This window comes from Salinivibrio sharmensis, from assembly GCF_001995985.1.
In the GTDB taxonomy this organism is placed as follows: Bacteria; Pseudomonadota; Gammaproteobacteria; order Enterobacterales; family Vibrionaceae; genus Salinivibrio; species Salinivibrio sharmensis.
Genome location: NZ_MUFC01000002.1, coordinates 173015 through 230685, shown reverse-complemented (window position 1 = coordinate 230685; position 57671 = coordinate 173015). Strand labels below are relative to the sequence as shown.

General features: G+C 51.1%; 51 protein-coding genes and 6 tRNA genes (2 of these 57 running past the window's edge). 6 read left to right on the top strand and 51 right to left on the bottom strand.

Annotated features, from left to right (window positions below; translation table 11 throughout):
- On the bottom strand, window positions 1–787 hold the 5' portion of the coding sequence (locus BZG74_RS03135) for a 3-deoxy-7-phosphoheptulonate synthase (RefSeq protein ID WP_077771293.1). Its footprint begins 290 nt before the window's first position; only the first 787 of its 1077 coding nucleotides appear in the window; its start codon is at window positions 785–787; the stop codon falls past the left edge of the window.
- 180 nt (window positions 788–967) lie between these two features.
- Between BZG74_RS03135 and BZG74_RS03130 the strand changes: the two genes are divergently transcribed.
- Together BZG74_RS03130 and btsR are read left to right on the top strand one after the other, a co-directional pair.
- Window positions 968–2665, top strand: coding sequence for a sensor histidine kinase (locus tag BZG74_RS03130; protein ID WP_077771375.1), 1698 nt, complete (start codon window positions 968–970; stop codon window positions 2663–2665).
- Window positions 2662–3378 (top strand): two-component system response regulator BtsR, encoded by a 717-nt coding sequence (btsR, locus tag BZG74_RS03125; protein ID WP_077771292.1) that lies wholly within the window; start codon window positions 2662–2664, stop codon window positions 3376–3378. Before BZG74_RS03130 ends, btsR begins: the two co-directional genes overlap by 4 nt.
- Window positions 3379–3397: 19 nt before the next feature.
- Here the strand turns inward: btsR and BZG74_RS03120 are convergent, their stop codons facing one another.
- From BZG74_RS03120 to ffh, 7 genes are all read right to left on the bottom strand, one after another.
- The gene (locus tag BZG74_RS03120; RefSeq protein WP_077771291.1) at window positions 3398–3787 is read right to left on the bottom strand and encodes a DUF2799 domain-containing protein; all 390 of its coding nucleotides are present in this window, start codon (window positions 3785–3787) and stop codon (window positions 3398–3400) included.
- Between the two features lie 147 nt (window positions 3788–3934).
- A complete protein-coding gene (locus BZG74_RS03115; protein ID WP_046074126.1) occupies window positions 3935–5359 on the bottom strand; it encodes a carbon starvation CstA family protein in 1425 nt (474 codons plus the stop codon).
- 218 nt (window positions 5360–5577) lie between these two features.
- The gene (gene rplS, locus BZG74_RS03110) at window positions 5578–5931 is read right to left on the bottom strand and encodes a 50S ribosomal protein L19 (RefSeq protein WP_046074125.1); all 354 of its coding nucleotides are present in this window, start codon (window positions 5929–5931) and stop codon (window positions 5578–5580) included.
- Between the two features lie 28 nt (window positions 5932–5959).
- Window positions 5960–6715, bottom strand: coding sequence for a tRNA (guanosine(37)-N1)-methyltransferase TrmD (gene trmD / locus BZG74_RS03105; protein ID WP_077458978.1), 756 nt, complete (start codon window positions 6713–6715; stop codon window positions 5960–5962).
- Window positions 6716–6740: 25 nt separating this feature from the next.
- The gene (rimM, locus tag BZG74_RS03100; protein ID WP_077666533.1) at window positions 6741–7268 is read right to left on the bottom strand and encodes a ribosome maturation factor RimM; all 528 of its coding nucleotides are present in this window, start codon (window positions 7266–7268) and stop codon (window positions 6741–6743) included.
- Window positions 7269–7296: 28 nt separating this feature from the next.
- Window positions 7297–7545, bottom strand: coding sequence for a 30S ribosomal protein S16 (gene rpsP, locus BZG74_RS03095; RefSeq protein WP_069363486.1), 249 nt, complete (start codon window positions 7543–7545; stop codon window positions 7297–7299).
- A 205-nt stretch (window positions 7546–7750) separates the two neighbouring features.
- Entirely contained in the window at window positions 7751–9133 is a 1383-nt protein-coding gene (gene ffh / locus BZG74_RS03090; RefSeq protein ID WP_077771290.1) for a signal recognition particle protein, read from the bottom strand.
- Window positions 9134–9314: 181 nt separating this feature from the next.
- On the opposite strand from ffh, the gene BZG74_RS03085 reads away from it, so the two are divergent.
- Window positions 9315–10112: a cytochrome C assembly family protein gene (locus BZG74_RS03085; protein WP_077771289.1), complete on the top strand. Its 798-nt coding sequence runs from the start codon at window positions 9315–9317 to the stop codon at window positions 10110–10112.
- Between the two features lie 106 nt (window positions 10113–10218).
- Window positions 10219–11505, top strand: a complete 1287-nt coding sequence (locus tag BZG74_RS03080; protein ID WP_077771288.1) for an HlyC/CorC family transporter — start codon at window positions 10219–10221, stop codon at window positions 11503–11505.
- Window positions 11506–11657: 152 nt separating this feature from the next.
- Here the strand turns inward: BZG74_RS03080 and BZG74_RS03075 are convergent, their stop codons facing one another.
- The 23 genes from BZG74_RS03075 to BZG74_RS02965 form a co-directional block, all read right to left on the bottom strand.
- A complete protein-coding gene (locus BZG74_RS03075) occupies window positions 11658–12020 on the bottom strand; it encodes a response regulator (RefSeq protein WP_077771287.1) in 363 nt (120 codons plus the stop codon).
- Between the two features lie 61 nt (window positions 12021–12081).
- Window positions 12082–14214 carry a LuxQ periplasmic sensor domain-containing protein gene (locus BZG74_RS03070; RefSeq protein ID WP_077771286.1) on the bottom strand — a complete coding sequence of 711 codons (2133 nt, stop codon included), beginning with the start codon at window positions 14212–14214 and terminating at the stop codon, window positions 12082–12084.
- 3 nt (window positions 14215–14217) lie between these two features.
- A complete protein-coding gene (locus BZG74_RS03065; protein ID WP_077771374.1) occupies window positions 14218–15264 on the bottom strand; it encodes a substrate-binding domain-containing protein in 1047 nt (348 codons plus the stop codon).
- 303 nt (window positions 15265–15567) lie between these two features.
- Window positions 15568–16086: an S-ribosylhomocysteine lyase gene (gene luxS, locus BZG74_RS03060; RefSeq protein ID WP_077771285.1), complete on the bottom strand. Its 519-nt coding sequence runs from the start codon at window positions 16084–16086 to the stop codon at window positions 15568–15570.
- Window positions 16087–16114: 28 nt separating this feature from the next.
- Window positions 16115–16732 (bottom strand): transglycosylase SLT domain-containing protein, encoded by a 618-nt coding sequence (locus BZG74_RS03055; protein WP_077771284.1) that lies wholly within the window; start codon window positions 16730–16732, stop codon window positions 16115–16117.
- 13 nt (window positions 16733–16745) lie between these two features.
- Window positions 16746–18323: a glutamate--cysteine ligase gene (gene gshA, locus BZG74_RS03050; protein ID WP_077771283.1), complete on the bottom strand. Its 1578-nt coding sequence runs from the start codon at window positions 18321–18323 to the stop codon at window positions 16746–16748.
- Window positions 18324–18420: 97 nt separating this feature from the next.
- Window positions 18421–21264: a M16 family metallopeptidase gene (locus tag BZG74_RS03045; RefSeq protein ID WP_077771282.1), complete on the bottom strand. Its 2844-nt coding sequence runs from the start codon at window positions 21262–21264 to the stop codon at window positions 18421–18423.
- A gap of 10 nt (window positions 21265–21274) precedes the next feature.
- Window positions 21275–21697 carry a YqaA family protein gene (locus BZG74_RS03040; RefSeq protein ID WP_077771281.1) on the bottom strand — a complete coding sequence of 141 codons (423 nt, stop codon included), beginning with the start codon at window positions 21695–21697 and terminating at the stop codon, window positions 21275–21277.
- Between the two features lie 73 nt (window positions 21698–21770).
- Window positions 21771–22727 (bottom strand): NADP-dependent oxidoreductase, encoded by a 957-nt coding sequence (locus tag BZG74_RS03035; protein WP_077771280.1) that lies wholly within the window; start codon window positions 22725–22727, stop codon window positions 21771–21773.
- Between the two features lie 184 nt (window positions 22728–22911).
- Window positions 22912–24042 carry a sodium ion-translocating decarboxylase subunit beta gene (locus tag BZG74_RS03030; protein WP_077771279.1) on the bottom strand — a complete coding sequence of 377 codons (1131 nt, stop codon included), beginning with the start codon at window positions 24040–24042 and terminating at the stop codon, window positions 22912–22914.
- Between the two features lie 9 nt (window positions 24043–24051).
- Complete coding sequence (gene oadA, locus BZG74_RS03025; RefSeq protein ID WP_077771278.1) at window positions 24052–25842, bottom strand: sodium-extruding oxaloacetate decarboxylase subunit alpha; 1791 nt, start codon at window positions 25840–25842, stop codon at window positions 24052–24054.
- Between the two features lie 32 nt (window positions 25843–25874).
- On the bottom strand, window positions 25875–26129 hold the full coding sequence (locus BZG74_RS03020) for an OadG family transporter subunit (protein WP_077771277.1): 255 nt from the start codon (window positions 26127–26129) through the stop codon (window positions 25875–25877).
- Window positions 26130–26640: 511 nt separating this feature from the next.
- Window positions 26641–26717, bottom strand: a tRNA-Arg gene (locus BZG74_RS03015).
- 27 nt (window positions 26718–26744) lie between these two features.
- Window positions 26745–26821, bottom strand: a tRNA-Arg gene (locus BZG74_RS03010).
- Between the two features lie 55 nt (window positions 26822–26876).
- A tRNA-Arg gene (locus BZG74_RS03005) sits at window positions 26877–26953 on the bottom strand.
- A 31-nt stretch (window positions 26954–26984) separates the two neighbouring features.
- Window positions 26985–27077 (bottom strand) — tRNA-Ser (locus BZG74_RS03000).
- An 8-nt stretch (window positions 27078–27085) separates the two neighbouring features.
- Window positions 27086–27162, bottom strand: a tRNA-Arg gene (locus tag BZG74_RS02995).
- Between the two features lie 24 nt (window positions 27163–27186).
- Window positions 27187–27279, bottom strand: a tRNA-Ser gene (locus BZG74_RS02990).
- 198 nt (window positions 27280–27477) lie between these two features.
- Window positions 27478–27675: a carbon storage regulator CsrA gene (gene csrA / locus BZG74_RS02985; RefSeq protein ID WP_077771276.1), complete on the bottom strand. Its 198-nt coding sequence runs from the start codon at window positions 27673–27675 to the stop codon at window positions 27478–27480.
- Window positions 27676–28113: 438 nt separating this feature from the next.
- On the bottom strand, window positions 28114–30696 hold the full coding sequence (gene alaS / locus BZG74_RS02980) for an alanine--tRNA ligase (RefSeq protein ID WP_077771275.1): 2583 nt from the start codon (window positions 30694–30696) through the stop codon (window positions 28114–28116).
- Between the two features lie 128 nt (window positions 30697–30824).
- Complete coding sequence (locus tag BZG74_RS02975) at window positions 30825–31289, bottom strand: regulatory protein RecX (protein WP_235605699.1); 465 nt, start codon at window positions 31287–31289, stop codon at window positions 30825–30827.
- Window positions 31289–32338: a recombinase RecA gene (gene recA, locus BZG74_RS02970; protein ID WP_077771274.1), complete on the bottom strand. Its 1050-nt coding sequence runs from the start codon at window positions 32336–32338 to the stop codon at window positions 31289–31291. Before recA ends, BZG74_RS02975 begins: the two co-directional genes overlap by 1 nt.
- A gap of 132 nt (window positions 32339–32470) precedes the next feature.
- Window positions 32471–32956 (bottom strand): CinA family protein, encoded by a 486-nt coding sequence (locus BZG74_RS02965; protein ID WP_077771372.1) that lies wholly within the window; start codon window positions 32954–32956, stop codon window positions 32471–32473.
- A gap of 144 nt (window positions 32957–33100) precedes the next feature.
- On the opposite strand from BZG74_RS02965, the gene mutS reads away from it, so the two are divergent.
- Window positions 33101–35647 carry a DNA mismatch repair protein MutS gene (gene mutS / locus BZG74_RS02960; protein WP_201247347.1) on the top strand — a complete coding sequence of 849 codons (2547 nt, stop codon included), beginning with the start codon at window positions 33101–33103 and terminating at the stop codon, window positions 35645–35647.
- A 126-nt stretch (window positions 35648–35773) separates the two neighbouring features.
- Here mutS and rpoS read toward each other — a convergent pair whose 3' ends face one another.
- The 13 genes from rpoS to rlmD all read right to left on the bottom strand — a co-directional run bounded on the left by rpoS (window position 35774) and on the right by rlmD (window position 49549).
- Window positions 35774–36748, bottom strand: coding sequence for an RNA polymerase sigma factor RpoS (gene rpoS, locus BZG74_RS02955; protein ID WP_077771272.1), 975 nt, complete (start codon window positions 36746–36748; stop codon window positions 35774–35776).
- Window positions 36749–36849: 101 nt separating this feature from the next.
- Window positions 36850–37752: a peptidoglycan DD-metalloendopeptidase family protein gene (locus BZG74_RS02950; protein ID WP_077771271.1), complete on the bottom strand. Its 903-nt coding sequence runs from the start codon at window positions 37750–37752 to the stop codon at window positions 36850–36852.
- Window positions 37753–37786: 34 nt separating this feature from the next.
- A complete protein-coding gene (locus BZG74_RS02945; protein ID WP_077771270.1) occupies window positions 37787–38407 on the bottom strand; it encodes a protein-L-isoaspartate(D-aspartate) O-methyltransferase in 621 nt (206 codons plus the stop codon).
- Between the two features lie 85 nt (window positions 38408–38492).
- A complete protein-coding gene (gene surE / locus BZG74_RS02940) occupies window positions 38493–39230 on the bottom strand; it encodes a 5'/3'-nucleotidase SurE (protein WP_077771269.1) in 738 nt (245 codons plus the stop codon).
- Window positions 39214–40248: a tRNA pseudouridine(13) synthase TruD gene (truD, locus tag BZG74_RS02935; RefSeq protein ID WP_077771268.1), complete on the bottom strand. Its 1035-nt coding sequence runs from the start codon at window positions 40246–40248 to the stop codon at window positions 39214–39216. Before truD ends, surE begins: the two co-directional genes overlap by 17 nt.
- On the bottom strand, window positions 40245–40727 hold the full coding sequence (gene ispF / locus BZG74_RS02930) for a 2-C-methyl-D-erythritol 2,4-cyclodiphosphate synthase (protein WP_077771267.1): 483 nt from the start codon (window positions 40725–40727) through the stop codon (window positions 40245–40247). Before ispF ends, truD begins: the two co-directional genes overlap by 4 nt.
- A complete protein-coding gene (gene ispD, locus BZG74_RS02925) occupies window positions 40724–41440 on the bottom strand; it encodes a 2-C-methyl-D-erythritol 4-phosphate cytidylyltransferase (protein WP_268794288.1) in 717 nt (238 codons plus the stop codon). Before ispD ends, ispF begins: the two co-directional genes overlap by 4 nt.
- Window positions 41441–41482: 42 nt before the next feature.
- Window positions 41483–41761 carry a cell division protein FtsB gene (ftsB, locus tag BZG74_RS02920; protein WP_077771266.1) on the bottom strand — a complete coding sequence of 93 codons (279 nt, stop codon included), beginning with the start codon at window positions 41759–41761 and terminating at the stop codon, window positions 41483–41485.
- 158 nt (window positions 41762–41919) lie between these two features.
- On the bottom strand, window positions 41920–43218 hold the full coding sequence (gene eno / locus BZG74_RS02915; protein WP_077771265.1) for a phosphopyruvate hydratase: 1299 nt from the start codon (window positions 43216–43218) through the stop codon (window positions 41920–41922).
- Between the two features lie 76 nt (window positions 43219–43294).
- Window positions 43295–44929 (bottom strand): CTP synthase, encoded by a 1635-nt coding sequence (locus tag BZG74_RS02910; RefSeq protein WP_077771264.1) that lies wholly within the window; start codon window positions 44927–44929, stop codon window positions 43295–43297.
- A gap of 151 nt (window positions 44930–45080) precedes the next feature.
- Window positions 45081–45878 carry a nucleoside triphosphate pyrophosphohydrolase gene (gene mazG, locus BZG74_RS02905; protein WP_077771263.1) on the bottom strand — a complete coding sequence of 266 codons (798 nt, stop codon included), beginning with the start codon at window positions 45876–45878 and terminating at the stop codon, window positions 45081–45083.
- Window positions 45879–45924: 46 nt separating this feature from the next.
- Complete coding sequence (relA, locus tag BZG74_RS02900; RefSeq protein ID WP_077771262.1) at window positions 45925–48141, bottom strand: GTP diphosphokinase; 2217 nt, start codon at window positions 48139–48141, stop codon at window positions 45925–45927.
- Between the two features lie 82 nt (window positions 48142–48223).
- Window positions 48224–49549 (bottom strand): 23S rRNA (uracil(1939)-C(5))-methyltransferase RlmD, encoded by a 1326-nt coding sequence (rlmD, locus tag BZG74_RS02895; protein ID WP_077771261.1) that lies wholly within the window; start codon window positions 49547–49549, stop codon window positions 48224–48226.
- A 147-nt stretch (window positions 49550–49696) separates the two neighbouring features.
- On the opposite strand from rlmD, the gene barA reads away from it, so the two are divergent.
- Window positions 49697–52465: a two-component sensor histidine kinase BarA gene (gene barA / locus BZG74_RS02890; RefSeq protein ID WP_077771260.1), complete on the top strand. Its 2769-nt coding sequence runs from the start codon at window positions 49697–49699 to the stop codon at window positions 52463–52465.
- A 73-nt stretch (window positions 52466–52538) separates the two neighbouring features.
- On the opposite strand, the gene acpS is transcribed toward barA, so the two are convergent.
- The 7 genes in view from acpS to lepA are tightly spaced (at most 43 nt apart) and all read right to left on the bottom strand, a layout consistent with a single transcriptional unit that may run on beyond the window.
- On the bottom strand, window positions 52539–52919 hold the full coding sequence (gene acpS, locus BZG74_RS02885) for a holo-ACP synthase (RefSeq protein ID WP_077771259.1): 381 nt from the start codon (window positions 52917–52919) through the stop codon (window positions 52539–52541).
- Window positions 52920–53651: a pyridoxine 5'-phosphate synthase gene (gene pdxJ / locus BZG74_RS02880; RefSeq protein WP_077771258.1), complete on the bottom strand. Its 732-nt coding sequence runs from the start codon at window positions 53649–53651 to the stop codon at window positions 52920–52922. It abuts the gene before it with no gap.
- Window positions 53652–53653: 2 nt separating this feature from the next.
- Window positions 53654–54349 (bottom strand): DNA repair protein RecO, encoded by a 696-nt coding sequence (gene recO, locus BZG74_RS02875; protein ID WP_077771257.1) that lies wholly within the window; start codon window positions 54347–54349, stop codon window positions 53654–53656.
- 43 nt (window positions 54350–54392) lie between these two features.
- The gene (gene era / locus BZG74_RS02870; protein ID WP_077771256.1) at window positions 54393–55298 is read right to left on the bottom strand and encodes a GTPase Era; all 906 of its coding nucleotides are present in this window, start codon (window positions 55296–55298) and stop codon (window positions 54393–54395) included.
- The gene (gene rnc / locus BZG74_RS02865; RefSeq protein ID WP_077771370.1) at window positions 55298–55969 is read right to left on the bottom strand and encodes a ribonuclease III; all 672 of its coding nucleotides are present in this window, start codon (window positions 55967–55969) and stop codon (window positions 55298–55300) included. Before rnc ends, era begins: the two co-directional genes overlap by 1 nt.
- A gap of 12 nt (window positions 55970–55981) precedes the next feature.
- Window positions 55982–56878 carry a signal peptidase I gene (gene lepB / locus BZG74_RS02860; protein ID WP_077771255.1) on the bottom strand — a complete coding sequence of 299 codons (897 nt, stop codon included), beginning with the start codon at window positions 56876–56878 and terminating at the stop codon, window positions 55982–55984.
- A gap of 14 nt (window positions 56879–56892) precedes the next feature.
- Window positions 56893–57671, bottom strand: partial view of a translation elongation factor 4 gene (lepA, locus tag BZG74_RS02855; RefSeq protein WP_077771254.1) — the 3' end only. The gene runs 1018 nt beyond the window's last position; only the last 779 of its 1797 coding nucleotides appear in the window; its start codon lies off the right edge, out of view; it ends in the stop codon at window positions 56893–56895.

Sequence of the window (57671 nt, the reverse complement as noted above, 5' to 3'; positions counted from 1 at the left end):
GGGACGGGTTCAGTCCCGCGGCCTCCATTTGCTGCTCACATTCGGCGACGGAGACTGAGTCGTAGTTAGTTTGCTTACCGCCGCGCAGGATCACATGGCCGTTCGGGTTACCTTGGGTATTCAATAACGCCACTTGTCCGGCTTGGTTGATCCCCATAAACCGGTGCCCAGACGCAGCGGCTTTCATCGCATTGGTGGCGGTGGCCAGATTGCCATCCGTGCCATTTTTAAAGCCAATCGGCATCGATAGGCCACTGGCCATTTCACGATGGGTTTGCGACTCGGTGGTACGCGCACCAATCGCCGCCCAGCTAAACAGATCGCCAATGTATTGTGGGCTGATAGGATCCAGCGCCTCAGTGGCCAGCGGGATCCCCATTTGCGCTAAATCTGTAAGCAGGCCACGCGCTTGTTTTAAGCCTGACTCCACATCAAAGCTGCCATCCAGATGAGGATCGTTGATCAAGCCTTTCCAGCCTGTGGTGGTGCGGGGTTTTTCAAAGTACACCCGCATTACGATAAACAAATGATCGCTCAGCTCATCCGACAAGGCTTTCAGACGACGCGCGTAATCTTTTGCTGCTTCCACATCATGAATCGAGCAAGGGCCACACACCACGAGTAAACGATGATCGCGTTTGTGAATAATATCCGCCACGGTTTGGCGTGCTTGGCTGATCGCCGCACGGGTGCTTTTTTCAATCGGAAATTGCGCGCGAAGTGCTTCTGGCGTGAGCAGAACTTGCTCATCGCGGATATGGACATTGGTCACCGAATCTTGCTGCATAGCCTTGCCTTAATTTGTTCATTAGGTTTTACACAGACAATACCAGGCTCTATTTTAAAAGCAACAAGGAGTGTATTATTTAATTTACTATGTAAACTAAAATTTACAAACAAGATTATCATAGAGTCTTAAACGGCCAACCGTTACTATAACCTATCCGTGATTTTTGTGTGGTTGGTTATGGCCCTGGTTCTTTCCCTCTTGCAGCAAATGAGCGTTTATCTGGTGATCGCCTATTTGCTGAGTAAAACGCCGGCGTTTATGCCGCTGCTGAGCATCTCTGGGCGACTGTCGCATAAGGTCGTTTGTTACTTCCTCTTCTCTGGGTTTTGTATTCTCGGCACCTACTTTGGTTTAAGCATCCAAGACGCGATTGCCAACACCCGTGCTATCGGCGCAGTTATGGGCGGCTTACTGGGCGGCCCGGTCGTGGGTTTTTTGGTTGGGTTAACCGGTGGCTTGCATCGATATAGCTTAGGCGGTTTTACCGATCTCGCTTGCGCCATTTCTACCACGGCCGAAGGCTTGATTGGTGGCTTAATGCACCGCTACTTAGTGTCCCGCAACCAAACCAGCCGTTTGTTTTCTCCTACCGTGGTGTTGGGGGTGACCTTTGTCGCCGAGCTGGTGCAAATGGCCATCATTCTCGCAGTGGCAGAGCCCTTTAGCCGTGCATACGAGTTGGTCAGTGCGATTGCGGCGCCCATGGTGATCGCTAACTCAATCGGCGCCGCGATGTTTATGAGCATTATTGTCGACCGAAAAACCCTGTTCGAGCGCTATTCAGCGGCGTTTTCCAGTAAGGCGCTAAAAATTGCTGAACGTTCGGTCGGTATTTTAAGTAGTGGCTTTAATCAGCAAAGCAGTGAACAAGTCGCCGCCATTATTCAGCAAGAGACCGGTGTCGGGGCCGTCGCAATTACCGATCGAGAAAAGATCCTCGCCTTTACTGGTATTGGCGATGATCACCACCTGCCAGGTACACCTATTGCCTCAGATTACACCCGTCGGGCGATTGCCGATGATCAATTAATTTATATTGATGGTGCCGACACGCCCTACTGCTGTTCATTGTCGCCTTATTGTAAGCTCGGCTCCGTCTTGGTGATCCCGCTACGCGGGGGCGATGGTTACGTGCTGGGCACGGTGAAACTCTATGAGCCGAAACGTAAGCTCTTCTCAGCAATCAATGTCACCATGGGTGAGGGGATCGCACGATTGCTCTCCAACCAGATTTTGACGGGCCGTTATCAGCGTCAACAAAGCTTGCTCACCCAAGCTGAGTTAAACTTATTACGCGCCCAAGTGAATCCACACTTTTTGTTCAATGCTTTAAACACCATTAGTGCAGTGGTCAAACGTGAGCCGGAACGTGCTCGTCAGTTAATCCAGCACTTATCCACCTTCTTTCGCAGTAACCTCAAGCAAAATCGCGAGACGGTATCGCTTGAGCAAGAGTTGAATCATCTTGACGCGTATTTAGAACTCGAACATGCCCGCTTTGCCGATCGTATGAGTGTAGAGAAGCAGATTGATCCGGCTATCTTGCACGCGGTGATCCCAAGTTTTACCTTACAACCTTTGGTTGAGAACGCGGTGAAACATGGGATCAGCCAATTGATGGCAGACGGTAAAATTGTGATCCGTGGCTGGCAAGAAGGCGAATGCCTGTATTTACAAGTGGAAGACAATGCTGGGCTTTATCAACCAGCGGCACAGCACTCAGGGCTCGGGATGCGGATCGTCGATAAACGCGTACGCGGTCTGTTTGGTGGCCAATATGCGCTAAAAATGACCTGTCAGCCCGATGTGTGGACGCGGGCAACCGTTACCCTCCCCTTAACTTATCAAACGCCCAACAAGGAGAGACAGGCATGATAAAGGCACTGATTGTTGATGATGAGCTACACGCTCGAGAAGCCTTGGAAGATGAGCTACTCGCGCTTGGCGGCGTTGAGGTGGTTGGACAGTGCAACAATGCTATCGACGCACTAAAAACCATCAACCAAAGCCGCCCCGATGTGGTGTTTTTAGATATTCAGATGCCACGCGTGACCGGATTAGAACTTCTCGCGATGCTCGACCCCGACACCATGCCTAAAGTGGTCTTTGTCACCGCTTATGATGAATACGCGGTGCAAGCGTTCGAGGAGAATGCGTTCGACTATTTGCTCAAACCCGTTGAGACTGAGAGGTTGAAAAAATCACTGGAAAAGCTCACACGCGAGCTGAGCCAGAAACACGACTACCAAGCGATCACGCCCACGTTGGATTTACTCCCTTGCGCCGGACATAACCGGATTACTCTGATCCCGCACCAGGAGGTGGAGGTGGCGCGTACTGCCTTAAGTGGCGTCGCACTGCTCACCGTAAAAGGCGAGTCTACCACGCACCTATCACTCAAGGTTTTGGAAGACAAAACACCACTGATACGCTGCCATCGGCAATACTTGGTACACCCTGCTGCTATCCGCGAAATCCAGCTGCTCGACAATGGCCTTGCCGAAGTGATCACTCAATCTGCGTATGTGGTGCCTGTCAGCCGCCGTTATCTCAAATCATTAAAAGATAAGCTCGGGCTATGCCAGTAACCCCCGCGCTTACCGTGCGCTAGTAAAAAAGCCCATTGGCTTGGTTTTGAAAGTCGTTATAGCCGCGCTGCCATTCCATTCTAAAGCGCTGAGAGCCAGGACGACTTTCACACACACCCATATAGGGGTTGCCATCCAACCCTAATTGGTAAGCATGGGTAGGATCGCAGTAGGCATCTATACCCTGAATATAGCCTTGTTCATAATCGAGATAATTGGCGTTCATGCGCTCACCGGCTTGACTGGCGAGAGTCTGCAAATCTTTCAGTGAGCGCTGAGGCAGCCCCCGCTGTCCATCTTGCTCGCCAAGTCCATACCAGTTCTGCTCATCGACCAAGCCTTGGGTGGTCGACGCGGCGCATCCGACCAACAATGCGACAACCCATAATGAAAAAAATGTTTTTATCATGCTTACCCCTCACCCTACGTAAAAAAGCCCCAGCAAAAGCTGAGGCTTAGATCTTAGCGTATTTGCGCAGATATTGCCGTAAGACCAATCATTTAGATAACAATCAATCGACGCTAACCAAGGCGGCAGGCCCTGATGGCGTGGCAATCACTTCTCATCCGCGATCAGTTGTGGGTTGGGTTTATACCCCACAAAGAAAGCAATCGTGGCAGCAATTGTTGCCCCCACACCGATGATGGTGGCGATATTCATCGGCAGGCTAAACCCGATTTCAGCATTGGCCAAGTACGTAACGGTCACGGCAGTCATAAACATTGCCGGAATGGTGCATACCCAGTGCAACTTATCGCGTTTAATCAGATAAGCTGCCGCGGCCCATAGCATGATCATCGCGGTAGTTTGGTTGGCCCAGCCGAAGTAACGCCAAATCACGCCAAACTCCGCTTTGGTGATCAAAAAACCGACCACAAACATGGGGATCGCAATCATCAGGCGCTTCACCATCGGTTTTTGCTGAATTTTCAGAAAATCGGCGATAATCAGACGCGCAGAGCGGAAGGCGGTATCACCCGAGGTAATCGGCAGCACAATCACGCCCAAGACCGCCATAATGCCTCCGACTGTGCCCAGGAGCGAGGTGGAAACCTCATGCACCACCGCGGCGGGGCCACCGTTGGCGAGCGTTTGATTAAGCGCCTCACTGGATTCATAGAAGCTCAAACCTAGGCTACACCAGATAAGCGCAATCACACCTTCACCAATCATCGCGCCATAGAAGATAAAGCGCCCTGACTTTTCATTTTGCATGCAGCGCGCCATCAATGGCGACTGGGTGGCATGGAAGCCGGATACTGCTCCACAAGCGATAGTAATAAACAGCAATGGCCACAGTGGTAGATCGGTTGGGTGGAAGTTAGTCGCAAAGTCTAACCCTTGGCTGTAGAAGCTGTGATCGCTCACGGCCAAGCCGATAATCAAGCCCACCGACATAAAGACAAGCAAGGCACCAAACACGGGATAAAAACGGCCGATAATTTTATCAATGGGTACCACTGTCGCCAGCACATAATAGGCAAAGATAATACCGACCCACATCGCCACGCTCATCTCTGACAAGCTACCCAACAACTTGGCGGGACCGAGCACAAATACCACGCCGACCAACATCAACAGCAACACCGCAAAGAAGTTCATAAAATGTTTAGCGAAGTTGCCCAGATGCTCTCCGACCACAGAAGGCACAGACGCCCCATTTGCGCGGACACTCAACATGCCCGAGAAGTAGTCATGCACAGCTCCCGCAAAAATGCAGCCAAACACAATCCATAACATGGCGACAGGGCCGTACAAAGCACCAAGAATCGGGCCAAAGATCGGGCCTAATCCAGCAATGTTTAAAAGCTGAATCAGGTAAACTTTTTTGTCCGACAGCGGCACATAATCCACGCCGTCGTTCATGCTCATGGCCGGTGTCGCTTTTTGCGGCTTAGGCCCAAAAATTTTGGTAATAAAGGTGCCGTAAGTGAAGTAGCCCACAATCAAGGTCACCACGCATAATAAAAACCAGGACATAGCTGTTCTCCGTGTCGTTAGCAGCTAAGCTGCCAATCTTTTAGTAGGGTACAGATGCCATTTTGCCTACATAGCCGCCACATTCATCAGCTTTGTCGGTGAGTGGTCGCATGGGCGAGTAAACGGTTGTAAGCGCGGTTGAGCGGTTGAGCGGTTGAGGACATTAAAAAAGCCCGTCCAAGTGGACGGGCTTTTTGAGCAATAAACGCCGAGGGCGATTACTTCTTGTTAAGACGCTCTTTGATTCGAGCTGACTTACCAGAACGCTCACGCAGGTAGTACAGTTTGGCACGACGTACTGCACCGCGACGTTTAACAGTAATGCTGTCGATAACTGGCGAATGGATTTGGAAAGTACGCTCTACACCTTCACCGCTTGATACTTTACGTACGGTGAATGCAGTGTGTAGACCACGGTTGCGCTTAGCGATAACCACACCTTCATATGGCTGCAGACGCTCACGGTTACCTTCTTTTACTTTAAGCTGTACCAGGACAGTGTCACCTGCTTGAAACTCAGGCAGGTCTTTTTTCATTTGCTCTTCTTCGAGCTGCTTGATGATGTTACTCATTGTTTATAACCCTAGAATAAACTGAAACTCAATTTGATTCGGCACTTGCACGGTGTTCTTTGATGAACTCGGCAAGTAGTGATTCCTGTTCGTCAGTCAGAGCTAGGTTTTCCAGGAGCTCTGGTCGTCGTAACCAAGTGCGACCTAGCGATTGCTTTAATCGCCAGCGACGAATGTCCTTGTGATTGCCGGATTTTAGCACCTCTGGTACCCCCAACCCGTCTAACACTTCTGGACGTGTGTAGTGTGGACAGTCTAACAACCCGTTGGCAAAGGAGTCTTCCTCTGCCGACGCCATGTCGCCGAGTACACCCGGTACAAACCGAGCAACCGCGTCCACCAGCGTCATTGCGGGCAGCTCGCCCCCACTGAGCACAAAATCTCCCACTGACCATTCTTCGTCTACATGGGTTTGTATAATGCGCTCATCTACCCCTTCATACCGGCCGCAAATCAAAATAAGTTTGTCATTGCTCGCCAGTGATTCAACCCCCGCTTGGTCGAGCTTGCGCCCTTGCGGAGAGAGGTAAACCACTTTCGCTTTATCGCCTGCGGCGTGTTTGGCAGCGTGAATAGCATCGCGCAACGGCTCAACCATCATCAACATGCCGGGGCCACCGCCGTAAGGTCGGTCATCAACCGTACGGTGTTTGTCTTGAGTGAAATCACGCGGATTCCACGTTTCGACGTTTAACAGCCCTTTTTTTACCGCTTGGCCCGTGACTCCAAAATCAGTGACCGCTCGGAACATTTCAGGAAACAGGCTAATAATGCCAACCCACATATTTCCGCTCGCTTACTGTTGGAGTTTAAAAACCAGGATCCCAGTCAACTTCGATCCGTTGAGCAGTGCGATCAATTGACTTGATAACCTGCTCTTCAAGGAACGGAATTAAGCGTTCCTTTTTGCCAAAAGCATCTTTGAGGTTGGCTTTGACGACAAGTACGTCGTTAGAGCCGGTTTCGAGCATGTCAGTCACCGTACCGAGGTGATAGCCTTTTGCATTCACCACGTCCATGCCAAACAGCTCTCGCCAATAAAACTCTTCATCTGACAAAGCAGGCAGCGACTCAGTCCCTACTGCAATCTCAGCATTGGTCAGCATCTGCGCGTCTTCGCGCTGATCCAGCCCTTTGAGCTTGGCAACATACCCCTTGTTGTGGCGTTTCCAGTCTTCTAACTCGAAACGTTGCCACTGCCCGCGCACCTGGATAAACCAAGGAGAGTAGGCAAAAATGCTCTCAGCTTCTTCAGTGTAAGAAAAAATCTTGAGCCAGCCACGAATACCGTATGACGCGCCTAGCTTGCCAACCACGATAGTATCTTGCTCACTCATTTCTTCTTTTAACCCTGACACTGGAGACTTACGCTGCTTTTGCTGCGTCTTTGACTAGCTTAGCAACACGGTCAGAAACCGTTGCGCCTTCGCCAACCCAGTGGTTCACACGATCCAGGTCAAGGCGTAGCTTCTCTTCCTGGCCTTGGGCTACAGGGTTAAAGAAACCGATTTTCTCGATGAAGCGACCGTCGCGCGCCTGGCGGCTGTCAGCTACAACGATTTGATAAAATGGGCGTTTTTTCGCGCCATGACGTGCCAAACGAATGGTTACCATATCGTCCTCATTTGCATTACTTAATAAAATTGGCCCCGTTTCGCGTCAGCAATGCGGGGCCTCGTGCCAAAATAAAGCTCGGGAATTTTACTCTTTATTGCTGTGAATGCAACTGGTTTAGTCAAATTTCCACCAGCTATCCCAAGCCTCACAGCGAGTTGGTATGCCTGCCAGCACTGGGCTGGCAGGTAAATACGCGTCTTGATTAACCCATGAATCCGCCAGGACCACCTGGACCGCCACCCGGCGGCATCATGCCTTTCATTTGGCGCATCATGTTGCGCATGCCGCCTTTTTGCATTTTCTTCATCATTTTTTGCATTTGGGTAAACTGCTTAAGAAGACGGTTCACGTCCTGCACTTGGGTGCCTGAGCCTGCGGCAATCCGCTTCTTACGCGACCCTTTGATGATTTCGGGGCGCTGGCGCTCACGCGGGGTCATGGAGTTGATGATCGCTTCCATCTGCAAGAACATTTTGTCATCAACGTTATCTTTCACGTTATCGGGCACATTCGACATCCCAGGCAGCTTATCCATCATGCCCATCATGCCGCCCATGCTCTTCATTTGTTCAAGCTGGTCGCGAAAATCTGCCAAGTCGAAGCCTTTTTTCTGCTTAAACTTCTTGGCCATCTTCTCGGCTTTGTCTTTATCGACATTGCGCTCAAGATCTTCAATAAGCGACAGGACATCGCCCATCCCCAAGATACGGGATGCCACCCGGTCAGGATGGAAAGGCTCCAGGGCGTCGGTTTTTTCACCCACACCCAAAAATTTGATTGGCTTACCGGTAATATGGCGCACCGACAGCGCCGCACCGCCACGGGCATCACCATCGACTTTGGTCAACACGACACCGGTCAGTGCTAAAGCGTCGTTAAACGCTTTGGCTGTGTTCGCGGCGTCTTGACCTGTCATGGCATCAACCACAAACAAGGTCTCTACTGGGTTGACCGCACTATGAACGTCTTTGATCTCGTCCATCATGGCGTCATCAACGTGCAAGCGACCGGCGGTATCGACAATCACCACGTCGTAAAACTTCAGCTTACCGTGATCAACCGCCGCTTTGGCGATATCAACGGGGTTTTGATCAGCGCTCGATGGGAAGAAATCTACCCCGACTTCACCCGCCAAGGTTTCCAGCTGTTTAATCGCCGCCGGGCGATACACGTCCGCAGACACCACCAAGACTTTCTTTTTTTCCTGCTCGGTAAGCATCTTACCCAGCTTGCCCACACTGGTGGTTTTACCCGCCCCTTGCAAGCCTGCCATCAAAATCACTGCTGGCGGCTGGGCCGCAAGATCCAATTTTTCATTGGCATCGCCCATCACCGCTTCTAACTCGGCTTGGACAATTTTGATAAATTCCTGCCCAGGCGTCAGGCTTTTAGACACTTCAATGCCAACGGCACGCTCTTTGACGCGTTTGACAAAATCACGAACCACAGGGAGCGCGACATCGGCTTCCAGCAGCGCCATACGCACTTCGCGTAAGGTCTCTTTGATATTGTCTTCCGTTAACCGACCGCGGCCGCTCACATTTTTGAGCGTCCGGGATAAACGTTCTGATAAGTTTTCAAACATGCGTTACTCGCCCACTCGTCCTATTGGCCCATGATTTTTCATCTGGGTGCAATCGCTGTCGCGAAATTACTGAGATTATACCGCAATCCCCCCATCGCTTGCATGTATCGATAGCGACGAAGATTGAGGCAAGGTATACTCACACCTTCATTCTTATTGATTAACTGACTGATCGGTGACGATGGAAATTCTGACAGCCTTATTGGCATCAATGCTTTATCTGGCCGCCATTTTGCAGATCATCCCCGGCTTGTCCAGCAACAATCAAATTAGTGCGAAGCCGGTCTTTTTCACCGCCTTGGCTGCGCTGGCGCTGCATGCCTACCTGTTAAAAGACCTGATTTTATCAGGTACGGGGCAGAACCTTAGCATGCTCAACGTCGCCTCCTTGGTGAGTTTTATCATTGCGATGATGACTACCGGACTAATTTTTCGGTTGCGGCTGTGGTTCTTGCTACCGGTGGTTTATGCCTTCGCAGGGCTAAACCTTGCGAGTGCGACACTGCTTCCTGGCGCCTTCATTACCCATCTCGAATCGCATCCAGAGGTGCTGTTGCACATTTCCCTGGCGCTATTCGCTTATTCAACCTTAATGATCGCCACCCTGTATGCACTTCAACTGGCATGGTTAGACTATCAGCTCAAACACAAAAAACGTCAGGTCATTAATCACAATGTCCCTCCTTTAATGATGGTGGAGCGGCAGCTTTTCAACATCATTTTGGTGGGTCAGGTGTTATTAACCTTCACTTTAATGACTGGATTTATCTTTGTCGATGATATGTTCGCGCAAGGGAAAGCGCACAAAGCCTTCCTTTCTATGGCCGCTTGGGTCGTGTATGGCGTTCTCCTTTGGGGACATTATCAATCAGGCTGGCGTGGACGTCGGGTGGTCTGGTTTAGTATTGTGGGCGCCTTTCTACTCACTTTAGCCTATTTTGGCAGCCGTTTTGTCCGTGAGATCCTGATCGCGGGGTAAGACAGTGCGCGCATATGGCAAAGGGCAAACGGCCCCATAGGCGCGTGGCAGTAGTGTACACTCGAGCATAGGCTCTGATCTTCAAACAAACGTAAGGAACAGTTCGTTGGACGACATATCGACGGGAATTTTAATTTCCCTTTTGGTATTGCTTATCGTCATTTCCGGTTATTTTTCCGGGTCTGAGACAGGCATGATGGCCCTTAACCGCTACCGGTTACGCCACCTTTCTAAATCAGGCCATAGCGGCGCTAAGCGGGTCGAAAAACTGCTCACTCGGCCAGACCGGCTGATCGGGCTTATCCTGATTGGTAATAACCTGGTCAATATTCTTGCCTCGTCGATCGCGACCGTTTTAGGCTTGCGCCTGTACGGTGATGCCGGTATCGCGATCGCCACCGGCGCACTGACCATGGTGATTTTGGTCTTCGCTGAAGTGACCCCTAAAACCCTCGCCGCCCTCTACCCTGAGCGTGTTTCCTTTCTCAGCAGTTTTGTACTGACCATTCTGATGAAAGTTTTCTATCCATTGGTCAGCTTGGTGAACTTTATTACCAATGGTTTTTTACGGATACTGGGCTTAGGTGCCAAAACCGACGGTAAAGATAGCTTAAGCACTGAAGAGCTTCGCACGATTGTAAATGAAGCGGGTAGCCTTATCCCCCGTCGTCACCAGCATATGCTGCTATCGATTCTTGAGCTAGAAGAAGTGACCGTGGATGACATCATGGTACCCCGTAATGAAATCACGGGGATCAATATCAATGATGACTGGAAGTCAATCATGCGCCAATTCACGCATGCTCCACATGGCCGTATGGTGCTCTATCGTGACACCATCGACGAAGTGGTTGGCATGCTGCGTGTGCGCAAAGCCTACCGCTTAATGGTAGAGAAAAACGAATTTAACAAAGAAACGCTCCTTCGCGCTGCCGACGAAGTGTACTTTATACCGGAAGGCACGCCTTTGAACGTGCAAATGCTGAAATTCCAACGCAACAAACAACGCATTGGTTTGGTCGTCGACGAGTACGGCGACATGATAGGCTTGGTGACTTTGGAAGATATTCTCGAAGAGATCGTGGGTGAATTTACGACGTCATTGTCACCGAGTTTGGCAGAAGAAATTACGCCATTGACCGACGGTGGCTATCTGATTGAGGGTAGCGCCAATATTCGCGACTTGAATAAGAGCCTTAATTGGGCCCTACCGACCGATGGCCCGCGTACCCTCAATGGCCTCATCCTCGAACACTTGGAAGATATCCCTAACAACCGCTTAAGTGTAGAGATTGATGGCCACCACATTGAAATTGTCGATGTCGCAGACAATATGATTAAGCAAGTTAAGGTATTACCGGCTAAGCAACCACAAGCCAGTTTAGACAGTTAATTTGACACCTTCCATCAGCCATATCACAACAAGCACGCTAAACAAGCCATAACAACCGTGAGATGAACGCGTAAAAAAGGTGGGGCATTCCCCACCTTTTTGTGCTTACCCTTTTTAGGTCACTATCTGATCGTCCGTTACCACTAACATCATCAAGCGCTGTTTTCCGTACAGGTGTAATGCCGTAATGCTTCAATAAAGCTGGCTTCTTTGATCGGCTTCACAATCACATAGTCGGCACCGGCTTGATAAAAGGCCTCATGCACATGACCGTACGCATCGGCCGTGCACGCATAAATGGGGACATCGAGCCCCAAGGTTTTACGAATCGCTCTTGTCGCATCAATGCCGCCAAGCTTAGGCATATGATTATCCATTAATACCAGATCATAATCCGCCTGTTGGAGACGCTCGAGGGCCTGCTCCCCATCTTCCGCCCAATCAACATCAATCTGGTATTTTTTGCAAAACGCTTGAGCCACCATGGCATTGATTTTGTTGTCCTCAACCAGCAACAGCCGCTCTATGCCCAAAGACGCTGGGTCAAAGGGGTCGGCCTCTACGGTTTGTGTCGGTTTAGCGTGTGTCAGTCAGAGCCACAGGCACAGTGACCATAAAGCGGCTACCTCTATCCGGCTCACTGGTCACATCAATCTCTCCCCCGAGTAAGTCGAGTAAGCTTTTCACGATAGATAACCCCAAACCACTGCCTCCGTATGTACGCGTGACGCTGGAGTCTGCTTGTACAAAGGGGTCAAACAAGGATGATAGCGCTTGTTGGTTCATCCCCACCCCCGTGTCAGTAACCTCTATATGTAAGCGTGTTTGCTCATCCGACTCGACTAATTTGATGTTCATCCCCACCTTGCCAACATGGGTGAACTTCACTGCATTGCTCATCAAGTTGAAGAGGATCTGAGTCAGACGTGATTGATCAGAGCACACCATGGTGTCATCCGCGACGGGCGCATCGATCGTCAATGCAATCTGTTTGCTCTCACAAATCGGGGTATAGATATTCTCAACCGTGCGAATCATATCGTGTAGATAAAAATCGCCGTGCTCGATGGTCATCTTGCCTTGTTCAATTTTGGRAAGATCCAGCACATCATTCAGCACAGTGAGTAAGTGCTCACCACTTTGATAAAGGCTACCTAGAAGCTCTTTTTGCTCTTTTTCTTTGGCTTTATCACTCAATATTTGGGTAATGCCTAGAATACCATTGAGCGGCGTGCGAATTTCATGACTCATCTTAGCCAAGAACTCAGACTTGGCGCGGGCAGAGGCTTCTGCCGCTTCTTTAGCGCGTTGGCTTTGTTGCTCCGCTTCAATCAACGACGTGATTTCTTGTCCCTGCCCAATCACCGCTTTCACTTGGTTGTCGACCATTAACGGCGCCAGATTCCAACGATAAACTCGACGATCAATCTCTATATTGACCCCTTTTAAAATCGTCCCGTTTAATGCGCGCTGTAGGTGAGGGGTAATCGCATACATAAATTGGTCGTAGAGCCAACTGGACGCATGGATTTGCTCGTCATAGTTAAGCTTTAGTTTGGCCGCGGGGTTAATACGCGTAATATCAAAGTGGGTATCCCAAACGATGATGGGCGACAAGGCATAGTCAAACAGGTCTTGTAGGGAGCGCTCTTTTTCATACAAGGCATCAAACGTGGACTCTAGGGTCTTCCCGATATGGTTAAACTCTTCAATATCCGAGCCTGCAAAAGGCAAAGTGCGCTGTCGCGAGCGCGCGCCTTGGGTATAACGCATCAATTTTTCCAGTGAATCCGCGATGCGTGTTTGCACAAATCGGTTCACCCAGATTGCCGCCACAATAATCACCATCGTGGTCAGCAGCAGATTAATCCCCATTTGCCGTTGCAGTGCCACCACATTGTCATTTTGCTGTGCTGACAACAGAGCAATTTTTGAGGGCTCACCGGCGATGCGTAACTTGGCTTGACTCACCAAATAGTGGCGAAATGCCTGACTCTCTCCTGGCGAGGGAAGCGTAAGATCGCGACCAATATCATCGTTGCCGCTCAGCGTCGAGGCGAGAGTGACACTATCTGCAGACAACCACACCGCTTGCGTACCGCTGGCACGCTGCAAACTTTTGACAAACGAGAAGTTGCCATTAAGCATCACCACCACATATAAGTAGCCACCCAACTTGCCGCTAGACTGAAACACGATTGGCGTTCGCCGCATTAACAGATAGCTCTGCTCCACCTCAGTGGTGATAGTGGTTAACGTCCACCGATTAATTCCCCTTAACTGGAGGCGTAGCTGCTCTAGTTGCTCACGATCAATGCCATGAAAAAGACTGCTACCGTCATGCCACAGCACGCGGTCGTCTTTGGCAATAAAGCGAAAATCAGGGGTATTGGCTACGTCTTGTTGCTCTTGTTCGATAAAGTAGTCATCCAACGCCGCGCTGTTCTCATTCGCCACCATTGACTGCAGTGTCGCACTCGCAGCATTGGTATTTTGGTGGATTTGCAGCGATGTGAGACGACTATCAAACACATTTTGCAACAGACGAGACGTCTGCGTCAGGGTACGGGTGATTTCTTGATTAATCCCCGCCAAAGTAAGTTGATAACTTTGTATATATACCCCGGCCGTCACAAAGAGGAAAAAGACCACGATCAAACGGGTCAGTAATTGAGACAGTGACAGTTTCGGTGAACCAGAAATGGCCATTATTTAATCCGAATATCTAAATGCTTTATTCTTAAGCGCCTCTATCCGCTTGGGATCGTCATAGCGCGTGATCACTTCAAACCGCCCAGAATAGACCACGGGCACAGGTTGATGCTCAATATCACGTTTGATCGCCTCGGCCATGGCAATCCCTGTATCATCATTCATTCTCATCACAGTCACATCGAGTTGACCAGCGGCAATCGCGTCAAGTTCTGCTGAGCCACCTCCCCAGCCATTAAGTCCAACCGTGTCACGGCCTAGCTCATCGAGGGCCTGAATAGCGCCAAACGCGACGTCGGTTGCACACGCATAAATAAAGTCGAGCTTTGGGTTATTGTTTAACATCGCTTTGGCTGCCTGATAACCTGACTCTCGGTCACCCTTGGTGTAATAGGCAGACAGCAAGTTGCTATCAGCGTGCGAGCTCATGGCCTCAATAAAAGTATCTCCCCGTGCATCACTGACATAACCTTGCGAAAAGTAAAGCACCGAATAATTCACGCCTTCAGGATATCGCTCTTGGTAATAGGTTGCCAATGCACGGCTACCACGTTGGTGATCGAACCCCACATATAAAAATGGCTGATTATCTTGCCACGCTTTTACGGGCGTGGTGATATTTTGCAAAATAAGCTTGGTTTTTTTCTGTGATAACACATGGTTAATAAACTTACGATGGCGCACACTGTTCAAAGTAAAAATGAGGTAATCGGCCCCATCACGTAGCGCCGCATACAACGAGGCGCTTTGTTCACGAATATCGGTATTGGGGCGCGTCGTGACTTGTTGAAGCTGATAAGGGATATTGAGTGCATTCAGCCGCCGCTCGAAGGCACGTACGTTACGCTGCCAGTAGTCGGATATTTGCTCGCCCGGCACCACCACAGCGATTTTTATTGGTTCCATGGCACCGAAAAAAGGCACGGGCTCTGCTTGTACCAGAGCGTCCAATTTGGTGGTTAAGCTTTTTTGCTCAGGGTGCAGCGCAAGGTACTCATCGTAAGACCAAAAGCCATTGAGTGATCCGTGGGCACTAGACATCACCATCAGCAAGGTGAGCCCAGTCAACCAACGGAAAAAACGGATCGCGTCATTTAGATGTCTGGTGCGTAAACTCACTTTTATCCCACAACCTTTTTGTTTCCAAGTCAGTGTCAGCTTAGCGAAACCCGTGCACGGGCGCAGCGAGAAAAGCGAGAAGCGTGCTTGATGAGGCAAAAAAGATGCAACAAAGCCTACACTTCCCAGGCATTTATCTAGCAATCAAGACAAAAAAGGGCGAAAGCCATAAATACCAAGAAAAACGGCAGCCCAATATGGACTGCCGTTAACGTTCAAGGCTGAGGCGCGCTAGTCAACGCGCAACGTTTGTAGCATGGACTCAGGTAAGGAAAGATCATCGTTTTTATTCACGGTCACCCCTGCATCGATGATGGCACGAGCGATATCTTTCGCCTCGCTGAGTGAGTGCATCTCATACGTCCCGCATTGATACTCGTTGAGCTCAGGGATCTTGTCTTGCGACGGCACAACCAGCACATCTTCCATCGCCAGTTCCCATGCTTTCGCCACCTCAGGCTCTTGGGGCTCCCCAATCAGGCTCATGTAGAAGCCAGTACGACACCCCATAGGAGAGATATCAATGATCTCAACCTTATCGCTGTTGAGATGTTTACGCATAAAGCCGGCAAACAGGTGCTCGAGCGTGTGGATCCCTTTTTCCGTCAAGTGCTCTTCGTTAGGGCGACAAAAACGAAGGTCAAAAACGGTAATCGTATCACCGCTGGGCGTTTGCATCGTTTTAGCAACGCGCACAGCCGGCGCATGCATGCGAGTATGATCAACCGTAAAGCTATCTAATAGTGGCATCTTACCTCCTTTATCCCTCGCGGTGACCTTAGAATGGCCACCAGCTCAGATTATCCTCGAGTCGTTGTCGGCAACCTTTTAATTGCCAACCGTAGTCCTTTGCTTGTTGTTCGACTTTACGCGCCACGCGTTTTAACCCGGGTTTCCCCTCAAACGAGCCGCGCTGAAATCCGCCTCTACCTTCATGGTAAGCTAAATACTGGCGATACACATCCCATTTAGATACCCCGAGTTGGCGGTAGGTTGCATCGGTATACCAACCAATAAACTGTAAGGCATCGGCAAAGTCAGTGCGAGACCCACCATTGTCCGTGGCTTTTTGGTAATCAGACCAAGCCGGGTCTTGCGCTTGTGCATACCCATACGCACTGCTCACTCGCCCCCACGGTAAGATACCCAACACATAATCGCGAGGTGGCAAGGCATCATGAACGAATGCGCTTTCTTGTTTAACAAATGCCATCGCTACTTGAATCGGCGTCCCCCAATCCTCTTCCATTTCGACCGCTGCTTCAAACCAGTCGGGGTGCTGGTCGAAAATGTCACAAAGATTGTTAGGGTTGTCCGGCGGCGGTGTGGCACATCCGGATACGCCCACAACAATAAAGATGGCAGCTAAACGACTGATCACGCCCGCTCTGCTCATAGTGACCGCCTAGTTACCAGCTTTCGGCCATCGGCACATCTTTAAAGTAAGCATTCAAAAAGGCTTCAAAGCTTTGTGTATCACTCTCTTCTACCGCTTTTTGACGCGCGACGCTCTCTTTCGCTTCTTGTAAGAAGCCTGCATCACTGTGGATCTTGTAAGGCACATCCGCTAGCGCCGCTTTATGGTCACGCGCAAGACCAAGTCCCAACCCGCCAATACCTCCTTTCGCTATCACATCCGCAAGCACCCGACCAGATAAGGTAAGCTCTGGGTTATCAAAGCAGGCGATCATCTTGTCACATACGGTCTCATAGCGATGGTCGTCGACCGCGCGATCCATGACTTTCGCCAACTGCTTAAGCTCACCCATTACTTGTACCCCCCACTCTGCTTGCGTCAGGGTCTCGCCCTCACATCCTGTGGTCAGGGTTAAGCCTGGTTTGCGGCCTTCGAGTACAATTTTGTTCCAATTGTCACGCCAGCAATTGAGCTCAGGGTCGGTCATCGGCTCAGAAGGCGATAGCGCACACCAGGAGACAAAGAGATCAAGGAAATGAATCTGATCCTCTTCAATCCCCACCGGGCTGTATGGGTTGACGTCCAAAGAGCGCACCTCAATGTACTCGACACCGCCTCGCTCAAGCGCTTCGGTCGGCTTTTCACCGCTTTCAGCATTCCGTTTGGGGCGTATAGGCGCATAGAGCTCATTTTCAATTTGTAGCACATTGGTGTTGAGCTGACGATACGTCTCGCCATCTCGAATACCTAACTTGGCAAACGCCTGTGAGGGAGTACGAATCGCGCTTCTTAATCCTTCAAGGTATTGCTCTAGGGTGTTAAAACCAATTTTAAGATCCGCTTGCGCATTATTGGTATACCCTAAATCACTCAAGCGCAGCGACGTTGCATAAGGTAAGTAACATGTACCTGACGGCATATGTTCAAAGGGCAACTGGCTTTGCGCATGCTTGATAAACGAGCCACATAAAGCAGGTGACGCCCCAAATAGATAAGGGATCATCCAACCATGGCGGTAATAATTGCGAATAAGATCAAAGTAACCTTGGGTGACTGACGCTTGGCTTACCGTGTCTGAGTGGTACAAATGCTGCCAAAATGTCTCAGGCAAAGAGATGTTAAAATGCACCCCTGAGATCACTTGCATCACACTGCCATAGCGATGCTTGAGCCCTTGGCGATACAAGGTCTTCATCCGTCCAATATTTGAGCTGCCGTATTGCGCTAAGGTGATATCGTCTTCCGATGCCACCACGCATGGCATTGACATGGGCCACAATTGTTCGTCGCCCATTTGCTGATAGGTAAAGCGATGGATGTCCTGTAACTCGTCCAGCATCCCTTTCACCGAGGTGTTAACAGGCGTAATAAACTCCAACAGTGATTCAGCAAAATCCGTCGTGATCCAACGGTGTGTCAGCGCCGATCCAAGCGTCTCTGGATGCGCCGTCTGCGCTAAATGCCCCGCTGGCGTAATGCGTAATGCCTCGCGCTCCAATCCGCGGCCAATCCCCTTTAAGGCATCTGGGTTTTGCGCTAAACGCGCTAACCGTTGGGTAAAGTCAGTCAAAATGTATCTCTTATTTTTTTATGCTGCGTGGCGGTCAATATAAACAAGCTATTACTCAAAAGCCATCACGCAGCGGAGTAAGTTTATCCAAATAGGCTTATCGGTAATCAAGTGCTAACGTGCGCACTGGCAAGCCAAGTTGACGTAAGCTATCGCCAAGGCGAGAGGCATCCCCGACCACAATGATTTGATAGTCGTTAGGATCAAACCAACGTGCCGCTTGGGCATTCAGCTGTTGCAATGTGATTGATTGCAATAACGCTTTTTGTGCCTCACGGTAGTTATCGTCTAATTCAAAGGCCTCAATATGCGCGATCAAGCCTGCTTTTTCCCATGGCGTTTCATAGCTCAGCGCATCACGCTGCCCACTCGATTGACGCAGATAGGCCAATTCTTGTACCGAAAAGCCATTTTCTTGTGCATGCGCCATCTCTTGCCATAGCGCTTTAATCGCATCGTGTGTCGCATCAGCGCGCACATCGGTACTGACTTCTATGGTGCCTGTCTGCCGGCCGCCATAAACACCACTGTGCGCGCCATAGGTATAGCCTTTATCTTGACGCAAGCTTTGATTCAGGCGCGCATTAAAATTGCCCCCAAAATTAAAGTTGGCCAAGCGGGTTTTAAACATCGGGCCGGTGGCATCGTATGGCATACCATGGCGCACCATACGAATACTGGTTTGTGGGGCTTGCGGTTTATCTACCAGCCAAATTTGTGCCTGGTCGTAGTCTTTCGGGACAGCACGCGCCACCTGAGCCGTAGGCTGCGTTTGCGCTTGCCACGGTGTGATCCGGTTGGCGAGATTGATCGCATGTTCACGAGAAAGGTCGCCCACCACAATCAGTTGGCTGCCTCGCAATATGTAGTGCTGGCGATAGAAGTGTTTAACATCATCAAGTGTCATCGCTGCAATATCTTCCGCGACACCGCCCTCTGGCGCACGGAAGGTGGCATCTTGATATAACAGCTGGTTGGTCGCTTGGCTGGCTAACCAACCTGCATCATCGGCGCGAGATGCCAGACTCTCTAACAACTGGGCTTTAACACGATCAAAATCTTCTTCTGCAAACGTCGGTGCACGCAAGGTTTTGTTTACCAGTTTAAGGGTCTCCCCCAGGTGCTTTTTCAGTGACGTTACTGTGATTTGTGTGTGGTAACTGTCCGCGTTGATATTGACTTGACTGCCCAGCTTGTCTAGGGCTCGAGTGAGCTCAGCGGCTGACATACCTGCCGCGCCCTCGGTCACCATAGTTGCCGTTAAGTGAGCGATGCCTCGCTGATCGTTAGGCTCCATCAAGGTGCCGGCAGGTAAACGAAGCTGCAAGGTGACCGTGGGTGTCTCGCGACTCACTGTGCCTGCCAGATGGATCCCATTGTCCAAGTCGGCCCGATAAATGCGAGGCACATTGACCGTAACACTCCCACTCGGCGCCGGGAGCTGGGTGCGATCAAAAGTGTCTGGGGTATCGCGTCGTGCTAACGTGTCGTGCGGGTTTTGCGTCTGTCCATATTCTGGACGTTGATAGATAAAATTCGCGGGCGCAGCGACCAAATCCGTCCGTCCAATAGGGACCACACTGGTGTTTACTGCAGGCTGATCTTTTACCCACTGCCGATAGCTTTCCATCACCTTGTCAGGGGTCACGGCATTAAGGCGTGCAAGGCGCTGGTTCATACGGTTTGCATCACCGTAGAGCGTATAGTCATTTGCCAGCTGTGATACCTTGCCGTCGACACTTTGCAGCGCAAAGATATTATCGGCTTCCACCATAGATTGGATTTGGTTGATATCCTCGTCACTCACCCCTTTTACCTCAAACTGCGTCAGAGTTTGGGCTAACAAGGTACGGATTTCAGCCAGTGATTGGCCTTGCCGACCGACACCGTAGATCTCAAACGTACAGGCCAATTCACCACACTGGTGCGATGCGCCTGCACTTAACAGCTGCCCCGTTTGTACCAGGGATTGATAAAGCACACTGTCACGCCCTTGCCCCAATACATTGGCCAGTACCCCCAGGCGCGTCGTGGTATCCGTCTCAGGCACACTGGTAGGAAAGGTCATCACCAAAACCGGTTGCGAGACCTTGTCTTCCAATGTCACAAAGCGAGAGCCATCTAGCGTGACCGGTTGCGGTTTCGCCTCTGGTATTGATGGGCCTTGAGGTATATCACCAAAGTATTTTTTCACCCAAGCAAGGGTTTGCTGAATATCGATGTCGCCACCAATAGTAAGGGTGGCGTTGTTAGGGCCATACCAGCGCAGGAAGAATTGCTTGAGATCGCCAACATCAACACGGTTAAGATCCTCAACATAACCAATCACCGGCCATGAGTAAGGGTGGCCCTCAGGGTAGAGTGCTTGATTAATGGTCTCGTTAACGCGGCCATACGGGACATTATCGATCCGAAATGCCCGTTCGTTTTTCACCGTGTCACGCTGCACTTCAAATTTGCGCTGAGAGACCGCATCGAGCAAAAAGCCCATGCGATCAGATTCAAGCCAAAGAACTCGCTCAAGCTCATTGGCCGTTACGGTCTGGTAATACTGGGTGGTATCACGATTGGTCGAGCCATTATTATAGCCCCCCACCTCTTTAATACGTTTTCCGTGATCGTCTACGTGCTCAGAGCCTTCAAACATCATATGTTCAAAAAAATGCGCAAAGCCTGATTTTCCCGGCTCTTCTCGGGCAGAGCCCACATGGTAACGCACATCAACATTGACAAGAGGGTCAGAGTGATCCTCATGTAACAATACCGTCAGTCCATTATCTAATTTAAATTGCTGATACGGGACTTGTGCACTCCCTGGAGGAGGCGCGACGGTTTTAATCCAAGTGACGCCATCAGGTGTTTGGGTTGAGGCTGAGCCAGTCAGCTGGCATCCAGACAACACAGATAGCAAGAAAAACGTGGCAAGCAATAAACGTGGCATATGATAGTTCCTAACCTGCTACCCAACGGACTGACATCACAATCACCAGGTAGCGCGATGCTTTTGCAACAAAGATAATCAGCCAGCACCAAGATTGCCGAAGGCGGAGCCAACCGGCAACCACGCAAAGCGGATCACCAATAATCGGTACCCAGCTGAGTAGTAGCGCGGCATAACCGTAGCGTTGCAGCCCAGTGAGCGCTCGGCGGTGCCATGAACGATGCGGTTGATAATCGGGCAGCCAACGCCCGATGGCGTAATTGGTCATGCCACCGAGTGTGTTGCCTACTGTGGCAATCGCCACAACGATTCCATCCGCGAATGCGTGCTGAGTTAATAAATACACCAGATTGGCCTCAGAGCCACCTGGCAATAAGGTCGCACTTAAAAAGCTGGTGGCAAACAAGGTTGCCAACAGCATCCAATCGTCCATTCGACCCCATGCAGTATCATTGGTTCAGCACCTGCCCCCACGACAAAGCGCTCCACTAGGTTTGTTTTGGAGGTTAAGCCGAGGGCATTTCCAACACACGTTTACCACGTGTATGGCCGGTTTCTAACGCTTTGTGCGCCTGTGCGCCCTGCTCAAGCGGGTAGACGGCCGCGATATCTATTTTCAGTTCGCCCTGGTCAAGCATGTCGAGCAAGCGCTGCGTCTGCCAAGTGTTTGGGTCAACCAGCATGCCTGTTGCCTTTAGGCCTCTTTCTGCGGCAGCAGAGGTGAGGGTATTTCGAGTATTCGTCGGCACAGTGACGACTCGCCCACCTGTTTTTAGGCTCGCCAGCGCGTCAATGGCGGTATCCCCGCCCACTAAATCAATCAACACATCAAACTCGCCATTGGCGGTGGCCCAATGCGCTTGATGGTAATCGATCGGTGTCGCATCCAGTTGACGTAAAAAGGCATGATTGGTTTCAGAAGCAGTGGCATAAACCTGCGCCCCAAGACGAACAGCCAACTGTACCGCAAGGTGACCGACACCCCCAGCGCCCGCTAAAATCAATACTTTTTCATCACGCACCAGTTTACCATGCTCAAGCGCTTGCCAAGCCGTCAGCCCTGCCAATGGCACTGCAGCGGCATCCACCATAGGCACACTCGGCGGCACAGTTGATAACAATCCGGCATCAGCGACCACATATTGGCTGTATCCCCCGCCTTCGGTGGGGAAGCCAATCATCCCAGCGACACGATCCCCGACATCAAACTTGCTTTCGTTAGTGCCATTGGCAACTACCACCCCGGCAACATCATAGCCCGGCACCCAAGGTAGCTTGTCTTGATTATGCTCTGCAGCCCAACCAAGCCCTGCTCGCGTTTTTGCATCAATGGGGTTAACCCCAGCCGCTTTTACTTGAATCAGCACCTGCTCTTCAGAGGGAGAGGGAATCGAACGGTTGACCGAGCTAAGCACCTCGGGCGCACCAAATTCAGTGATTGCAAGTGAGAGATTATTCGACATAGTGACTCCTTTCGCATGCCATTGTGCTTATGCTGGCGTATAACGTAATGGTATTTGCCTTAACGACGAGATTAAGCACAGAGCCATTGCAAAGCGTAAACCTCTAGTCTTAACAAAAAAAGCGGCAGACTCAATGCCTACCGCTATTTTCTTTTTGTCGCTCCGGTGTCAAATCACCCAGGTATTAGCCCACCAAGGCCAACAAGATACCAGCCGCGACCGCAGAGCCCAACACACCGGCCACGTTCGGCCCCATTGCATGCATTAACAAGAAGTTGTGTGGGTTGGCATCGAGTCCTACTTTGTTCACCACTCGAGCCGCCATCGGCACGGCTGACACACCAGCCGCACCTATCAATGGGTTGATAGGGTCACGGCTAAAGCGATTAAGGAGTTTGGCCATTAATACTCCAGTCCCGGTGCCAATGCTGAACGCCACTGCGCCCAATACCAAGATGCCTAAGGTTTCAAACTGAAGAAACTTATCGGCTTCCAATTTGGAGCCTACCGCCAGACCAAGGAAAATGGTGACAATGTTGATCAGCTCATTCTGGGCGGTTCCGGATAAGCGGTCCACGACGCCACACTCTCGCATCAAGTTACCGAGGCAGAACATACCAACCAGCGGTGTCGCCGAGGGCAAGAACAAGATGGTCATCATCAGCACCGCCAGCGGAAATAGGACTTTCTCAGTTTTCGACACATGACGGAGTTGCTTCATCTCAATCTTGCGTTCGCTATCAGAGGTAAACAACTTCATGATTGGTGGCTGAATAATGGGCACCAGTGCCATATAGCTATAGGCTGCGACGGCGATAGCTCCAAGCAAATCCGGTGATAATCGGCTCGCCAAGAAGATTGCCGTTGGCCCATCCGCACCACCAATGATCGCAATGGAAGCAGCATCTTGAAGGCTAAACTCCATGCCTGGTACCAAGTTAAGCAGTATCGCGCCAAACAAGGTGGCGAAAATACCAAACTGTGCCGCCGCGCCAAGCAACAAGGTACGCGGGTTAGCGATCAGTGCGCCAAAGTCAGTCATCGCCCCCACGCCCATAAAGATCAGCAGGGGGAACACGCCAGTATCAATCCCGACATGGTAGACGTAGTAGAGCAGGCCGCCCGGTTCGTTAAAGCCGGCGTTGGGTATATTCGCCAATATAGCGCCAAAACCGATAGGTAGTAGCAGTAGTGGCTCAAACCCACGCCTTATCGCCAAAAAGAGCAATAGACAGCCTACGGCAATCATTACAAGCTGTGGCCACTGGAAGTTTGCCAGTCCAGTTTCTGACCACAGGATCATTAATCCTTCCATGCTGCCCTCTTATCCTAAGTGCAATAACGGCATGCCGACGGTAACAGCATCGCCTTCTTTCACTTGTACGTCTTGGACGGTGCCCGCATGGGCGGCGCGTACTTCGGTTTCCATCTTCATCGCTTCCAAGATGATCAGGACATCACCCTCCTGTACATGCTCCCCAGGGGTGACCATCACCTTAAAGATGTTACCGGCTAGAGGTGCGGTGACTGGCTCAAGGTTGGTTGGCGCAGCTTGAGGAGCTGGCGCACTCGCCGACGCCGACACCTGACTCACTGGCTGGATATCACCCAGCGCCCCATCTGGCCCCACATCGACTTGATAGACTTGCCCATTGACACGCACACTGTAGGTTTCCACGTCGCCACTGCCTGATGGCTGAGGGGCAGCGGGCGCAGAGGCTGGCTCCCCGGTTGGTGCCGGTTCGAAGGCTTCAGGGTTGCCTCGGTTTTGTAAGAACTTCCACCCCACCTGCGGGAATAAGGCATAGGTCAGCACATCATCAATGGTCTGCTCTGCCAAGGTGACATTCTCGGCCGCAGCTTTGTCGGTCAGTGCTTGGGTCAAAGCCTCCATTTCAGGCTCTAGCTTGTCAGCGGGACGACAGGTGATTGCCTCTTCACCCTCTAACACGCGAGCCTGGAGGGTGGCATTAACCGGCGCGGGTGCTTTCCCGTATTCTCCTTTTAAAAGAGCCGCCGTTTCTTTGGTAATACTCTTGTAACGCTCACCGGTTAGCACGTTAATGACCGACTGAGAGCCGACAATTTGCGAGGTCGGGGTCACTAAAGGAATGTAGCCTAAGTCTTCACGAACCCGTGGAATTTCCTCCAACACCTCGTCCATTTTGTCGGCGGCGCCCTGCTCTTTGAGCTGATTTTCCATATTGGTCAACATGCCACCTGGCACTTGCGCAATCAAAATACGCGAGTCCACCCCTTTGAGTTGACCCTCAAATTGCGCGTATTTCTTACGCACAGTGCGGAAATAAGCGGCAATCGACTCTAGCTTGTTCAGATCGAGGTTCGTTTCGCGCTCAGTGCCTTCGAGCATCGCCACTACGGTTTCCGTTGGAGTATGTCCGTAGGTTTGGCTCATGGATGAAATAGCGGTATCGAGCACATCGAGCCCCGCCTCCACCGCTTTGACGGCGGTGGCAGTTGATAGCCCTGTCGTCGCATGACAGTGTAAAGATAAAGGAATATCACACGCTGCCTTAATGCGACTAACCAACTCATGAGCTTCGTAAGGCTTGAGCAAACCAGACATGTCTTTAATACACAACGAGTGACAGCCGAGATCTTCCAGCTGCTTGGCCAAGTCGGTCCAAGTGTCCATGGTGTGCACAGGACTGGTGGTGTAAGAAATGGTGCCTTGTGCATGAGCACCCACTTCCATTGCAGCGCCCACTGCCGCTTGGAAATTGCGCACATCGTTCATCGCATCAAAGATACGAAAAACATCCATACCGTTCGCATGCGCACGTTCAACAAACTTGTGTACCACATCATCGGCATAGTGGCGATAACCTAACAGGTTCTGACCACGTAGCAGCATCTGCATCGGGGTATTTGGCATCGCTTTTTTAAGCTCTCGTAACCGCACCCATGGATCTTCACCCAGGTAACGAATACATGCATCGAAAGTCGCTCCACCCCAGGTTTCTAACGACCAGAAACCGATTTGATCGAGCTCGGCGGCAATTGGCAACATATCGTCCAAACGCAGACGTGTGGCAAACAACGACTGATGGGCATCACGCAATACCACATCGGTAATAGCTAACGGCGTAGACATAACAAACTCCTTTTTTATATGTGCCTTACCACTCAACGGTGACGTTGGCGGTACTGCTGAACAGCCACAGTGATCGCGGCAACCACATCCGGCGAAGGCTGTGATGCATCCGATGCTGCTTGGGTATTGGGCTGAGAGGCCGCTTTAGGCGCGGCAGGGGGAATAGGGTCGCCAAAACGTTCCAGCTGGCGGACCAAAAAAATCAATATCGAGAGAAATACAAATACGACAACCATGCCGGTTAACATCAGCATCGTTGCCTGTTCTAAAAGCGGGCCTAAATCCATGGTTTCTTCCTTGTCACACTCACCATTGCTTACATCTAAGCAGTGATTGCCCCCGTTATTATCCATTTATCTTGGTGGCAAATTCATCATCGGCGTTCAAAATACTAACAATTCGCATAAATGACAATCTGACTATTGCGTTTTTGTTACCTCATAACGTCCGTTAATGGGCATTTTCACTCACTGATTAAAAAAGATGGATAAACTGGATGTTTATGCAAACTCACGGTCAGCGGGCAAGTAGCAACGGCGTTCGGCTAGGCACCACCGTATAGAAAAGCGATGCCAGTATCACGACTGTGGCATTTTTGGAAAAAGCGTTTTTCCGAAAGCGACCAAAATCGTTGAAAGCACGTTACTGATAGGCATTCCGAGATGATAAACAGTCAGCTGATAAGCGTATTGCAATAAGACGACGGCACAGAGAAAAGGGTAAAGACGCGAAAACTGTCTGTTTTGCACGATTGGTGAAGAGTCATGTCACAAGGGGAGATCGCGAAGAGAAGCAAAATGGCGCGTCCGGGAGGATTCGAACCTCCGACCGCCTGGTTCGTAGCCAGGTACTCTATCCAGCTGAGCTACGGACGCGCTGACGGATTTGCTTAGGATTGAAGATGGCGCGCTCGGGAGGATTCGAACCTCCGACCGCCTGGTTCGTAGCCAGGTACTCTATCCAGCTGAGCTACGAGCGCGTGTCGACAATCTTACGTTCATCATGAACAATCTTGCGGGTCTTCCGTGAAGAGATGGCGCGTCCGGGAGGATTCGAACCTCCGACCGCCTGGTTCGTAGCCAGGTACTCTATCCAGCTGAGCTACGGACGCACATCTTACTACAAGGCAGGCTTGTAAATCATGGCGGTGAGGGAGGGATTCGAACCCTCGATACGGCTACAAACCGTATACTCCCTTAGCAGGGGAGCGCCTTCAGCCACTCGGCCACCTCACCGCAAGTAGTGGCGCGTCCGGGAGGATTCGAACCTCCGACCGCCTGGTTCGTAGCCAGGTACTCTATCCAGCTGAGCTACGGACGCGCATCTATCTTGCTTGCAACAACATGGCGGTGAGGGAGGGATTCGAACCCTCGATACGGCTACAAACCGTATACTCCCTTAGCAGGGGAGCGCCTTCAGCCACTCGGCCACCTCACCGTCGCTGCGGGTGCACATATTACTTTGAGCCACATATATGTCAAACACTTTTCTGGCAAAAATCGTCTTGTCACCAACAAATGGACAATTATCACCCACAGCCTGATTTTATTGTTGGATTTATCGCCGCTTCATTCTGATTTTATGGAAAAAGCAGCGATAAAAAAGGCCGACCTAAGTCGACCTTTTCTTGCCTTGTTAGTAGTCGTTTTGACCACTTGCAGGCGCGCCTTTCTCGGCCTGAATACGCATGTWGATCTCTTCGCGATGTACCGAAACATCTTTCRGTGCGTTCACACCAATACGGACTTGGTTACCTTTCACACCCAGTACGGTGACAGTCACTTCATCACCAATCATCAAGGTTTCGCCCACACGGCGAGTTAAAATCAGCATGCTTCTACTCCTTGAGTATCAATCTTTTACTTATTCAATTAGTGTCTGAGCCAGATAACCCGCCAGCGTATCGGCTCGTTACCTGTGATCGTTGGATTCTTTCCCTGCTAATGATGCCAATACGGGCGCCAAAACGTCCGTCTTCACACTATGGCTGAATTATCAAACCATATCCAGAAAGGGGCAGAGAAATTTACTGTTTTATCATCATGCCGTTAGCCGAGAAGGCGATTGACCTGAGATAACAGTGTAAGAGAAATCTGTACTGCATTGGCTGGCGTGGCGATAAAATCTAACCAGTATCACGTCTTACGCCAGTGCGTCGCTTAAGGCGTTGCACTATACAGAATCAGAAAAAAAGTGCAATTATTAATCTAGATCACAAAAAAGGGTCGCAATACGCAACCCTCTTGACTTTTGTGGAAAAACAAAGTTGGCTTAAATTTGCTCAGCGAGCCACGTCTCCGCAGAGGCTAACGCACTCGGCAGTGCACTCACATCACTACCACCGGCTTGCGCCATATCAGGGCGACCACCACCTTTGCCACCTACTTGCTGCGCAACAAAGTTGACCAGTTCACCCGCTTTTACCGTGCCGGTCAGATCTTTAGTCACCCCCGCAATAAGGCCGACTTTGTCGTTGGCCACATTGCCGAGCAGCACAATGCCACTGCCCATTTGGTTTTTCAGATCATCTACCATGCTACGTAGTGCTTTGTTATCCGCGCCATCAAGCTGGCTAATCAGCACTTTTACCCCGTTTAGCTCACGGACTTGATTAATCAGCCCAGCACTTTCTTGTGCGGCCAGTTTCTGCTTAAGCTGCTGAATTTGTTTCTCTAGCGCTTTCGCTTTGCTCTGGGCATCGTCAAGCTTGGCTTCATAGTCCGCCTGTTGCTCATAAACGCTATCAATGGCCGCTTGCCCAGTAATGGCTTCGATACGACGCACACCGGCCGCGATACCCGCTTCAGAGACGATTTTAAACATCCCGATGTCGCCTGTACGCGTCGCGTGGGTCCCGCCACACAGTTCGATAGAGAAGTCGCCCATGCTTAATACGCGCACCTGATCATCGTATTTCTCACCAAACAGTGCCATCGCGCCTTTTTGCTTGGCCGCGTCAATGTCCATCACCTCAGTGTGTACGGGGTTGTTTAGACGAATTTGCTGGTTCACGATCCGCTCAACCGCTTTGAGTTCATCGGCGGTGACCGGCTCAAGGTGTGAGAAATCAAAACGCAAGCCGTCAGGGCGAACCAAAGACCCCTTCTGAGCAATATGCTCACCCAGTACCTCACGTAGCGCAGCATGAAGCAAGTGGGTTGCAGAATGGTTCATCGCTACCGCGTGACGACGCGCAGCATCGACCCGTGCGGTTGCTTGTGTCCCCACATTCAATTGCCCTTCCGCCAAGCTGCCGTAGTGCGCAATCGCTTGACCAACCTTTTGTGTATCGGTAACGGTGAAGCGCCCTTGGTCAGTGTCAATCACTCCAGTGTCGCCACATTGGCCACCGGCTTCGGCATAAAAAGGCGTATGATCAAGGATCACCACTGCCTGAACGCCTGAAACAAGGCTATCAACAGGCTCTCCCTCAACGAAAATATCCGTGATCTTGCCGGAGCCTTCCGTCCCGGTATAGCCGCAGAAATCAGAGCCATGCTCGACTTTTATTGCTTGGTTGTAGTCGGTGCCAAACTGCCCGGCTTGCCGCGCACGCTGACGCTGAGCTTCCATCGCTGCTTCAAAGCCAGCTTCATCAATCCGATAACCACGCTCACGTGCTACATCATTGGTTAAGTCTGCCGGGAAACCGTAAGTGTCATAGAGTTTGAACACCGTCTCGCCATCAAGCTCGTCACCTTTGACTTTGTCGAGCGCTTCTTCCAGCATCAGCATGCCGCGCTCAAGGGTGCGACCAAAGTTGTCTTCTTCAATCTTGAGCACTTTTTCCACCATGGTTTGTTGTGCACGCAGATCTTCACCTGCTGTGCCCATGATGGTGGCGAGAGGGCCAACCAGCTTATAGAAAAACGCCTCTTTGCTGCCAAGCTTGTTACCATGACGAACCGCACGACGAATGATTCGGCGCAACACATAGCCCCGCCCTTCGTTAGAAGGCATCACGCCATCAACAATCAAATACGCACACGAGCGGATGTGGTCAGCTACCACACGCAAAGACTGGTTAGTGAGATCTTCAACCCCAATGATGTCAGCGACTTGCTTAATCAATTGCTGGAAAACATCGGTTTCATAGTTAGAATGGACGCCCTGCTTGATTGCCGCAATCCGCTCAATCCCCATGCCGGTATCCACTGACGGCTTAGGCAGGTTTTCCATGGTGCCGTCTGCTTGGCGGTTAAACTGCATAAAGACGATATTCCAGATCTCGATGAAGCGGTCACCGTCTTCTTCTGGCGTCCCTGGAGGGCCGCCCCAGATATGCTCACCATGATCATAGAAAATTTCGCTACATGGTCCGCATGGCCCAGTATCGCCCATTTGCCAGAAGTTATCTGACTCGTAAGGCTTACCGCCTTCTTTATCTCCGATACGCACAATGCGATCCGCTGGGACACCAATTTGCTGATGCCAAATATCAAATGCTTCGTCATCGGTTTCGTATACAGTTACCAACAGCTTTTCTTTTGGTAAGCCAATGGTTTCAGTGAGAAACTCCCAAGCAAACGCAATGGCTTCTTTTTTGAAATAATCACCAAAGCTGAAGTTACCCAGCATTTCAAAGAAAGTATGATGGCGCGCGGTAAAACCGACGTTTTCAAGGTCGTTGTGTTTACCACCCGCACGCACACAACGCTGTGCTGACGTTGCGCGCGTGTAGTCACGCTTTTCAACCCCTAAAAAGGTGTCTTTAAACTGGTTCATTCCTGCGTTGGTGAACAAAAGCGTTGGGTCATCGGCTGGCACGAGCGACGAGCTAGGCACAATCTGGTGCCCTTTGCTTTCGAAGAACTTGAGAAACGCTGTACGGATCTCATCAGTGCTCATATACATTGGCTAATCCTGATAATCGACTATTGCGTTAGCAACCAGATATGGTCGTGACGCGATGGAAGCATGGTTTTATTTACGCCATTGTAAACAACCGATCGCGTGCGGAAAAGAGACAGAATGGGATTGGTCTAGAAATGCGTGTCCGGATCGTAACTGAGTGCGTATTGGATTTGATCAAAGTTAAAGCCACGTGACTGTAAAAAGCGCATGCGCTTCGCTTTTCCCTTTTGGTCCGTTGGCGGAAGGCGACCATCTAGATCGGCATATTTGCGCTGTGCGGCTTCTCTGGCTAGCGTATACCAATCGACGTCCTGCTCTTGTTCGGCGCGTGCTAACAACTCAGTGTCTATACCTTTACGCTTGGCGTCTTGGCAAATACGTAACCAGCCATGGTGCTTACTCACACCTTGGCGCAACAAGCTGGCGGCAAAACGTGAGTCGTCAAGCCAACCACGTGCGAGACACTCATCAAGGGTCAGCGCAATCGTGTCTTGATCAAACCCACGTTGAGTCAGTTTTTGCTGCAGTTCGTGAACAGAATGATCACGGCGGGCCAACAAGCCCACCGCTACTTCTTGGCACGACGCAGCCATTACAGCTGGTCGTCCTCGGTTTCTGCCTCCGTATTCGCGTCAACCGCTTCGTTATTTAGCGCGGTTTGCAAAAGCATCTCACGTAAGGTGGTGTCGATTTCTTCAGCAACGTGCGGGTTTTCTTTTAGGTATTTGCAGGCGTTTGCTTTGCCCTGGCCAATTTTATCGCCCTTGTAGCTATACCAAGCACCGGCTTTTTCTACCAGCTTGTGTTTTACGCCCAAGTCCACTAATTCACCTTGCAAGTTAATGCCTTGGCCGTAAAGGATTTGGAACTCAGCTTGTTTAAAGGGCGCAGCCACTTTGTTTTTTACCACTTTTACGCGGGTTTCGTTGCCCACCACTTCGTCACCTTCTTTAATCGCACCAATGCGGCGAATATCCAGGCGAACCGAGGCGTAGAATTTTAACGCGTTACCCCCAGTTGTGGTTTCTGGGTTACCAAACATCACACCAATTTTCATACGAATTTGGTTGATGAATACCATCATGGTGTTGCTGTTTTTGATGTTGGCTGTGAGCTTACGCATCGCTTGTGACAGCATACGCGCTTGCAGACCCATATGTGAGTCACCCATCTCGCCTTCAATCTCAGCTTTAGGTGTCAATGCCGCGACCGAGTCAATCACGATCATGTCGACAGCGCCCGAGCGTGTCAGTGCATCAGCGATTTCCAACGCTTGCTCACCGGTATCTGGCTGAGAGACCAAAAGGTTATCGATATCCACACCCAGCTTGCGCGCATAAATAGGGTCAAGGGCATGCTCAGCATCGATAAAGGCACAGGTCTTACCCATTTTTTGTGCTTCGGCAATCGCTTCTAGCGTTAGCGTGGTTTTACCTGATGACTCTGGGCCATAGATTTCGATAATACGACCAAAAGGCAGGCCACCTGCACCTAGGGCGATATCGAGAGACAAAGAGCCGGTCGATACGGTTTCGATGTCCATCGTGCGGTCATCACCCAGACGCATGATTGAGCCTTTGCCAAATTGCTTTTCGATTTGTCCGAGTGCGGCTGCGAGCGCCTTTTCTTTGTTATCGTCCATTTCAGTCTCCAGGAAATAAAACGCTATCGCTATGCGATGAAAGCTATCAGTAATTGGGGCTAAGTATACTGTCCATTTATACAGTGTCTAGCCCTGTACAGAAAAAATCTTTGTGATGCGACACGCCTCCAGTTACGGAGACAAGCGCGTCAGAGCATGTGACAAGGCATGTGCGACCGTTTGTTCACGGACCGCGCGCCTATCACCCTCAAAATGACACACTTCAGTGTCGGTTTCGCCGCCATGCCAAGCCCATGCGAACCACACGGTGCCAACAGGTTTATCCGCACTGCCACCACTCGGACCAGCGACACCGCTAACAGCAATCGCCAAGTCAGCGGCAGCCTCATTGAGTGCGCCCTCTGCCATGGCCGTTACCACAGGCTCACTCACCGCACCGTATTGGGTCAATAAATCGTCTGGCACATGCACCTGTTGATGCTTAGCCTGGTTGCTGTAGGTGACCCAAGCTTGCTGAAGCCACTGCGAGCTACCCGGCACGTCCGTCAAGCAGTAAGCAATACCGCCACCGGTGCAAGACTCTGCGGTGGTCACCGTTAAGCCCGCATCCAATAAGGCGTCGCCGAGTTGCTTTGCTAGCGAGAATAACTGTTCCACCATTCACTCCTTTTGTTGAGGGTGAAGAAACCAGTACCGCAACTTTACCCTTTGCCGTACGATCACGTATTCTACCTACCCTTTTCAACGTTCCATTTTGCAGGTCTAGTCGTGACAGTACAAGCGCTCGAAAAGCACACCCCTATGATGCAACAGTACCTCAAACTCAAAGCGCAGCACCCTGAAGAGCTGCTGTTCTACCGCATGGGGGATTTTTACGAACTCTTTTACGACGATGCCAAACGTGCCTCTCAGCTTTTGGATATTTCGCTAACAAAGCGCGGTAGCTCAGGCGGTGAGCCGATCCCCATGGCGGGTGTGCCCTTTCATGCCGTGGAGGGGTATTTAGCTAAGTTAGTGCAATTGGGTGAGCCGGTGGCGATTTGTGAGCAAATTGGCGAGCCGGCCACCAGTAAAGGGCCGGTTGAGCGCCAGGTAGTACGAATCGTCACCCCCGGTACGGTATCGGATGAAGCGCTGCTTAGCGAACGGGTTGATAACTTGGTCGCCGCACTGACTTGTGATAATGAGCAGTTTGGCTTCGCCACCTTAGATATTACCTCTGGGCGATTTGTACTGACTGAGCCTGCGACTTACGAACAAATGCAAGCCGAGCTGCAACGCACGCAACCGGCAGAGCTACTATACCCCGAAGACTTTCCCTACCCTGATTTACTTGCGGTGAGCCGCGGCGCAAGGCGTCGACCGATTTGGGAGTTCGATCTCGACACTGCTCGCAGTCAACTGACCGGTCAATTTGGCACGCGCGATCTAGTCGGTTTTGGCGTGGAAGACTGTACGCTGGGGCTCTGTGCCGCTGGCTGTGTGTTGCAGTACGCCAAAGAAACACAGCGCACTGCGCTCCCCCATATTCGTGCCATCATCAAAGATCAGCAAGACACCTCTGTGGTGTTGGACGCTGCCACACGGCGTAATTTAGAGATCACCCAAAACCTTGCTGGCGGTAGCGACAATACGCTGGCTGACGTTTTGGATCGCACGACGACGCCGATGGGCAGTCGCTTACTGAAGCGTTGGCTCCATCAACCCCTGCGCGACCCTCAAGTGCTCAACCAGCGTTTGGATGCAATCGGTGCGCTGCTTGATAGTGGTCTTTACATCGATTTAAGCGCCGCACTCAAACCAGTTGGCGACATTGAACGTGTACTGGCTCGCTTGGCAATGCGATCCGCTCGCCCGCGTGATATGGCACGGCTGCGCACCGCGTTAGCACAGCTACCTGAAGTACAGGCACTGCTCACCGAGCTGGATCATAGTGCGTTTTCTGATTACCTCACTGCCACCACACCGATGCCAGAGCTGCAAGACTTACTCAACCGCGCAGTGGTCGAAAACCCACCGGTAGTGATCCGTGATGGCGGCGTGATTGCGCCAGGTTACAACGCGGAACTGGATGAGTGGCGCGACTTATCGGAAGGTGCATCACGCTACTTAGAAGAACTAGAAACCCGCGAGCGCGAACAATATGGCATCGATACCCTGAAGGTGGGTTATAACCAAGTCCATGGCTTTTACATTCAAATTAGCCGCGCGCAAAGCGACCGAGTGCCCGCGCACTATATCCGCCGACAAACGCTTAAAAATGCAGAACGTTACATTATCCCCGAATTGAAAGAGCACGAAGATAAAGTCTTAAGCTCTCGTTCTAATGCATTAGCGTTAGAGAAACGGCTGTGGGAAGAGTTGTTTGATTTATTACTGCCACACTTGGCCCAGCTGCAACATGCCTCTGAAGCGCTCTCTGGGCTCGATGTACTGTGTAACCTCGCCGAGCGAGCAGATACACTCAATTATCATCGCCCAGTGCTCACCGATAAGCCGGGCATCGATATCGAAGCTGGCCGCCATCCAGTGGTAGAGCAAGTAATGAGTGACCCCTTTATCCCTAACCCTATTGCCTTAAGCCCTGAGCGCCGAATGTTGATCATTACCGGACCGAATATGGGGGGTAAATCCACTTATATGCGCCAAACCGCGTTGATCACCTTGCTGAGTCATATTGGTGCTTATGTGCCCGCCGATCGTGCAACCATTGGGCCCGTCGATCGTATTTTCACTCGTATTGGTGCCTCTGATGATCTCGCTTCCGGCCGCTCCACATTTATGGTGGAAATGACAGAAACCGCCAATATTCTCCACAATGCAACCGCTAACAGCTTGGTGTTGATGGACGAGATTGGCCGCGGTACCAGCACCTACGATGGCTTATCTTTGGCGTGGGCCAGCGCGGAATGGTTGGCAGAGAAAATCCAAGCGATGACCTTATTTGCCACCCATTATTTCGAACTCACCGAACTGCCAGGGCAAATGGAAGGCTTAGTGAATGTGCATCTTGATGCCATGGAACATGGCGATGACATTGCGTTTATGCACGCTGTGCAGGAAGGGGCGGCCAGTAAATCATATGGCTTGGCGGTTGCAAGCCTCGCTGGCGTTCCCAAGCCGGTGATTCGTCGTGCCAAGCACAAACTGGCACAACTGGAGCAAAGCGGTCACCAAACGGTTCATGCTGAACAAACGGTCGGTGACCCAGCATCCGCTCAGCTCGCCTTGCTGCCTGAACCCAGCGAGCTGGATAACGCAGTCGATGCCTTAAACCCCGATGAGATGACGCCGCGCCAAGCCCTAGATGCCCTCTATGCCCTCAAGGCGTTACAGCAATCTCGCTAATCAGCCGCGCCGTCATCTTGCGAACCATCATGACCGCCAATAAAAAGGGACAGCCATCGCTGTCCCTTCATTTACGTCTATGATTGTCAGTCTCGCGCTATGACTGATGCGAGATTGACAGCGCGTTTATTGCTCAACGTTAAAGAGCGATTCAATGCTCAGCCCTTGATGCGTCAACATGTCGCGCAAACGGCGTAGCCCTTCCACCTGGATTTGACGTACTCGCTCGCGGGTTAGGCCAATCTCACGTCCCACATCTTCCAGTGTTGACGCTTCGTGACCCAAAAGCCCGAAACGACGTGATAACACTTCTCGCTGCTTAGGGTTGAGCTCTTGTAGCCACTGCACAATCGACTTTTTCATGTCATCGTCTTGTGTGGTGTACTCTGGGCCGTCTTGCTTCTCATCTGGGATGATATCTAGCAAGGCTTTTTCTGAATCGCCACCAATGGGGTTATCCACAGAGCCAATACGCTCGTTAAGACGAAGCATCCGGTTCACATCTTCTACCGGCTTATCAAGCTGAGCCGCGATGTCTTCAGCGGTCGGTTCATGATCAAGCTTTTGCGCCAGTTCGCGTGCAGTACGCAGGTACACGTTAAGCTCTTTCACCACGTGAATAGGCAGGCGAATGGTGCGTGTTTGGTTCATGATGGCGCGTTCAATGGTTTGACGAATCCACCAGGTTGCATAAGTTGAAAAACGGAAGCCGCGTTCAGGGTCAAACTTCTCTACCGCACGGATCAGGCCGAGGTTTCCTTCTTCAACCAAATCCAGCAGCGCTAAACCTCGGTTAGAATAGCGACGTGAGATTTTCACCACGAGCCGAAGATTGCTCTCAATCATACGCTTGCGAGCGACTTCATCACCACGCAGCGCTCGGCGCGCATAGAGGACTTCTTCTTCAGCGGTAAGCAGTGGCGAGAAGCCAATTTCGCTCAGGTAGAGTTGGGTGGCATCAGAGGCCTTTGAAGTGGCCGCTTGTTGCTGTACTGCCTCTTCGACTTCTTCGAGCACCTCCTCGGCTTGTGCCTCTACGGTGTCGAATTCAACGTCTTGATTCAAGCCGTCCAGTTTCTTTGCGGTATTTGTTTGGCTCATAGCGCCTCCCTTATGACGTAGCAGCTAAGCAGAACTCATTTCTGCTTATACCGGCCCCGTAACATTGGTGGCTGCGGCGATATCACCTTGGTTATCCTGTGCTACCGCTTTGGCAGATAATGTAACGGATTGACCGATTTTCCTTTATAGCGAATTTCAAAATGCAACCGAACACTGTTTGCACCAGAACTGCCCATTGAAGCTATTTTCTGCCCCTTGTTGACAGCTTGGCCTTCTGAAACATAAAAACTATCATTGTGCGCATAGGCGCTTAGATAATCATCATTGTGTTTCACTATTATTAATTTACCGTAACCCCGAAGTGCACTTCCGGCGTACACGACTTTTCCATCTGCCGCTGCCTGAATGCCCTGTCCTCGTTGTCCAGCAATATCTATGCCCTTATTGCCTCGCTCTGTGCTAGAAAATCGGGACACCATCCGGCCTCTGGTTGGCCATTGCCAGCTTATCTGTTGGTTGGATGAGCTAGCGGTCCGCTTATTAACAGCTTGTTTACTTTTTTCTTTCGTTTGACTGTACCTCGACGATGACCCCGATTCAACGCCTTTTGTGCGTTCACTCGCGGTTTTAGACTTCTTTTTACCCTCAAATTTGCCAGGGTTAGCGTCTTTTCTAGAAGATGCTGCTACTGCCCCCGCACTTGCAGCTGAAGTTGTGGCAGAGGCCACATTTGTGGCGCCTGATGTGGCTTTGGCCACATCAGGGCGTTGGTAGGCAGGCTTCCACAACGCCAGTGTTTGCCCAGGGTAGATAGTATAAGGAGGCTGTAGATTATTGTGCTCGATAATGTCATCGATATCACGATCAGTAATGTAGGCGATATAATAAAGCGTATCGCCCTGTTTTACTTCGTAATAGCTGCCGCGATAGCTGCCCCTATCAACGCTGGTATAGTCTGGTGTCACACTGGATACCGGAGCCGGTCCATGCCAGGAACAACCAGATATAACAACTAACAGTGACAGAAAAAGCGCGATTTTCATCTGTTTTTAAACACAGCTCCATCTCTGAGACAGTTTATGCCAGCTCACCTGCCACCAGGGGAACAAATTTAACCGATTCAACTGTCTCGGTGTGAAAAGTGGTGCCTTGGCGAATGACGCGCATCAATATTTGCTCATCATCACCAATCGGAATAAGCATCACGCCGCCATCATTGAGCTGATCGCACAAGGCATCGGGCACGTGGGCCGCGGCCGCTGTTACCATGATCGCATCATAAGGGCCCTTCGACGGCCACCCTTGCCAACCATCTCCATGTTTTGTCGACACATTATAAATATCTAGCTGCTTTAAGCGCCGTTTGGCTAGCATTTGTAATGGTTTGATCCGCTCGACAGAATAAACGTGATCAACCAAGTTAGCGAGGACCGCCGTTTGATAACCGGATCCAGTGCCAATTTCCAAAATGCGACTATCGCGTCGCAAATTGAGCAATGATGTCATCTTAGCCACAATATAAGGTTGTGAAATAGTTTGTCCCCATCCAATAGGTAACGCATTGTTACCATAAGCTTGGTGGGTCATGGCTTCAGAGACGAATAAATGCCGGGGCACCGCCTGCATGGCGTCTAAAACATCGGTGTCTGTGACACCTTGTTGCTGCAAAAATTGAATAAGTGATTGCGCTTGACTCAACGTCTGCTTCCTTTATCACTGAGTATAAGTCTATTGAAACGGTTGCCGCCTCAATGCGGCTCACCAACGATGACGTGTTTGCCGCTTACTCACTTAACCATTGTGAAAACACGCCTAGGGTATCATGAGCGGTTAAGTCTACCTGCAGTGGCGTAATAGAAACGTACTGCGCCGCGATGGCGTGAAAATCGGTTCCCGGCCCTGCATCTTGGGTTTGACCTGGCGCACCGACCCAGTATATCGGTTTGCCCCGCGGGTCGCTTTGTTTTATCACATCTTCGGCGTGATGGCGGGCGCCAAGACGGGTCACTTTCCACCCCTCTAAGCTATCGATTGGTACATCGGGCACATTAATATTGATCAAACGATGACTCGGGGCAGCATGGCGCTGATTCTTAGCTAAGAATTGTTTCACGACGTGCGCGGCTGTCTCAAAATGCTGGCGACCACAAAGCGACACGGCAATGGCCGGTGCGCCCAGGAAAAAGCCCTCTGTCGCCGCCGCGACCGTGCCCGAGTAAAGCACGTCATCCCCCAGATTAGCGCCATGATTAATGCCGGTGATCACAAAATCCGGCTCCCAAGGGACCAATTGCCTTAGTGCCAAATGCACTGAATCGGTGGGGGTGCCCTGTACCGCATAACGCTGTGGCCCTAGCTCGCGTACGCGTAAGGGGTTTTCCAATGTCAGTGAATTTGACGCACCTGAACAATTACGATCCGGCGCGGCCACCACCACATCTGCGATGGTCGATAACGCCTCGGTCAAGGTTTGGATCCCTTGGGCATGGTAACCGTCGTCGTTACTAATCAATATTCGCATTGTGCTCTCCTTGTGGGCTCGCGACGACTAACTCTCGCATCACCGCGGTGGCAAAGGCCCCTGCAGGTAAAAAGAAACTCACGGTGAGGGTGTCAGCATCATGTGTCCAGCTCATCGCTTGCGGCAATAAACACAACACACGACGGTCATGACGCATGCGATTATCACGGATCACGGCTAATAGCTCAGGCTCTTTGTCGACCACCGCTTGCTCAAAGTGCTGTGCTTGCCCCTCAGTGGGCAACGCATTATCGCCGGTCAGAGGGCCGGTGATCGCAGAATGACACTGCCCCGCCTGCTCAACCAAGTACGTTTGCTGCTGCGCGTCGAGACACAGGTCACCCGCCAAGGTAGAGGTAAAGGCATCCGCCTCTATTCGTGCAGAGACGACTTGATTAAACAGCAGTGACCGGGCTGCTGAGAGATAAAAACTACGTTTGCTTTTGTCACGGACTTTTATCTCTCCACGTCCCCAAGCGCGTGCCATCTCAACATTATTGCCATCACGACCAAAGCGCTGTGCACCAAAGTAGTTGGGCACGCCCTGCTCGGCAATCGCGGCTAAGCGCGGCACTAAAGCCTGTGGCGACGCCAGATCACGAATGCAGAGCGTGAACTGATTGCCGGTCAGATCGCCAGGACGCAGTTTATGCTGATGCCGGGCTGTCCCTTCAATGCTGACTACCCCCGGATGGCTTTGGACAAACGCGGTTAAATCTGGATCCGCTTTACCTGGCAGATGAACACTGAACCATTGCTCAGTCACGGCGTGACGATCTTTTAGCCCAGCCCAACTCACTTGTCGTGAGGTGACACCACAGGCTTTTGCCAACTCATTGGCGACGTATTTGGTATTTTCACCACGTTTTTTAATCCGCACTAAAAAGTGTTCACCTTGACCTGATGGGGTGAAACCCAGGGATTCCGAGACAATAAAATCGTCCGGTGACGCTTTTAAGGTGCCAGACTGGGTCGGCTGACCATGTAAATATGCCAAGGGTGCGAGTAAGTCCGTCATACAGCCTCTTTGTTGAGTAAAACTACCGCTTCACAGGCAATACCTTCTTTGCGTCCGGTAAACCCCAAACGCTCAGAGGTGGTGGCTTTGACATTAACCGCATCCACCGTCACACACAAATCACTGGCGATGGCTTCACGCATTGCGTCGATATGTGGGCCCATTTTCGGCGCTTGCGCGATGATAGTGATATCTGCATTGCCCAAGCAATAGCCTTTGTCTTGTACTTTGCGGTAGACGTCGCGCAGCAGCATACGGCTGTCGGCGCCTTTCCACTCATCACTGGTGTCTGGGAAATGCTGGCCAATGTCACCGGCAGCAATCGCGCCTAACAGCGCATCACACAGGGCGTGGAGTGCCACATCACCGTCCGAGTGCGCGACCAAACCTTGCTCATAAGGCACAGCCACACCACCAATGATCACTGGGCCATCACCACCAAATTTGTGTACATCAAACCCATGTCCAATTCGAATCATGATTTGCCTTCTTGTTGTGAAAGGTAAAACTCGGCCAAAAACTTATCCTCAGGGTGGGTGACTTTAATGTTGCTGGCACTGGCAGGGACCAGCACAGGCTTCCCCCCAAGCGCTTCAACGGCAGACGCTTCGTCAGTCACCTGATCTCCTGCCACATTAAGTGCCTGGATTAGCGTTTGGGTTAAAAACATTTGTGGGGTCAATGCATGCCAAAGCGCCTCACGCTCAACAGTGTGAGCCACCTGCCCTTGCGCGTCCGCACGCTTCATGGTGTCTCTAACCGGCGCCGCGAGTAAGGCGCCATCCGGGTGAGATTGCGCCTGTTTAATCAAGGCGTCGATATCGGCATGCGACACACAAGGGCGTGCGGCATCATGCACCATCACCCATTGCGTATTGACCACATCGAGTCCAGCTTGCACCGACGCGGCACGCGTCGCTCCACCCAAGACCACACGCACATTCGGACGCTCACTCAAGCGAGTGTGCGCAAAGTAGCTATCGTCAGCACCAATGGCGATGATCACGTCAGCCACGGCAGGGTGAGAGAGTAAACGCTCAACGGTATGCTCAATCAGCATTTTGCCGGCTAGAGGAAGGTATTGTTTCGGGCAGCTAGCTTGCATCCTGCTGCCGACACCTGCGGCAGGTACCACGGCGCTTATTCCGGGCTTTAAAGCGGTGTTGTGCTGCAAGGGGGGTTGTTCGACCACAAGTTATCTTCTTTGGTTGTACCGCCAGTCAACGGCTGTCAGTTACTGGGATTTATCGACTAATCGGAAAAATGTCTCGTTCGGCTTTATCATGCCCAGCTCATTGCGTGCGCGCTCTTCAATCGCTTCTTGCCCACGCTTCAAATCCGCAATTTCTGCGTACATTTGCTGGTTACGCTTAACGAGTTTTTGGTTGGCTTGTTGCTGTACGGCGACATTGGCTTCAATTTGCCAATAATCTGTCACGCCATTTTTACCCAGCCACAGTTCGTACTGCAGCCACACCAGCGTGAGAAACAGTGCAACCGATAGCAGCCTCATACCTGTACTCCTTCCAATATCGGCTCAGGGTATTCACACCCTGATTGACTAACCGCATAGGCTAGCGGATCCGCTGGCTGGTGTCATGGTTTTCCTAAATGAAAAAAGCCGCCCCGTTAAACGGGACGGCTTTTTAGCAAAAAGTGCTTAAGTGCCGATTATTGGCCTTTCACTTCTTTTAGACCATTAAATGGTGCTTTTTCACCCAGCGCATCTTCAATACGGATTAGCTGGTTGTACTTAGCCACACGATCAGAACGGCTCATCGAACCGGTTTTGATTTGGCCTGCCGCTGTACCTACCGCCAAGTCAGCGATGGTGGCGTCTTCTGTTTCACCTGAACGGTGAGAGATCACAGCTGTGTAGCCTGCGTCTTTCGCCATTTTGATCGCTGCCAGCGTTTCGGTCAGAGAACCAATTTGGTTGAATTTGATCAAGATAGAGTTCGCCACACCTTTGTCGATGCCTTCTTTTAGGATCTTGGTGTTGGTTACGAACAGATCATCACCGACTAGCTGAAGTTTGTCACCCAGCAATTCAGTTTGGTGCTTAAAGCCGTCCCAGTCAGACTCGTCCAGGCCATCTTCGATAGACACGATTGGGTACTCTTCAGCCAGTTTTGCCAAGTAGTGGTTAAACTCTTCTGAAGAGAAGGTTTTACCTTCACCTTTCATGTTGTAGATGCCTTGCTCTTTGTCATAGAACTCAGACGCCGCACAGTCCATCGCGAGGGTAATATCTTTACCCAGCACGTAGCCTGCTTGCTCAACCGCTTCTTTAATCGCAGCAAGTGCAGCAGCGTTTGACTCTAGGTTCGGTGCAAAACCACCTTCGTCACCCACGGCAGTGCTTAGGCCTTTGGCTTTCAGTACTTTTGCTAGGTTGTGGAATACTTCCGCACCGATGCGCAGTGCTTCTTTCAGAGTTTTCGCGCCAACAGGCTGGATCATGAACTCTTGGATATCAACGTTGTTATCCGCGTGCTCACCACCGTTAAGGATGTTCATCATTGGCAGAGGCATTGAGAACTGACCCGCAGTGCCGTTTAGTTCAGCAATGTGCTCAAACAAAGGCATGCCTTTCGCAGCCGCGGCTGCTTTTGCGTTAGCAAGAGACACCGCCAGAATAGCATTCGCACCAAATTTAGATTTGTTGTCAGTGCCGTCGAGATCGATCATCACTTGGTCGATATCGGCTTGGGCTTTCGCGTCTTTGCCTTGTAGGGCTTCGGCGATTGGGCCGTTAACCGCTTCAATCGCTTTTAGAACGCCTTTACCCATGAAACGTGACTTGTCACCATCACGCAGTTCTAGCGCTTCGCGAGAACCCGTTGATGCACCTGAAGGTGCTGCCGCCATACCGACAAAGCCACCTTCTAGGTGTACTTCAGCTTCAACGGTTGGGTTACCGCGTGAATCGATGATTTCACGGCCTAGAACTTTAACGATCTTAGACATTGTGATTCCTCTCGTCTGTCATTGTTTTTAAAAATAAAAGCGGCTGCCTACGTTCAGGCGACCGCTCGAATCTCGTTTATAGCTCACCGCGCTGTTTTTTGCCTGCCGCCGCAACAAATCCGGCAAACAGTGGGTGGCCATCACGTGGTGTCGACGTGAACTCTGGGTGGAACTGGCACGCAACAAACCACGGGTGCTCAGGGTTCTCGATGATCTCCACCAGCTTTTTATCTGCAGAAAGGCCTGAGACTGAAAGCCCCGCTTTTTCTAGCTGCGGACGCAATAAGTTGTTCACTTCATAACGGTGGCGATGACGCTCATGGATCTGCGTGTTGCCATAAAGCTGATGCGCTTTAGAGCCTTCGGCCAGGTGGCAAAGTTGAGCACCAAGGCGCATGGTACCGCCCAGATCAGAGGTTTCACTGCGCTCTTCGACTTTGCCTTCTTCATCCACCCACTCAGTGATCAGTCCCACCACTGGGTATTTACTCTCTTTGTTAAACTCGGTCGAGTTTGCCCCTTCCATACCCGCAACATTACGCGCGTATTCAATCAGGGCAACCTGCATTCCTAGGCAAATGCCGAGATAGGGCAATTTGTTTTCACGGGCGTATTGCGCTGCCAGGATTTTACCTTCCACGCCTCGGTCACCAAATCCACCTGGTACCAAGATAGCATCCAAGTCTTGCAGCATTTCAGTGCCACGCGTTTCAAGATCTTGCGAGTCTACATACTTGATGTTGACGGTGAGACGGTTTTTCAACCCACCGTGCTTCAAGGCTTCGTTGACGGACTTATACGCATCCGGCAACTCGATATATTTACCCACCATACCAATGGTCACTTCGCCCATTGGGTTGGCTTCTTCGTAGCTCACTTGCTCCCACTCTGACAGATCAGCTTCCGCCGCTTCGATGCCAAAACGATTACAAACCAGATCATCCAGACCTTGAGAACGAATGAGTGATGGGATTTTGTAGATAGAGTCTACGTCTTTCATGGTGATCACGGCTTTTTCTGCCACATTACAGAACAGCGCAATTTTGGCGCGCTCATTAGCCGGGATCGGACGCTCACTGCGGCACACCAACACATCAGGCTGAATACCAATCGATAGCAGCTCTTTCACCGAATGTTGAGTTGGCTTGGTTTTCACTTCACCCGCGGCCGCCAAGTAAGGGACCAGAGTCAAGTGCATAAACATGGCATGTTCGCGGCCAACTTCAACGGTCAGCTGGCGAATCGCTTCTAAAAACGGCAGCGACTCAATGTCGCCCACTGTCCCGCCGATTTCCACAATCGCAATATCGTGACCTTCACCACCGGCGATGATGCGGTCTTTGATTGAATTGGTGATGTGCGGAATCACCTGAATGGTCGCTCCCAGGTAATCTCCACGGCGCTCTTTGCGCAGCACATCCGCATACACACGACCAGAGGTAAAGTTATTACGCTTGGTCATTTTGGTGCGGATGAAGCGCTCGTAATGGCCGAGATCAAGGTCGGTCTCTGCGCCGTCTTCCGTGACGAATACTTCCCCGTGCTGGGTAGGGCTCATTGTCCCTGGATCCACGTTGATATAAGGGTCGAGTTTCATGATGGTGACGTTAAGGCCACGCGCTTCAAGAATGGCTGCCAATGAGGCTGCAGCAATACCCTTACCGAGGGAGGATACAACACCGCCCGTAACAAAAATGTAGTTCGTCGTCATGCTAAACCTGAGAGTTGGATTTAGAGGAAATTAATGAAGTTCTGGACGGGACATTATGATACCAGACCCCATTGACTCCCACAATGTGAAAGCTACCACACACCTTGATGTTTTTAATTGTCACAAATCAATTATGCCAATTACAGGATATTTACTTACCTGCCTTTTTAACCAACTGCCACGCCGATTCTAGTTCATCCAGCTGACATTGTTGAATGTTTTTTTCATTATCACGTAAGTGATTTTCAACACCACGAAATCGAGCTTCAAATTTTTGGTTGGCACGGCGCAACGCTTGCTCCGCATCTGTTCCCAAGTGACGAGCCAAGTTCACCACCGCGAATAATAAATCCCCGACTTCTTCATCCACACGCGCCTGATTGACAGAGGCTTGCGCCAGTTCTTGCTCGACCTCTTCAATCTCTTCACGCACCTTGTCAATCACAGGTGGCACGGTTGGCCAATCAAAGCCCACACGTGCGCAACGCTTTTGCAATTTATACGCTCGCGTTAAAGCGGGTAGCCCTTGGGTCACCCCATCCAGCACACTTTCCGGTTGCATAGAGGGCGATTTCTCGGCGCGCTCTTGCGCTTTGATCCCCTCCCAATCTGGGGCTAGTAACGGCCTTCCCTGCGAGTCTTTCGGACCAAAAACATGAGGATGGCGACGCGTGAGTTTGTCACAAATGCCGTTCACCACATCCTCAAAATCAAACTGATTTTCTTCCCGCCCCAATTGACTGTAGAACACAATTTGAAAAAGTAGGTCACCGAGCTCATCTTTTAGGTCTGACCAGTTTTCACGCTCAATCGCATCCGCGACTTCGTACGCTTCTTCTAAGGTATGAGGCACGATGGTGTCAGCAGTTTGCGCCCTATCCCACTCACAGCCGTTATTTGGGTCACGTAAGGTTGCCATGATGGTCAGTAGTCGCTCGATGGATGCCATGAAGTGTTCCTTATAAAAAAGCGCCCTGTCGAGACAGGGCGAAGTGTTAGCGAAGACGTTTGGCTTCGACCACGTCTTTGACTTGCTCAAGCCGGTTAACCACTCGGCTAAGCGTGTCGAGATCAGAGATTTCTAAGTCAAAATCCATGATAGACATTTGCTTTTTGTAATCCACTCGACTTTGCATGCCCGCGACACGTGCTTTCTCATTGCTTAGTACGGTGTTGATGTCTTTCACCAGCCCGGTACGCTCATTGGCAGATAAGCGGATCCGCACATGGTATTGACCAATGTGCCCTTTGCCCCAAACCGTGGCAATAATGCGCTCAGGCGCATGATGACTCAGTTCGTTAAGTTGTTCACAGTCAGCGCGATGTACGGAAATCCCCCGACCCTGGGTGACAAAACCTTTGATTTCATCACCAGGCAATGGCTGACAACAACGCGCCAAGTGCGTCATGAGGTTATCGACCCCTTCAACCACCACAGCATCACGGTGTGCTTTTGCCGAGCTCGGTTTTTGTTCGCTTTGTTGTAGCTTTTCTAATAGCTGCTGCTCTTCTTCTTCCAAGCTTGGCTTGTTGATCAGGCTATTGATGTGGTTAACCACTTGGTTAATACGCAAATCGCCGCTGCCTATTCCCGCATACAGTTCATCTAGGGTATTAACGTTAAAGCGTTTTAGTGCCAAGGTTGCATCTTTACTGGCACCGCCGATTTTTTGCAGCTCGGTATCCAAGATCTCTTTACCCGCGGCGATGTTCTTATCTTTATCTTGTTTACGGAACCAAGCATTAATTTTGGCGCGCGCTCGGCTGGAATTCACAAAGCCATGGCTGGGATTTAGCCAATCTCGCGAGGGGTTGGGCTCTTTTTGGGTAATGATTTCGACCTGATCGCCCATCTGGAGGTGGTAAGTGAAAGGCACAATACGCCCCTCCACCTTGGCTCCAATGCAACGATGCCCCACTTCGGAGTGAATATGGTAGGCAAAATCTAAGGGGGTGGCACCATTGGGTAAGTCCACCACATCACCGCGCGGGGTAAAGGCGTAAACTCGATCATCGAAGACTTGGCTGCGTAATTCATCGAGCATTTCACCCGAATCTGACATTTCTTCTTGCCACGCTAACAGTTTACGTAGCCAGGTGATTTTCTCATCGTACCCACTACGACCACTGGCCGCCCCTTCTTTGTACTTCCAGTGTGCGGCGACCCCAAGCTCTGCATCATCGTGCATTTGCTTGGTGCGGATTTGAATTTCTACCGGCTTGCCTTCAGGCCCTAACACCACAGTATGAATAGACTGGTAGCCATTGGGCTTAGGGTTAGCGACGTAGTCATCAAACTCCTTGGGTAGATGGCGGAATTTGGTGTGCACCGCCCCTAAAGCGGCGTAACAATCTTGCAGTTCTTCGGCGATAATGCGCACCGCTCGCACGTCAAACAGCTCGTCAAATTGCAGATTTTTTTTCTGCATTTTGCGCCAAATGCTGTAAATGTGCTTAGGGCGGCCATAGACTTGCGCATTAATGTTGGACGCTTCCATGGCCTGCTGGAGATCTTCTACAAAGGCGGTAATGTAGTTTTCACGGTCAATCCGGCGTTCCGCAAGCTGTTTGGCGATTTGTTTATACGTTTGCGCATGTTGATAACGGAATGCGTAATCCTCCAGCTCCCACTTCAACTGACCAATCCCTAACCGATTAGCCAAAGGAGCGTAGATGTTCGCACTTTCTTTTGCCGCTTGTTGGCGAACAGACTCCGATGCGTCTTTCACCTCACGCAAGTAACAGATGCGCTCTGCCAGTTTTATCACCACGCAGCGAAAATCTTCCACCATCGACAACAGCATACGTCTGACATTGTCGACCTGAGACGAGGTTGCTTCTGTCTCGGTTTGGGTGTTTAAGTGACGGATAGCGGCCGTCTGTTGTACCCCTTCAATCAAGGAAACGATCGATGTCGAATAGGTGTCAGCGAGGGTCTCTAAACTCACGAGCTTGGCTTCCACCACAGGAAAGAACAAAGCAGCCAATAAGGTATCGGCATCCATGCTTAAGGTGACGAGAATTTCTATCATCTCTCGACCACGCCACAGTGGTTGGCTGAGTTCTGACTCATCCTCGCTCAGTGCTCGGCAGTATTGGTACGCATCCACCAACGCTTGGGTGGTCGATGCGTCTTGCCCTAACCGCTTTACCCAAGTGTTGAGTTCAAACGCTTCGTCTTCATGTAGGTGGGCTTCTCGTACCGCAACCATAACCGTTCCTATCCTTATCTCTCAAACTGACTAGAGAGGCGTATCCGTATCGACCGGCCACAAGGGCCACGCTTATTCATGCCTATTTTTTCTTTACCGGCATAAACAAGGCCATCGACTCCATGTGTCCTGTTTGTGGAAACATATCCAACATACCCAGCTTAACCAACTGATAGCCATTATCGAGCAGTACACGTGCATCACGTGCCAACGTTGCTGGGTTACAAGACACATAAACAATATGTGAAGCATTAGATTGTGCCACAAAGTCTATGACACCAGCAGCCCCTGCGCGTGCCGGATCGAGTAAGATTTTGGTAAAATCCTGTTGCACCCACTCACCCGTCAGCTGGTCGCTGTTTAAATCGGCTTGGTAAAAATAGGCATTATCACACTGGTTGGCCGCTGCGTTATCCGCCGCTTGATTGACCATCGCTTGCACGCCTTCAACGCCGACCACTTGGTTAACATGCTGAGCCATCGGCACACTAAAGTTACCCAAACCACAAAAAAGATCCAATACGCGATCGTCTTGCTCTAGTGCTAACCACTCGAGTGCCTGCGTCACCATTTGTTGATTGACCCTAGCGTTCACCTGAATAAAGTCACTGGGCGAAAACGCCAGTTGGCAGCCAGCCACTTGATAGAAGGGCGCTGGCCCTGTCAGACGCTCAGCATCCATATCACCTTGGTGCAGGTACAAGCTGCAACCTAGTGCCTGCGCCCATTCCATTAAGGTATGGCGGTCGTCACTGTGTAAAGCCTTGGTGGTACGTAGCGACACCACACACGTATTATCGGCATCAATGAGATCCAAATGGCCTAGAATTCGGCGGCCACGCAGACTATCTAAACAGGCGCGCAATTGAGCCAAGAGTTGATTTAATGGCTCGCTTAACACCGGACAATGACTGACATCGATAATGGCGCTGCGCTGACGCGCACGAAAGCCCATCGCCAATGCGCCTTTTTTATCCACCTGCAAGCTGATACGCGCACGGCGACGATAGTGCCACGCCGCATCCTCTATCGGCGTTGACAGCGTAATCTCATCACCGGCAAATTTTTGCATCAGCTCATTCAGCGCTTGCTGTTTATGCGCTACCTGGCCTTGATGACTTAAGTGCTGCAGACTGCAACCGCCACATTGCTGATACAGCGGGCAACCAGGCTCAACGCGCTGCGTTGCGTGGCTATCTATCTTAATAAGCTGTCCGCGCGCGTATTGGCGCTTTTGCTCGGTCAATTGCACCAAGGCTTGCTCTCCTGGCAAGGTCCCTGGGACAAAGACAGGCTTTTTCTGCCAAAAACCGACCCCGTCGCCATGATGATCCAGGCGTTTTATCGTCAGTAGTTGATGCTTTTGCTCAACCTTTTTCTTTTTCTCGGGCTTAAAAAAGCGCGCCATGATTTATTCCAGTGTTAAAAAGCTTGTCATCAAGCCAGTCAAGAAACCCTGCCAGTGGGAGTTGTGATAGTTCGCTGACTATTTTGTGATTGAATCATGTACACTGGCGGCTAAATACAGTGATTATTTTCCCATAGTTTATCTAGCATGACCAAATATGGCCTCCGCACCCGTGTCTCCGTTCTGACCATCGCCCCGACCCTCATTGTCGGCTTGCTGCTGAGTGCGTTTTTTACCAGCACCCGCTACCAAGATCTTGAGCAGCAGCTGACCGTCACCGGCTCTGCGATCATTGAGCCATTGGCCATTGCCAGTGAAGTGGGGTTAAAAAATGATAGCCGTGAAAATGTCCGCCGGTTAATTGGCTTTGCTCACCGCCAACACTCGCAATTTGTGCGCAGTATTGCCGTGTTCGATCGCCGCAACGAGCTCTTCGTCACCTCAAATTACCACCGCGATCTGGCCATGCTCTCGGTTGACAGTGGCCAACCCATCCCCACACAACTGCAGATAAGCCAACAGCAGGATACCTTGATTCTGCGCGCGCCCATTTTGGAGATTGGTCGGTTTACCCCCGGGCTCAATGTTGAGCGCCCGCTTGGCTATATAGCCATGGAGCTGGATTTAAGCTCGGTGAGGTTAAAACAATACCAGGAAATGATCACCGCACTGGTGATGGTCGCCTTGGGCGTTATCTTGTCGTGCTTTTTTGCCTATCGCTTAATTGCGGATGTCACCCATCCAATTGGTAACATGGTGACCCTAGTCGATAGAATTCGGCGTGGCCACCTCGATGTCAGGATTGAAGGTGAGCTGCTCGGCGAGCTCGATACCTTGAAAAACGGCATCAATGCAATGGCCATTTCGTTGTCAGAGTATCATTTAGAAATGCAGCAAAGCATTGATCAAGCGACCTGTGATCTTCGCGAAACGCTCGAACAGCTGGAAATTCAAAACGTTGAACTCGATATCGCCAAGAAAAATGCGCAAGAAGCGGCGCGGGTTAAATCCGAATTCTTGGCGAATATGTCGCATGAACTGCGTACCCCACTAAACGGGGTGATTGGCTTCACCCGTCAAATGCTCAAAACCGAGCTCAGTAGCAGCCAGCGTGACTATTTGCTCACCATTGAAAAGTCGGCCAACAACCTGCTCACTATCATCAATGACATCCTCGATTTTTCTAAGCTAGAAGCAGGTAAACTGCTGCTGGAAAACATCCCGTTTGATGTTCAAGACATGCTTGATGAGGTGATGCGCCTACTTGCCCCAATGGCGCATGAGAAAGGATTAGAGCTTACCCTACGCACCGATGCGCGCATTCCTGCTGGGGCTGTGGGCGATCCACTCCGTATTCAACAAGTGCTGATAAACCTTATCGGTAATGCTGCCAAGTTTACCGAGCGCGGTAATATTGATGTCAGTGTCGATCTCAAGCAACTGCATGATGAAACCGTCGAGTTACAGCTCATGGTTAAAGATACCGGTATTGGTATTTCCGAACGCCAGCAAGCACAGCTTTTCCAAGCCTTTAGGCAGGCGGACGCCAGTATCTCACGCCGCTACGGTGGTACAGGGTTAGGCCTGGTTATTACACAGAAACTGGTCCAGCAAATGGGTGGCGATATTGGCTTTACCAGTCGTCTGCACCAAGGCTCAAGTTTCTGGTTTACCCTGCAGCTCACCCAAACCGATTTACCGGTGTCTCAACCACTCGACATTGAGCCTTTGGTCGGCCGCGATATAGTGATCATCGAGCCGAATGCCCGCACTCGCGAGATTTTACGCAAGCGCCTGACGCAAGTGGGGCTGAATGTGGATACCGCATCAGGCACCAATGTACTGACCGACCGCCACTATCACTTTGCACTGCTTTGTTTCGATGCGGGGAGCATGCCGAGCCTTGATGCTATGCAACAAGCGGTGCAGGCCTGCGAGCAGCAAGCACAATCCGTGGTGGTGTGTTTGCCCACCACAGAGCTAGAAGCCTCTGAGCATCTCTTAAAAGCCGGGGTCAGCGCTTGTATTGCCAAACCTATTCCACAGCGCAAGCTGCTGGAGGCATTAATCGGCTCGCCTGACGCCACGCCGCTTCCTTTGCCCAAACCCAGTGCATCACAAAAAGCGCCTTATACGGTGATGACGGTGGATGATAACCCAGCCAACTTGAAGCTGATCACTGCCTTGCTGGCCGAACGGGTCGAGAAGGTGGTCACCGCCGAAGATGGGGTGAAAGCGGTCGCGCTTGCCCACCAGCAGGCGTTTGACATTATTTTAATGGACATTCAAATGCCAGAAATGGATGGTGTCACCGCCAGCCAGGAAATTCGCAAAGCGGGATTAAACCAACAAACACCGATTATTGCGGTGACCGCCCATGCGATGCCCGGTGAACGTGAGCGTCTCCTTGAAGCAGGGATGGACGATTACCTGACTAAGCCGATTGAAGAAGCCATGCTAGAAAGTACCCTCGCGCGCTGGCTGCACCTTGATGAGAGCTCTACTTGCTCGCCACAAATTGCGCCTTCTCCGAGCCCGTCAGCCAGCCAAGATCAAAGTGTGCGACACCTAGACTGGCAGCGCGCGCTCAATCAAGCGGCAGGCAAAACGGATCTAGCGAAAGAGATGCTTACCATGTTATTGGCCTCGTTTGACTCAGTGAAAGAGGCCGTTGAGCAAGCATTGGCGGGAGAGTTAGAGACTGATCAGTTATGGCACGCTATTCACAAGCTCCATGGAAGCTGCGCGTATAGCGGGGTCCCGCAGCTAAAAAGCTTATGTCATGAGCTCGAAACTCAATTAAAAGCAGGCGCGGATATGGCCGCTATCGAGCCAGAGCTTTTGGAGTTACAAGATGAGATAGCGCATGTAGAGCAATTGGCACCCCAATACTTGGGTACCTCGCAAAACGGCTAAAAGAAGAGGAGTGTGAGCCTGCCAGGCTCACATAAAGGCCACACCAAGTAAGGGCATCTCGCCAACTTTGTGGTTACGCGGTTTCCAGCACCACATGCGCGATAGCATACGCTTTTTCATCGGATAGCGTCAGCCAGCAATGCGCAATGCCACGCGCATGTGCCAGCTCTGCCGCGCGACCCGATAAGCGCAAGGTAGGCTGGCCCGAGGCTTGATTGGTAATGGTAAAATCGTGAAACGTCACGCCGTTGGCAATGCCGGTGCCCAATGCTTTGGCGGCAGCTTCTTTAGCCGCAAAGCGTTTAGCCAGGAAACGGCCGGGGGTTTTATGGCATGCCAAGCTAGCTTGCTCGGTCTCGGTTAGGATCCTGACCGCAAACCGCGGTTGACGCGCGAGCACTTTTTCCACGCGCGCAATCTCAACAATGTCTGTGCCAATCCCTGCGATCGCCATTTATCGACGCGCCGCTTCCATAATAGCTTTCATGTCCGCGACCGCTTTTTGCAAGCCATCGAACATCGCTCGGCCAATAATCGCGTGGCCAATATTCAGTTCATGCATTTCTGGCATCGCCGCTATCGGGGTCACGTTGTGATAAGTTAATCCGTGGCCGGCATTCACTTTTATTCCCAAATCAACCGCATAACTGGCCGCCGCGGAAATTTTCTTCAGCTCGGCCTGGCGATCATTGTCAGTCGTGGCATCGGCATAGTGCCCGGTATGTAGCTCAATAAACGGTGCCCCACACTGATGAGCAGCTTCAATTTGCGTGCGATCAGCATCGATAAATAAAGACACTTTAATCCCTGCTTCAGTCAGCTTTTGCGTGGCCGCTTTCACTTTATCCAGCTGGCCTGCAACATCAAGCCCCCCTTCGGTGGTCAGCTCTTCACGCTTTTCAGGCACCAAACAAACAAACTCTGGCTGGGTTTCCAAAGCAATGTCGACCATTTCATCGGTCACCGCCATCTCCAAGTTCATCCGGGTTTGCAAGGTTTCCTTGAGCAAACGAACATCACGATCAGTAATATGGCGGCGATCTTCACGCAAGTGAACCGTGATGCCAGCCGCGCCTGCACGCTCTGCCAACTCTGCGGCATGAACCGGATCTGGATACGCAGTGCCACGCGCATTGCGCACAGTTGCGATGTGGTCAATGTTCACACCCAAGTAGATTTTATCCATGATTATTTCCTTCTAAACAATTCTCTGCTTTTGAGCGGCTTGGGGCCAAGATAAGGCTTAAGCGCCATGCGAGTAAAACGTTTGGCGGCACGTAGCTGTTCGACGGTTTCAAAATGGCGTGTCGCCAACGCCCGCAAGTCGGCCCCCGTGAATTGCCGATGTTGGCTTTTCATAATCGATGCCACAAAGCCTTGCTGCTCGCGATATAAGTACGTCATGTTATCGTTAATCGGGTCACCGCTGCCAGCACAATGAAGAAAATCAACCCCATAGCCCAAGGCTTCTAACAACGCGAGTTCAAAACAACGCAGCGCGGGCTCAGGGTTATGGTAGCGAGCCAGCTGGGTCAACGCGGTCACATAATCATGGAATAGGGCTGGATAAGGCGTGTGAGGCTCCAGTACGCGCATCACCAGCTCATTGAGGTAGAAACCGGAGTACAAGGCGTTGCCCGATAGTGGGAGGGCCAGGCCTGTGGCTTCGGCACTGCGTAAGGTACGCAGTTCACCGCGTCCCCCCCATTTTAGCAGTAAAGGGGTAAAAGGCTGCAGTGCGCCTCTTATCGCCGAACGTGGCCGGCGCGCCCCTTTGGCCAGCAAGGTGACACGCCCCTCATGCTCAGAAAAAATATCTAACAGCAGACTGGATTCACTGTAAGGGCGCGTATGCAATACAAAGCCGCGTTGAAACCCGTCCACTCACTCTCTCCTCCTGGCATGGGTACCTGAAACAGTGGGTCACTTAGAGATCGTCGATATAACCGAGGCTGCGTAGCGCGCGTTCATCGTCGGCCCAACCTGACTTCACTTTTACCCAAAGCTCAAGGTAAACCTTGCGCTCATACAGCTCTTCCATGTCTAAACGCGCTTCACGGCCAATGCGCTTGATCTTTTCGCCACCTTTGCCAATGACCATTTTCTTTTGGCCATTACGCTCAACCAAGATCAACCCATTGATATGAAAGCCGTCCGTTTCTGGGTTGTAGTCAAAGCGCTCAATTTCTACCGTTACCGAATAAGGCAATTCTTCGCCGGTAAAGCGCATTAACTTTTCACGGATAATCTCAGAGGCCATAAAGCGCTGAGAGCGGTCAGTGACGTATTCCTCAGGAAAGTAAAAGTCACTTTCTGGTAGCGCATCGCGCACCTTCTGCTCAACCACATCAATATTGGTGCCGTGCTTTGCCGACACGGGGATCACGTCAACAAACGTCATCTTCTCCGATAAGGTTTGTAGGTGTGGGAACAGCTCGGTTTTCTCTTTCACATTATCAACTTTGTTGACCAACAAGACCGTTGGCAAACCAGAGCGTGCTAACTTGTTGAGCACCATCTCGTCGTCTTTGGTCCAATGGGTGCCATCAACCAGAAAGAGCACTAGCTCGACATCGGTCAACGAGCTGTTCGCCGCGCGGTTCATCAAGCGGTTGATCGCGCGTTTTTCTTCAATGTGCAGCCCAGGGGTATCTACATACACCGCTTGATAGTTATCACGGGTATCGACCCCCATGATGCGGTGACGTGTGGTTTGCGGTTTACGCGAGGTAATAGAGAGCTTTTGCCCAACCAAGCGATTCAGTAATGTCGATTTGCCGACGTTCGGGCGGCCAACAATGGCAATAAAGCCACAGCGCTTTGTATCAGTCATTATGTTAACTTCTGTAATGCGAGTTCTGCAGCCGCTTGCTCTGCCTTGCGGCGGCTGCTACCTTTTCCAATCACAGAACGCTCCAGTCCTGATACCTGGCACTCTACGGTAAATTCTTGGTTGTGTGCCTCACCACGCACCTTCATCACCGTGTAGGATGGCAGGGGTTTGCGTTTACCCTGTAGGTGCTCTTGCAATCGGGTTTTCGGATCCTTTTGACTCGCGCCTGGTTCGATGGTCTCGAGACGGTGTTGGTACCATTTAAGGATAATCTCTTGTACCCGATTAATATCACTGTCCAAAAAGATCGCGCCAATCAAGGCCTCGACGGCGTCAGCGAGAATCGAGTCACGACGGAACCCGCCACTTTTAAGTTCTCCTGGGCCAAGGCGCATCACTTCGCCCAGAGAAAACTCACGTCCGATCTCCGCCAAGGTATTACCACGCACCAAGGTAGCACGCATCCGGCTCATGTCGCCTTCGTCTACTTTCGGGAAGCGGTGGTAAAGATCCTCAGCAATCACGAAGCTCAAAATCGAGTCGCCTAAAAACTCGAGGCGCTCATTATGGGTGCCATTGGCACTGCGGTGCGTTAACGCCAGTTCAAGTAATGCAGCGTCGCTAAATTGATAGCCGATATCACGCTGCAGTTTATCTGTTAGTTTTGTCATCATAGTCCAGAATTAATCAATTCCACCAATACGGTTAAAGCGTATGCCTGTCGGTACCCACGATGGTAACCAGCTATCGCTGTGGCGCTCGAATTCAAAGCTGACCCAGATAGCGACTGCCTTACCCACCAGGTTGCGTTCCGGGACGAAGCCCCAGAATCGGCTATCTGCGCTGTTATCACGGTTGTCACCCATCATAAAGTAGTGCCCGTCTGGCACCACCCAACGGTTGACGCCAGGGCGTGGCTGATAGGCACTCACGCGGTCACGTTTTTTCGGATGGACAAGGATCTGGTGAGACTGTTCACCCAGTTGCTCCTGCGCTTGTACCAAGTTAATGCCCGCTTGAACAAACTCGCTTGGCCGGATGTCATCAATCGGCACTGGCTGGCACTGGGATTCTCCCTTCGGCTGAATACATAGGCGCTTATCTTCATACACCACGGTATCGCCGGGCAGCCCGACCGTGCGCTTAATGTAATCGATATTGGGTTGAGGCGGGTATTTGAACACCACGATATCACCGCGCTTTGGTTTACCCGTTTCGACGATTTCAGTGTGGAAGGCAGGATCGCGTAAGCCATAGGCAAACTTTTCCACCAAGATGAAGTCCCCTACCAATAAGGTGGGCATCATCGATCCGGATGGAATTTGAAACGGCTCATAAATAAACGAGCGCAGCACCAATACCACCGCAATCACTGGGAAAATGGACGCCATATTCTCAACCCAGCTTGGTTGAGGCGCCACTTTAGCGACTTGCTCAGCATTTAGCTCACGCGCTGACACCTTAAGGGTTTCGCCCGCCGCTTGGCGGCGACGCGGTGCCCAACGGTATTTATCTAACGCCCAAACAATGCCGGTGACCAAGGTCACCAGCACTAATATCAAAGAAAACGTATTGGCCATAATGGAGTCCGTCGTTATTTATCTTTGCCCACGTGCAAAATGGCCAAAAAGGCTTCTTGCGGCAGCTCGACATTACCGACCTGCTTCATCCGCTTTTTACCTTCTTTTTGCTTTTGCAGAAGTTTCTTCTTACGGCTCACGTCACCACCGTAACACTTCGCGGTCACGTTTTTGCGTAGCTGTTTCACCGTCGAACGGGCAATAATATGGTTGCCAATCGAGGCTTGGATAGCAATATCGAACTGTTGGCGAGGAATAAACTCTTTCATTTTTTCCACCAACTCGCGACCACGTGGCTGAGCGTGTGCACGGTGAGTGATGATCGCCAGCGCATCGACGCGTTCACCGTTTAGGAGGATATCCACCCGCACCATGTCGGACACTTCATAGCGCTCGAAGTTATAATCTAACGATGCGTAACCGCGCGATGTTGATTTTATTCGGTCAAAGAAATCGAGGACCACTTCAGCCATCGGAATATCATAGGTCAGCGCCACTTGGTTGCCGTGATAAACCATATCAACCTGCACACCACGCTTTTCGACACACAGTGAAATGACGTTACCGACAAATTCACTCGGCACCAAAATATTACAGCGCGAGATCGGCTCACCAATCGCCTCGATATCATTGATAGGTGGCAGTTTGGATGGGCTGTCGACGTAAATGACTTCGCCATCATTTTTGTTCACCTCATACACCACGGTCGGAGCTGTGGTAATAAGATCGAGGTTATACTCGCGCTCCAAGCGCTCTTGAATGATTTCCATGTGCAGCATGCCAAGAAAGCCAC

Excerpts from the sequence above, each read along its gene's own strand:
- BZG74_RS03040 (WP_077771281.1), bottom strand. The coding sequence starts at position 21,697 with ATGGACGATTGGATGCTGTTGGCAACCTTGTTTGCCACCAGCTTTTTA.
- ffh (WP_077771290.1), bottom strand. The coding sequence starts at position 9,133 with ATGTTTGAAAACTTATCAGAACGTTTATCCCGGACGCTCAAAAATGTG.
- oadA (WP_077771278.1), bottom strand. The coding sequence starts at position 25,842 with ATGTCTACGCCGTTAGCTATTACCGATGTGGTATTGCGTGATGCCCAT.
- recA (WP_077771274.1), bottom strand. The coding sequence starts at position 32,338 with ATGGACGATAACAAAGAAAAGGCGCTCGCAGCCGCACTCGGACAAATC.
- BZG74_RS03020 (WP_077771277.1), bottom strand. The coding sequence starts at position 26,129 with ATGGATTTAGGCCCGCTTTTAGAACAGGCAACGATGCTGATGTTAACC.
- acpS (WP_077771259.1), bottom strand. The coding sequence starts at position 52,919 with ATGGCGATCGCAGGGATTGGCACAGACATTGTTGAGATTGCGCGCGTG.
- rnc (WP_077771370.1), bottom strand. The coding sequence starts at position 55,969 with ATGACAAAACTAACAGATAAACTGCAGCGTGATATCGGCTATCAATTT.
- eno (WP_077771265.1), bottom strand. The coding sequence starts at position 43,218 with ATGTCTAAGATCGTTAAAGTTCTAGGCCGTGAAATCATCGATTCACGC.
- pdxJ (WP_077771258.1), bottom strand. The coding sequence starts at position 53,651 with ATGGATAAAATCTACTTGGGTGTGAACATTGACCACATCGCAACTGTG.
- btsR (WP_077771292.1), top strand. The coding sequence starts at position 2,662 with ATGATAAAGGCACTGATTGTTGATGATGAGCTACACGCTCGAGAAGCC.
- BZG74_RS03055 (WP_077771284.1), bottom strand. The coding sequence starts at position 16,732 with ATGAGCAGAGCGGGCGTGATCAGTCGTTTAGCTGCCATCTTTATTGTT.
- surE (WP_077771269.1), bottom strand. The coding sequence starts at position 39,230 with ATGCGAATATTGATTAGTAACGACGACGGTTACCATGCCCAAGGGATC.
- BZG74_RS03085 (WP_077771289.1), top strand. The coding sequence starts at position 9,315 with ATGGAAATTCTGACAGCCTTATTGGCATCAATGCTTTATCTGGCCGCC.
- BZG74_RS03130 (WP_077771375.1), top strand. The coding sequence starts at position 968 with ATGGCCCTGGTTCTTTCCCTCTTGCAGCAAATGAGCGTTTATCTGGTG.
- BZG74_RS03115 (WP_046074126.1), bottom strand. The coding sequence starts at position 5,359 with ATGTCCTGGTTTTTATTATGCGTGGTGACCTTGATTGTGGGCTACTTC.
- rlmD (WP_077771261.1), bottom strand. The coding sequence starts at position 49,549 with ATGGCGCGCTTTTTTAAGCCCGAGAAAAAGAAAAAGGTTGAGCAAAAG.
- alaS (WP_077771275.1), bottom strand. The coding sequence starts at position 30,696 with ATGTATATGAGCACTGATGAGATCCGTACAGCGTTTCTCAAGTTCTTC.
- BZG74_RS03120 (WP_077771291.1), bottom strand. The coding sequence starts at position 3,787 with ATGATAAAAACATTTTTTTCATTATGGGTTGTCGCATTGTTGGTCGGA.
- BZG74_RS03030 (WP_077771279.1), bottom strand. The coding sequence starts at position 24,042 with ATGGAAGGATTAATGATCCTGTGGTCAGAAACTGGACTGGCAAACTTC.
- lepB (WP_077771255.1), bottom strand. The coding sequence starts at position 56,878 with ATGGCCAATACGTTTTCTTTGATATTAGTGCTGGTGACCTTGGTCACC.
- truD (WP_077771268.1), bottom strand. The coding sequence starts at position 40,248 with ATGACGGACTTACTCGCACCCTTGGCATATTTACATGGTCAGCCGACC.
- barA (WP_077771260.1), top strand. The coding sequence starts at position 49,697 with ATGACCAAATATGGCCTCCGCACCCGTGTCTCCGTTCTGACCATCGCC.
- BZG74_RS02910 (WP_077771264.1), bottom strand. The coding sequence starts at position 44,929 with ATGACGACGAACTACATTTTTGTTACGGGCGGTGTTGTATCCTCCCTC.
- mutS (WP_201247347.1), top strand. The coding sequence starts at position 33,101 with ATGATGCAACAGTACCTCAAACTCAAAGCGCAGCACCCTGAAGAGCTG.
- BZG74_RS03045 (WP_077771282.1), bottom strand. The coding sequence starts at position 21,264 with ATGCCACGTTTATTGCTTGCCACGTTTTTCTTGCTATCTGTGTTGTCT.
- BZG74_RS03065 (WP_077771374.1), bottom strand. The coding sequence starts at position 15,264 with ATGGTGATGTCTAGTGCCCACGGATCACTCAATGGCTTTTGGTCTTAC.
- ftsB (WP_077771266.1), bottom strand. The coding sequence starts at position 41,761 with ATGAGGCTGCTATCGGTTGCACTGTTTCTCACGCTGGTGTGGCTGCAG.
- era (WP_077771256.1), bottom strand. The coding sequence starts at position 55,298 with ATGACTGATACAAAGCGCTGTGGCTTTATTGCCATTGTTGGCCGCCCG.
- trmD (WP_077458978.1), bottom strand. The coding sequence starts at position 6,715 with ATGTGGGTTGGCATTATTAGCCTGTTTCCTGAAATGTTCCGAGCGGTC.
- relA (WP_077771262.1), bottom strand. The coding sequence starts at position 48,141 with ATGGTTGCGGTACGAGAAGCCCACCTACATGAAGACGAAGCGTTTGAA.
- BZG74_RS03035 (WP_077771280.1), bottom strand. The coding sequence starts at position 22,727 with ATGTCGAATAATCTCTCACTTGCAATCACTGAATTTGGTGCGCCCGAG.
- rimM (WP_077666533.1), bottom strand. The coding sequence starts at position 7,268 with ATGAGTGAGCAAGATACTATCGTGGTTGGCAAGCTAGGCGCGTCATAC.
- rpoS (WP_077771272.1), bottom strand. The coding sequence starts at position 36,748 with ATGAGCCAAACAAATACCGCAAAGAAACTGGACGGCTTGAATCAAGAC.
- rplS (WP_046074125.1), bottom strand. The coding sequence starts at position 5,931 with ATGAGTAACATCATCAAGCAGCTCGAAGAAGAGCAAATGAAAAAAGAC.
- BZG74_RS02975 (WP_235605699.1), bottom strand. The coding sequence starts at position 31,289 with ATGGCTGCGTCGTGCCAAGAAGTAGCGGTGGGCTTGTTGGCCCGCCGT.
- luxS (WP_077771285.1), bottom strand. The coding sequence starts at position 16,086 with ATGCCACTATTAGATAGCTTTACGGTTGATCATACTCGCATGCATGCG.
- rpsP (WP_069363486.1), bottom strand. The coding sequence starts at position 7,545 with ATGGTAACCATTCGTTTGGCACGTCATGGCGCGAAAAAACGCCCATTT.
- BZG74_RS02950 (WP_077771271.1), bottom strand. The coding sequence starts at position 37,752 with ATGAAAATCGCGCTTTTTCTGTCACTGTTAGTTGTTATATCTGGTTGT.
- mazG (WP_077771263.1), bottom strand. The coding sequence starts at position 45,878 with ATGGCATCCATCGAGCGACTACTGACCATCATGGCAACCTTACGTGAC.
- ispF (WP_077771267.1), bottom strand. The coding sequence starts at position 40,727 with ATGATTCGAATTGGACATGGGTTTGATGTACACAAATTTGGTGGTGAT.